This is a genomic window from Rudanella paleaurantiibacter (assembly GCF_009184635.1).
GTDB classification, from domain to species: Bacteria; Bacteroidota; Bacteroidia; order Cytophagales; family Spirosomataceae; genus Rudanella; species Rudanella paleaurantiibacter.
Genome location: NZ_WELI01000009.1, coordinates 284,756 through 342,426 on the forward strand (window position 1 = coordinate 284,756; position 57,671 = coordinate 342,426).

50 protein-coding genes and 2 tRNA genes (2 of these 52 running past the window's edge) are annotated in these 57,671 nt (G+C 53.5%); 16 read left to right on the plus strand and 36 right to left on the minus strand.

What is annotated here, in order from left to right; all coding sequences use genetic code 11:
* From F5984_RS20320 to F5984_RS20350, 7 genes are all read left to right on the plus strand, one after another.
* Positions 1 to 1,029 carry the 3' portion of an efflux RND transporter periplasmic adaptor subunit gene (locus F5984_RS20320; protein WP_152126043.1) on the plus strand. The gene continues 225 nt to the left of window position 1, outside the view, so only the last 1,029 of its 1,254 coding nucleotides appear in the window; the start codon falls outside the window, past its left edge; its stop codon occupies positions 1,027 to 1,029.
* A 33-nt stretch (positions 1,030 to 1,062) separates the two neighbouring features.
* The gene (locus F5984_RS20325) at positions 1,063 to 2,538 is read left to right on the plus strand and encodes a TolC family protein (RefSeq protein ID WP_152126044.1); all 1,476 of its coding nucleotides are present in this window, start codon (positions 1,063 to 1,065) and stop codon (positions 2,536 to 2,538) included.
* Between the two features lie 109 nt (positions 2,539 to 2,647).
* Positions 2,648 to 3,340 (plus strand): ABC transporter ATP-binding protein, encoded by a 693-nt coding sequence (locus F5984_RS20330; RefSeq protein ID WP_152126045.1) that lies wholly within the window; start codon positions 2,648 to 2,650, stop codon positions 3,338 to 3,340.
* Positions 3,341 to 3,429: 89 nt separating this feature from the next.
* A complete protein-coding gene (locus F5984_RS20335) occupies positions 3,430 to 4,677 on the plus strand; it encodes an ABC transporter permease (RefSeq protein ID WP_152126046.1) in 1,248 nt (415 codons plus the stop codon).
* A gap of 4 nt (positions 4,678 to 4,681) precedes the next feature.
* Positions 4,682 to 5,845, plus strand: coding sequence for an ABC transporter permease (locus F5984_RS20340; protein ID WP_152126047.1), 1,164 nt, complete (start codon positions 4,682 to 4,684; stop codon positions 5,843 to 5,845).
* Between the two features lie 206 nt (positions 5,846 to 6,051).
* Positions 6,052 to 7,425 carry a sigma-54-dependent transcriptional regulator gene (locus F5984_RS20345; RefSeq protein WP_152126048.1) on the plus strand — a complete coding sequence of 458 codons (1,374 nt, stop codon included), beginning with the start codon at positions 6,052 to 6,054 and terminating at the stop codon, positions 7,423 to 7,425.
* Between the two features lie 64 nt (positions 7,426 to 7,489).
* The gene (locus F5984_RS20350) at positions 7,490 to 8,800 is read left to right on the plus strand and encodes a sensor histidine kinase (RefSeq protein ID WP_152126049.1); all 1,311 of its coding nucleotides are present in this window, start codon (positions 7,490 to 7,492) and stop codon (positions 8,798 to 8,800) included.
* Positions 8,801 to 8,889: 89 nt separating this feature from the next.
* Here F5984_RS20350 and F5984_RS20355 read toward each other — a convergent pair whose 3' ends face one another.
* The 3 genes from F5984_RS20355 to F5984_RS20365 form a co-directional block, all read right to left on the minus strand.
* Complete coding sequence (locus F5984_RS20355; RefSeq protein ID WP_152126050.1) at positions 8,890 to 10,224, minus strand: ammonium transporter; 1,335 nt, start codon at positions 10,222 to 10,224, stop codon at positions 8,890 to 8,892.
* A 27-nt stretch (positions 10,225 to 10,251) separates the two neighbouring features.
* Positions 10,252 to 11,436: a porin gene (locus tag F5984_RS20360; protein WP_152126051.1), complete on the minus strand. Its 1,185-nt coding sequence runs from the start codon at positions 11,434 to 11,436 to the stop codon at positions 10,252 to 10,254.
* A 292-nt stretch (positions 11,437 to 11,728) separates the two neighbouring features.
* Entirely contained in the window at positions 11,729 to 12,079 is a 351-nt protein-coding gene (locus F5984_RS20365) for a 4Fe-4S dicluster domain-containing protein (RefSeq protein WP_019987173.1), read from the minus strand.
* 178 nt (positions 12,080 to 12,257) lie between these two features.
* Here F5984_RS20365 and F5984_RS20370 point away from each other — a divergent pair, with 178 nt between their 5' ends.
* On the plus strand, positions 12,258 to 13,292 hold the full coding sequence (locus F5984_RS20370; protein WP_152126052.1) for an acyl-CoA reductase: 1,035 nt from the start codon (positions 12,258 to 12,260) through the stop codon (positions 13,290 to 13,292).
* 211 nt (positions 13,293 to 13,503) lie between these two features.
* On the opposite strand, the gene F5984_RS20375 is transcribed toward F5984_RS20370, so the two are convergent.
* Positions 13,504 to 14,667 carry an acyl-CoA dehydrogenase family protein gene (locus F5984_RS20375; RefSeq protein ID WP_152126053.1) on the minus strand — a complete coding sequence of 388 codons (1,164 nt, stop codon included), beginning with the start codon at positions 14,665 to 14,667 and terminating at the stop codon, positions 13,504 to 13,506.
* A 373-nt stretch (positions 14,668 to 15,040) separates the two neighbouring features.
* Here F5984_RS20375 and F5984_RS20380 point away from each other — a divergent pair, with 373 nt between their 5' ends.
* The 4 genes from F5984_RS20380 (at position 15,041) to F5984_RS20390 (ending at position 18,613) form a co-directional block, all read left to right on the plus strand.
* Positions 15,041 to 16,357 carry a UDP-glucose dehydrogenase family protein gene (locus F5984_RS20380; RefSeq protein ID WP_152126054.1) on the plus strand — a complete coding sequence of 439 codons (1,317 nt, stop codon included), beginning with the start codon at positions 15,041 to 15,043 and terminating at the stop codon, positions 16,355 to 16,357.
* 83 nt (positions 16,358 to 16,440) lie between these two features.
* Positions 16,441 to 17,421: a UDP-glucuronic acid decarboxylase family protein gene (locus tag F5984_RS20385; protein WP_019987177.1), complete on the plus strand. Its 981-nt coding sequence runs from the start codon at positions 16,441 to 16,443 to the stop codon at positions 17,419 to 17,421.
* A gap of 543 nt (positions 17,422 to 17,964) precedes the next feature.
* On the plus strand, positions 17,965 to 18,141 hold the full coding sequence (locus F5984_RS26600) for a hypothetical protein (RefSeq protein WP_185155591.1): 177 nt from the start codon (positions 17,965 to 17,967) through the stop codon (positions 18,139 to 18,141).
* A 64-nt stretch (positions 18,142 to 18,205) separates the two neighbouring features.
* On the plus strand, positions 18,206 to 18,613 hold the full coding sequence (locus F5984_RS20390) for a DUF4332 domain-containing protein (RefSeq protein ID WP_152126055.1): 408 nt from the start codon (positions 18,206 to 18,208) through the stop codon (positions 18,611 to 18,613).
* Between the two features lie 38 nt (positions 18,614 to 18,651).
* Here F5984_RS20390 and F5984_RS20395 read toward each other — a convergent pair whose 3' ends face one another.
* The 8 genes from F5984_RS20395 to F5984_RS20430 all read right to left on the minus strand — a co-directional run bounded on the left by F5984_RS20395 (position 18,652) and on the right by F5984_RS20430 (position 25,837).
* Positions 18,652 to 19,416, minus strand: coding sequence for a hypothetical protein (locus F5984_RS20395; RefSeq protein WP_152126056.1), 765 nt, complete (start codon positions 19,414 to 19,416; stop codon positions 18,652 to 18,654).
* Positions 19,417 to 19,470: 54 nt separating this feature from the next.
* On the minus strand, positions 19,471 to 20,292 hold the full coding sequence (cdaA, locus tag F5984_RS20400; protein ID WP_152126057.1) for a diadenylate cyclase CdaA: 822 nt from the start codon (positions 20,290 to 20,292) through the stop codon (positions 19,471 to 19,473).
* Positions 20,293 to 20,389: 97 nt separating this feature from the next.
* On the minus strand, positions 20,390 to 21,361 hold the full coding sequence (locus F5984_RS20405) for a ribonuclease Z (protein WP_152126144.1): 972 nt from the start codon (positions 21,359 to 21,361) through the stop codon (positions 20,390 to 20,392).
* The gene (locus F5984_RS20410) at positions 21,324 to 21,734 is read right to left on the minus strand and encodes an STAS domain-containing protein (RefSeq protein WP_152126058.1); all 411 of its coding nucleotides are present in this window, start codon (positions 21,732 to 21,734) and stop codon (positions 21,324 to 21,326) included. Before F5984_RS20410 ends, F5984_RS20405 begins: the two co-directional genes overlap by 38 nt.
* Before the next feature lie 112 nt (positions 21,735 to 21,846).
* Positions 21,847 to 22,782, minus strand: coding sequence for a phosphoribosylaminoimidazolesuccinocarboxamide synthase (locus F5984_RS20415; protein WP_152126059.1), 936 nt, complete (start codon positions 22,780 to 22,782; stop codon positions 21,847 to 21,849).
* Positions 22,783 to 22,846: 64 nt separating this feature from the next.
* Positions 22,847 to 24,022, minus strand: coding sequence for an acetyl-CoA C-acyltransferase (locus F5984_RS20420; protein WP_152126060.1), 1,176 nt, complete (start codon positions 24,020 to 24,022; stop codon positions 22,847 to 22,849).
* 129 nt (positions 24,023 to 24,151) lie between these two features.
* Positions 24,152 to 24,817 carry an outer membrane protein assembly factor BamD gene (locus F5984_RS20425; protein WP_152126061.1) on the minus strand — a complete coding sequence of 222 codons (666 nt, stop codon included), beginning with the start codon at positions 24,815 to 24,817 and terminating at the stop codon, positions 24,152 to 24,154.
* A 57-nt stretch (positions 24,818 to 24,874) separates the two neighbouring features.
* Positions 24,875 to 25,837 carry a vWA domain-containing protein gene (locus tag F5984_RS20430; protein WP_152126062.1) on the minus strand — a complete coding sequence of 321 codons (963 nt, stop codon included), beginning with the start codon at positions 25,835 to 25,837 and terminating at the stop codon, positions 24,875 to 24,877.
* Between the two features lie 167 nt (positions 25,838 to 26,004).
* On the opposite strand from F5984_RS20430, the gene F5984_RS20435 reads away from it, so the two are divergent.
* The 4 genes from F5984_RS20435 to F5984_RS20450 all read left to right on the plus strand — a co-directional run bounded on the left by F5984_RS20435 (position 26,005) and on the right by F5984_RS20450 (position 28,437).
* A tRNA-Ser gene (locus F5984_RS20435) sits at positions 26,005 to 26,094 on the plus strand.
* A 7-nt stretch (positions 26,095 to 26,101) separates the two neighbouring features.
* Positions 26,102 to 26,175 (plus strand) — tRNA-Pro (locus F5984_RS20440).
* Between the two features lie 103 nt (positions 26,176 to 26,278).
* Positions 26,279 to 27,475 carry a tyrosine-type recombinase/integrase gene (locus F5984_RS20445; RefSeq protein ID WP_185155592.1) on the plus strand — a complete coding sequence of 399 codons (1,197 nt, stop codon included), beginning with the start codon at positions 26,279 to 26,281 and terminating at the stop codon, positions 27,473 to 27,475.
* Positions 27,476 to 27,486: 11 nt separating this feature from the next.
* Positions 27,487 to 28,437: a hypothetical protein gene (locus F5984_RS20450; RefSeq protein WP_152126063.1), complete on the plus strand. Its 951-nt coding sequence runs from the start codon at positions 27,487 to 27,489 to the stop codon at positions 28,435 to 28,437.
* Between the two features lie 63 nt (positions 28,438 to 28,500).
* Here F5984_RS20450 and F5984_RS20455 read toward each other — a convergent pair whose 3' ends face one another.
* The 24 genes from F5984_RS20455 to F5984_RS20570 all read right to left on the minus strand — a co-directional run.
* Complete coding sequence (locus F5984_RS20455) at positions 28,501 to 31,800, minus strand: phage tail tape measure protein (protein WP_152126064.1); 3,300 nt, start codon at positions 31,798 to 31,800, stop codon at positions 28,501 to 28,503.
* On the minus strand, positions 31,801 to 32,295 hold the full coding sequence (locus F5984_RS20460; protein ID WP_152126065.1) for a hypothetical protein: 495 nt from the start codon (positions 32,293 to 32,295) through the stop codon (positions 31,801 to 31,803).
* Positions 32,292 to 34,355, minus strand: coding sequence for a hypothetical protein (locus tag F5984_RS20465; protein ID WP_152126066.1), 2,064 nt, complete (start codon positions 34,353 to 34,355; stop codon positions 32,292 to 32,294). Before F5984_RS20465 ends, F5984_RS20460 begins: the two co-directional genes overlap by 4 nt.
* Before the next feature lie 115 nt (positions 34,356 to 34,470).
* Positions 34,471 to 34,914 carry a M15 family metallopeptidase gene (locus tag F5984_RS20470; protein WP_152126067.1) on the minus strand — a complete coding sequence of 148 codons (444 nt, stop codon included), beginning with the start codon at positions 34,912 to 34,914 and terminating at the stop codon, positions 34,471 to 34,473.
* Positions 34,911 to 35,981 (minus strand): SGNH/GDSL hydrolase family protein, encoded by a 1,071-nt coding sequence (locus F5984_RS20475; protein WP_152126068.1) that lies wholly within the window; start codon positions 35,979 to 35,981, stop codon positions 34,911 to 34,913. The genes F5984_RS20470 and F5984_RS20475 overlap by 4 nt, the downstream gene beginning before the upstream one ends.
* An 8-nt stretch (positions 35,982 to 35,989) precedes the next feature.
* Positions 35,990 to 36,466 (minus strand): hypothetical protein, encoded by a 477-nt coding sequence (locus tag F5984_RS20480; protein WP_152126069.1) that lies wholly within the window; start codon positions 36,464 to 36,466, stop codon positions 35,990 to 35,992.
* Complete coding sequence (locus F5984_RS20485; RefSeq protein ID WP_152126070.1) at positions 36,463 to 36,894, minus strand: hypothetical protein; 432 nt, start codon at positions 36,892 to 36,894, stop codon at positions 36,463 to 36,465. The genes F5984_RS20480 and F5984_RS20485 overlap by 4 nt, the downstream gene beginning before the upstream one ends.
* Positions 36,875 to 37,249, minus strand: coding sequence for a hypothetical protein (locus F5984_RS20490; RefSeq protein WP_152126071.1), 375 nt, complete (start codon positions 37,247 to 37,249; stop codon positions 36,875 to 36,877). The genes F5984_RS20485 and F5984_RS20490 overlap by 20 nt, the downstream gene beginning before the upstream one ends.
* A 26-nt stretch (positions 37,250 to 37,275) precedes the next feature.
* Complete coding sequence (locus tag F5984_RS20495) at positions 37,276 to 39,090, minus strand: hypothetical protein (protein ID WP_152126072.1); 1,815 nt, start codon at positions 39,088 to 39,090, stop codon at positions 37,276 to 37,278.
* A gap of 23 nt (positions 39,091 to 39,113) precedes the next feature.
* Positions 39,114 to 39,764 (minus strand): hypothetical protein, encoded by a 651-nt coding sequence (locus F5984_RS20500; protein WP_152126073.1) that lies wholly within the window; start codon positions 39,762 to 39,764, stop codon positions 39,114 to 39,116.
* Between the two features lie 11 nt (positions 39,765 to 39,775).
* Positions 39,776 to 40,117 (minus strand): hypothetical protein, encoded by a 342-nt coding sequence (locus F5984_RS20505; protein ID WP_152126074.1) that lies wholly within the window; start codon positions 40,115 to 40,117, stop codon positions 39,776 to 39,778.
* Entirely contained in the window at positions 40,117 to 43,542 is a 3,426-nt protein-coding gene (locus F5984_RS20510; protein ID WP_152126075.1) for a hypothetical protein, read from the minus strand. Before F5984_RS20510 ends, F5984_RS20505 begins: the two co-directional genes overlap by 1 nt.
* Before the next feature lie 2 nt (positions 43,543 to 43,544).
* Positions 43,545 to 48,701 (minus strand): putative Ig domain-containing protein, encoded by a 5,157-nt coding sequence (locus tag F5984_RS20515; RefSeq protein WP_152126076.1) that lies wholly within the window; start codon positions 48,699 to 48,701, stop codon positions 43,545 to 43,547.
* Positions 48,702 to 48,766: 65 nt separating this feature from the next.
* Positions 48,767 to 49,285 (minus strand): hypothetical protein, encoded by a 519-nt coding sequence (locus tag F5984_RS20520; protein WP_152126077.1) that lies wholly within the window; start codon positions 49,283 to 49,285, stop codon positions 48,767 to 48,769.
* Positions 49,278 to 50,003 (minus strand): hypothetical protein, encoded by a 726-nt coding sequence (locus tag F5984_RS20525; protein WP_152126078.1) that lies wholly within the window; start codon positions 50,001 to 50,003, stop codon positions 49,278 to 49,280. Before F5984_RS20525 ends, F5984_RS20520 begins: the two co-directional genes overlap by 8 nt.
* Positions 50,004 to 50,900: a DUF6712 family protein gene (locus F5984_RS20530; protein ID WP_152126079.1), complete on the minus strand. Its 897-nt coding sequence runs from the start codon at positions 50,898 to 50,900 to the stop codon at positions 50,004 to 50,006.
* Entirely contained in the window at positions 50,900 to 52,255 is a 1,356-nt protein-coding gene (locus F5984_RS20535; RefSeq protein WP_152126080.1) for a hypothetical protein, read from the minus strand. Before F5984_RS20535 ends, F5984_RS20530 begins: the two co-directional genes overlap by 1 nt.
* Positions 52,252 to 52,614 carry a hypothetical protein gene (locus F5984_RS20540; protein ID WP_221412972.1) on the minus strand — a complete coding sequence of 121 codons (363 nt, stop codon included), beginning with the start codon at positions 52,612 to 52,614 and terminating at the stop codon, positions 52,252 to 52,254. The genes F5984_RS20535 and F5984_RS20540 overlap by 4 nt, the downstream gene beginning before the upstream one ends.
* A gap of 618 nt (positions 52,615 to 53,232) precedes the next feature.
* Positions 53,233 to 54,963: a hypothetical protein gene (locus F5984_RS20545; protein ID WP_152126081.1), complete on the minus strand. Its 1,731-nt coding sequence runs from the start codon at positions 54,961 to 54,963 to the stop codon at positions 53,233 to 53,235.
* Positions 54,944 to 55,528: a hypothetical protein gene (locus F5984_RS20550; protein WP_152126082.1), complete on the minus strand. Its 585-nt coding sequence runs from the start codon at positions 55,526 to 55,528 to the stop codon at positions 54,944 to 54,946. The genes F5984_RS20545 and F5984_RS20550 overlap by 20 nt, the downstream gene beginning before the upstream one ends.
* Positions 55,503 to 56,120 (minus strand): hypothetical protein, encoded by a 618-nt coding sequence (locus tag F5984_RS20555; RefSeq protein ID WP_152126083.1) that lies wholly within the window; start codon positions 56,118 to 56,120, stop codon positions 55,503 to 55,505. The genes F5984_RS20550 and F5984_RS20555 overlap by 26 nt, the downstream gene beginning before the upstream one ends.
* 363 nt (positions 56,121 to 56,483) lie before the next feature.
* Complete coding sequence (locus F5984_RS20560) at positions 56,484 to 57,032, minus strand: hypothetical protein (RefSeq protein WP_152126084.1); 549 nt, start codon at positions 57,030 to 57,032, stop codon at positions 56,484 to 56,486.
* 2 nt (positions 57,033 to 57,034) lie between these two features.
* The gene (locus F5984_RS20565) at positions 57,035 to 57,502 is read right to left on the minus strand and encodes a hypothetical protein (protein ID WP_152126085.1); all 468 of its coding nucleotides are present in this window, start codon (positions 57,500 to 57,502) and stop codon (positions 57,035 to 57,037) included.
* A 57-nt stretch (positions 57,503 to 57,559) separates the two neighbouring features.
* Positions 57,560 to 57,671, minus strand: the 3' end of a protein-coding gene (locus F5984_RS20570) for a hypothetical protein (RefSeq protein WP_152126086.1). Its footprint extends 842 nt past the window's final position; only the last 112 of its 954 coding nucleotides appear in the window; the start codon falls outside the window, past its right edge; it ends in the stop codon at positions 57,560 to 57,562.

Sequence of the window (57,671 nt, forward strand, 5' to 3'; positions counted from 1 at the left end):
ATGACCAGCCCCATCCGGGCAAGTATCCGGCGGGTACTGCTGACACCCGGTGCGCGGGTGCGGCCCGGTCAGGCCATTCTGGAATTAGACAAATCGCTGACCCAGATCGAGTACGAAAAACTTCAGGATCAACTGGCGCTCAAACAAAACGGCATTGAACAGTTACGGATGAAACTGGACAAAAACCTGTACGATGCCGACATCTCGGACCAGATCAAACTCCTGAACATCAACCGGCTACGGGCCGAGGTCGACGATGCCCGGCGGTTACTCAAAGTGGGTGGCCAAACCCCCGAAGATGTGACCCGTGCCGAAAACGCCCTCCGCATTGCGCAATTAGAGAAAAAGCAACTCGAAAACGACCTGGCGTACAACCGCCGGTCGATGGGTGCGAGCCTGCGTGAGTCCGAATTACAGGCCCGTATTGAAGGCACCAACCTCAAAGTACTGGCCCAAAAGCTGCGGCAGGCTGAAATTCTGGCCGACCGCGCAGGAGTGCTTACGTGGGTGAACGAGAACGTGGGTTCGGCCGTGAACGAAGGCGAAATGCTCGTAAAAGTAGCCGATTTAGGCAGTTTCCGGGTCGAGGCTTCCTGCTCAGATACCTACGCCGACCAGCTCCGAACGGGCCTGCCCGTGATTGTGCGGATCAACGGGGTAGACTTACGGGGCCTGATTACCCAGATCAAGCCGTCGGTACAAAACGGCACGGTGAAGTTTGCCGTGGCCCTGGACGACAACCGGCACGCGTCGCTCCGGCCCAACCAGAAAGTCGAGGTGTTTGTGGTCACGAGCCGCAGCCCGCAGGCCATTCGGGTAGCCAACGGCCCTGCCTTTAAAGGCAAACGGAAGCAGTTTGTGTTTGTGCTGGGCACTGACAACATTGCCCACCGGCGCGAGGTCGAAATTGGGCTGACCAACTTCGACTGGGTCGAAATCAAAACCGGGCTACAACCCGGCGAACGGGTAATCCTGACCGACATGAGCGAGTATGAACACGTGGAGCAGCTCACGATTGTGAACGAGTGAACCGAAGCCATTTAGACCCGAATTAACCCATTCATGAACGCACAAAATAGATATTGGCTGACAGTTTGGCTGTTACTGCTTAGCATGGCCTGGACCACGGCGCAACCGTTGCGACTGACGCTCGAAGAGGTGGTTCAGATGGCCCGCGAGCAATCTATTGCGGCCCGGCAGGCGGCTACCCTCCAGAAAACCAATTACTGGAAATACCGCTCGTTTCTGGCCGATTACAAACCACAACTCAGCCTCAATGGGTCGTTGCCGAGCTTTACCCGCTCGTTTATTCAGGTGCAGCAACCCGACGGAACCATTGCGTTTCAGCCCGTTTCGAACAACAATTCCCTGCTGAATCTGGAACTGAGCCAGAATATTCCGCTCACGGGCGGGGCCATTTATGTGCAACATCAGCTTCAGCGGTTCGACAACTTCATGGCCCGCAACACCCTGTACAACGGCATTCCGTTTGCCATTGGCCTGAGTCAGCCCCTGTTTCGATTCAACCCGATGAAGTGGGAGCGCAAAATTGAGCCGCTGCGGTATGCCGAGAGCAATGGGCAGTATGTAGAGGCCCTCGAACAGGTTGCGCTCGATGCCACCGGGCTTTACTTCGATCTGCTGGTGGCACAGGTGAACCTGCAAATTGCCGAAACCAACCGGGCCAACAACGACACCCTATTGACCATTGCCGGGCATAAGCTCGAACTGGGTAAAATCTCGCGCAATGATTTGCTGCAACTTCAGCTGAGCGTGCTCAATGCCCGCAAAGACCTGGCGTCGGCCCGGCAAACGGCCGAGGTAGCCTCGCTTAAGCTACGGGCGTTTCTGAATCTTCAGGGCGACGGGGCACTGCGGCCGTTTGAACTCGCTATTCCGGTACAGATCAGTACGTTTCCGGTCGACATTCAACAGGCGCTAAACCAGGCCTTTGCCAACCGGTCGGATGCCATTGCGTTTGGGCGTCGGCTCCTCGAAGCCGAGCGAGACATTGAAAAAGCCCGGAAAGAAAACGGCCTGAATGCGGTGTTGAACGCTGATTTTGGCCTTACCAACCGGGGCGCCCGACCCGTCGATGTGTACCAGCGTCCGCAAGATCGGCAGTTTGTTGAGATTCGATTTACGATGCCCATTATGACGTGGGGCCGGGCCAAAGCCCGCACCGAAACCGCCGAAGCCAACGGCCAACTGACCATTCAGACCGTAGAACAGGCCAAACGAACCTTCGAGCAGCAGTTGTACACGCAGGTAACCCTGCTCGACATGCTACGCCAGCAGGTAAAACTGACTGCCGAAGCCGACCAGATTGCGCAAAATCGCTACCAGATTGCGCAGGAACGGTTTAAACTCAGCGACCTGACCGTAACCGACCTCGGTATTGCCATTCAGGACAAAGACCGCGCCCGTCGGGATGCCATTTTGGCCCTCCGCGATTATTGGCAGTCGTACTACACACTCCGGCTGCTCACCTTGTATGATTTTGAACGAAACCAGAAAATAGAAGGGAAAAAGGAATGAAAGGAGAAGGGAGGAAGAAAGAAAAAGACAAAGAATTTCTTACCGCTTACCTTCCTTCTTCCTTTCCTCTTTTCCCCCCTTTAATCCATTCTCCTTTCCCCCAACAAGTATGATTAATCTCCAGAACATCGAAAAAGTGTACCGGACCAGCACCATCGAAACGCTGGCCCTGAACAACATTAACCTGCACATCCGGACGGGTGAATTTGTCTCAATCATGGGCCCCAGCGGGTGCGGTAAGTCGACGCTACTCAACCTCATGGGCCTGCTCGACGCTCCCAGCGCGGGCCGGGTCGAGATTGGCGGAGAAACCGTTACGCAGTACCGCGACAAAGAATTGGCCCGCCTTCGGAACCAGAAAATTGGGTTCATTTTTCAGAGTTTCCACCTGATAAACGACCTCTCGGTGCTCGATAACGTAGAGATCCCCCTGCTTTACAGGAAGGGCGACGCATCGGGGCCGTCGCGTCGGCAACTGGCGCGCGAAGCCCTCGAAAAGGTAGGTCTGAGCAACCGAATGAACCATTTCCCGAACCAGCTTTCGGGTGGGCAAAAACAGCGGGTCGCTATTGCGCGGGCCATCGTGGGCCAACCGTCTATCATCCTGGCCGACGAACCCACCGGAAACCTCGACAGCGCAATGGGCAACGAGATCATGTCGATTTTGCAGCAACTCAATGCCGACGGGGCCACCATTGTGATGGTTACCCACGACGAAACAATGGCCAAAAAGACCCATCGGCTAGTCCGGTTGTTCGACGGAGCCATGGTTGGAGACTCTGTTTTAATGAGTAATGCGTAATGTATAATGTGTAATCGTCCTCCCAGCGACTAACTCACCTGCTCTACCCACCATTACCCATTTATCATTACGCATTCATTCTTACGACAATGCTACTGAACTACATCAAAATCGCCTGGAAGGTGTTGCTGAGGCATCCGTTCTACACCTTCATTACGCTGTTTGGCATCAGCCTGACCCTGACGGTGCTCATGGTTCTGACCTCGTTTCTCGACCACCTGTTTGGGAGCCACTACCCCGAAGTCAACCGCGACCGGTCGCTCTATATTCAGATTATGATTCGGAGCGATTCGAGTCGTAACTCGCGGCAAACGAGCCCCATGTCGTTCCGGTTTCTGACCGAGCACGTGCGACCCCTCAAAACCCCGGAACGGGCTACCATCTTTTCGTTTTTCAACGCATCGAACGCTTACGTGGGCACACGCAAGATCAAGCTCAACACCTCCTACACCGACGCTGAGTTCTGGCGGGTCAACCAGTTCACGTTTCTGGAAGGCAAGCCCTACAATGAGCAGACCATCAGCAGTGGTGAGCGCGTAGCCGTTATCACCGAAGATTTTAAGGAGCAGTACTTTCCCAACGCGGAGGAGTCGGCCGTGGGGAAAGACATCGACGTTGAAAATACCCGCTACCGGGTCATCGGGGTGGTAACAGGTAGCCCCATCACCCGGCTATTTACCCATGCCGATGTGTATTTTCCGTACACGGCCCCCAAGAGCAATTACCAACGCGAAAGTATGAATGGGCAGTACAATGCCATTGTTCTGGCCAAACACAAGAGTGACCTGCCCGCCATTCAGGCCGAGTTTCAGGAGCGAATCCGGCGATTGCCCGTGCCGGGCGTGGATGGCGACTTCAAATACGCCAACATCAATGTAAAAAGTGAGACCTACGTCAATAACTTTCTGAGTATCATTCTCGACGGCGGGCCGGGCCTGAAGGCAGCCCTGATTGGCGTAATCAGCTTTATCCTATTCATGCTCATTGGGTTGCCGGCCATCAATCTGGTTAATGTAAACATCAGCCGGATTCTGGAGCGAGCCTCCGAAATCGGGATTCGGAAAGCCTTTGGTGCACCGGTACGCACGCTGCTCTGGCAGTTTATCATCGAAAACATCTTTATCACGTTTATCGGCGGAGCCATTGCCCTGGTGCTCAGTTTCGGCATCATCCAGCTCATCAATCAAAGCGGCTGGATTGCCCACGCCGACCTGACTATTAACCTGAGCGTGTTTCTGATCAGTGTACTGGTCTGTTTGCTCTTCGGATTTCTGTCGGGCGTGCTCCCGGCTCTGCGCATGTCGAAACTCAATATTGCCGACGCCTTAAAAGCCTAAACCCATGATACGCCACCTTTTTAAACTTATCTGGAACAAGAAAAAAGCCCATACGCTGCTCATCATTGAGATTTGGGCGTCGTTTCTGGTCTTGTTCGGCCTGTCGTCGCTGATTGTTTTCAATGTTTCAAACTACAACCAGCCGCTTGGTTTCACCTACGAAAACGTGTGGGCTATCGACCTGCGTAACAACCAGGACACGGTAGCCGTGACGGCCAAGATGCAAACAATCATGCAACGCATACGCAGCTACGCGGAGGTTGAATCGGCCTCACGCATGAGCTCGAACTACCCTTTTTCGGCCAGTACAATGAACAATAACGCGACGCACGATAAAGCCACCGCTATGGCCTATTTATTTGTCGCGGATGGCGACTTTGCCAAAACACTCCAGATGCCCCTAACGGCCGGGCGCTGGTACACCCCTGCCGACAGCATAGGCAAGTTTCGGCCCGTAGTGATCAATCAGTTGGCCAAAGACGAACTATTTGGCAACGAAGACCCACTGGGCAAGGTCATCACAAGCGGAGACGGACAATACAAAGTGATGGGTGTGGTGGAGACGTTTAAATCGAAAGGCGAGTTTCAAGGTGACAAACCGACTATTTTTGAGCAACTCAACGAAAACGCGCCCTGGGACAAAACCGTGCTTATCCGGGTAAAGCCGGGTACCGATGCCGTATTTGAGGCCAAACTCGTCAAAGATATTACGTCGATGGCACCGGAGTGGGGCGCCGAAGTTACGTACCTCACTGACTCCCGGCAGAACCAACACAATCTGGCCCTCGTACCCGTAACAATCTTCCTGATTATCTGCGGCTTTTTGCTCATCAACGTAGCACTGGGCTTGTTTGGCATTCTGAACGTGAGCATCGCCAGGCGCCGGGGCGAAATTGGCCTCCGCCGGGCACTGGGAGCCACTGAATCGAGCATTTCATGGCATTTCGTGGGCGAAATGTGGGTACTTGCTACTTTTGCCGTAGTACTGGGGCTGATATTGGCCGGGCAGTTTCCGCTCATGAACGTATTTGATCTCGACACGGGTGTGTATCTGAAAGCCATTCTGATTTCAGTCGTGGTGGTGTACGCGATTGTTACGCTCTGCGCCGTGTATCCGAGTCGGCAGGCGGCTACCGTACAACCGGCCGTAGCCCTACACGAAGAATAAAAACAACGAACAACCAACAGTGAACAGTGGGATAACTGCTTTCAGTACTGGACATTCAGACTTCAGACATTAGACGTTAGACTTACTACCATTCTGTAAGGAGGTCTAACGTCTAATGTCCAGTACTGAGATAACTGCTTATTGTTCACTGTTACCTGTTCATTGTTCGTTGTTCACTGTTCGTTAATCATTACTGCTCAATGTGAATGATCTTAATCATCGACGACGATAGCGCCATTCAGACGTCGCTCTCTCTGCTGTTTCGGAAAGAGGGGTTTACCGTGCGTACCGCCGACGGGCCGTTTGAAACCCGCGATATTCTGGATACAGAAACGCCGGAGGCCATTCTGCTCGACATGAACTTTTCGGTTGAGACCTCCGGCGAAGATGGTCTGCGGTTGCTGCGATACCTCCGCGAGCGGCTACCCAACGTACCCGTTATCCTGATTACGGGCTGGGGCAGCATCGACCTGGCGGTGCAAGGCATGAAAGCCGGCGCGCACGATTTCATCACCAAGCCCTGGCAAAATAGCCACCTGATTGGGTCGGTACGGACGGCCCTCAAGCTGGCTGCTGGCGAACCCCTCTCGGCCAACCGACGGCAACTGAACGAGCAGTTTCAGTTCGACAACATCGTGGGCGAAGACCCTAACCTACTCGACGTACTGACCACCATTGGCCGCATTGCCCCGACCGATGCGCCGGTGCTCATCACGGGCGAAAGCGGCACCGGCAAAGAGTTGATTGCCGAGGCTATTCACCAGAACAGCCGCCGAAAACGGCAACCCTTTGTGAAGGTCAATCTGGGAGGTATATCGAGTACGTTGTTTGAAAGCGAATTGTTTGGCCACGTTCGGGGTGCCTTCACCGACGCCAAAACCGACCGGGTAGGCCGCTTCGAACTGGCGCACAAGGGCAGTATTTTTCTGGACGAAATCGGCGACCTCGACCCGGCCTCGCAGGTGAAATTGTTACGGGTGTTGCAAGACCGCACTTTCGAGCCGCTGGGCAGCAGCAAAAGCCGGACGGTAGACGTGCGGGTGATCTGCGCCACAAACCGCAACCTGGAAGAAATGGTCGCACAGGGCGATTTTCGGGAAGACCTGTATTACCGAATCAACCTGATTACGGTGCGGCTGCCCGCCCTCCGCGAACGCCCGGCCGACATTCCCCGGCTGGCCAATTTCTTTATCAATAACCTCAAAACGCTGTACGGACGGCCCAATTTGCAGGTCAGCAAAGAGGCTCAACTCTGGCTCCGGGGGCTTTCATTACCGGGCAACATCCGGCAACTAAAAAACGTAGTGGAGCGGGCCGTGCTGTTGGCCCCTTCCGATCTGTTGACCATTGCCGACTTTGAGAAACACCTCGCTACCCGCCCGGCTACATCGGCATCCACGACGCAGTTGCCCGCCGTAGGCACCATGACTCTCGACCAAATGGAACGGCAAATGATTGAGCGCGCCATGGCTTATCATCACAACCGAATTGCCAATGTAGCCCGCGCTTTGGGCATTACGCGGTTCGCCCTGTACCGAAGGCTGGAAAAATACGGTATCGATTACCAAAGCGAGGAGTAACTTCACCCTTTGCAACGGCTACGGGGCTTTTGGAGGTCTTCGCTCGCCTTGCGACAACACAACCATGCGCTTCACGTTCCAGACCCGATACCTGCTTTACATCCTCACGGTTCATGCCGTACTGGTGGGCCTTACGTTCCAGATTCTGGAGAAAAACAAACCCCTATTTATCGCATCCGAGATCCTGATCGGGCTTTCGGTGATTGTGGCCATCGGGCTGTACCGCTCCTTTCGGAAACCGTCCGATTTTATCGCGTCGGGTATTGAAGCCATCCGCGACAAAGATTTTACGGTCAAGTTTGTCGCCACCGGCAACGACGAAATTGACCCGCTGATCCGGGTGTACAACCTTATGATCGATCAGTTGCGGCAGGAACGCACCCGGCAGGCCGAGCAACAGTTTTTTCTGGATAAACTGATCGAAGCTGCCCCGATTGCCCTACTCATTTTCGACTTCGACGAGCGTATATCGGCCGTAAACCCCAAGGCCCGGCAGTTGCTCAAACTACCCGAATCGGCCTTGCTCGGCCGTACACTAACGGGTGTGGCCCACCCGCTGCTCACCCAACTGCAAACCCTTGCCCCCGATCAGCCCCAAACGGTCCGGCTGGCGGGTGTCGAAACGTACCGGGTGCTACGGGGGCAGTTTATCGACCGGGGATTTCGGCGGCAATTTCTGTTTATCGAAGAACTCACGGCCGAAATCATTGAGACCGAAAAGAAGGCCTACGGCAAGGTGATTCGGATGATGGCCCACGAGGTAAACAACTCCATTGGGGCGATTAACAGCATTTTACACATTGCCGAACCCGACGTGGCCGACCCCGAGGTACGGCAAGCCGTACGGGTAGCCATCGAGCGCAACGACCGGCTCAACGGATTTATGCGTCGGTTTGCCGATGTGGTACGCCTGCCAACACCCGTTATCGTACAAACCGATATGCTTGCGCTCACACGTAACGTAAGCCGACTCATGCAACCTCAGGCCGACAACCGGGCCGTTGCGCTACAGCTTACCCTCCCTGATGAACCCGTATTCTGGCCTGCGGACAGTAGCCAAATGGAGCAGGTGCTGGTCAACGTGATTAAGAACGCCATTGAAGCCTGCGAGCCGGGGCAAACCATACGCATCAGGCTTTCGGACAGTGACCTGACGGTGCGTAATAACGGCCACCCCATTCCCGAGTCGGTAGCGGCTAATTTGTTCAATCCGTTTTTCAGTACCCGGCCTACGGGGCAGGGCATTGGGCTGACGCTGACCCGTGAAATCTTACTCAACCACGGATTCACGTTCTCGCTGAGCACCGAGACCGATGGCTGGACTGCGTTCAGAATTACTTGCCCACTGCGCAACGCTTACTACTCAAATCCCTGACAAAAAAGAAACCGCCCGCCAACGGCGAACGGCTTCCCGAGTACAACAAAACCACAGGGATAATGACCTGTGGGTTTGTCTCTGAACCCTTATGCTTCAATCAAGAACTCATCGTGCTGGCTAACGTCCAGACCCACTTTCTCGTCTTCTTCTGATACGCGGAGCGGCAGAATCAAATCGGTAACCTTCAGCACCAGGTACGACATCCCGAAGGCAAAGGCCGACACTACCACCAGGGCAATTAGGTGCTCAATGAACAGGCCGGTCTCGCCAAACGCCAGACCTTCTACCGTTACAGCTGCATTGATGCCTTTCGAAGCGAAAATACCCGTCATAAGCATACCAACCATACCGCCTACACCATGGCAGGGGAATACATCAAGGGTATCGTCAAGAGTCGATTTGGTGCGCAGGTGAGCGAGGAAGTTACTCGTAATGGCCGCAATGGTACCGATGAAAATTGCTGATGGAACCGTTACGAAACCAGCCGCCGGGGTAATGGCAACCAGACCTACCACAGCACCGATACAGAATCCGAGCGCCGATACTTTCTTACCCTTGGCGGCATCGAACAGTACCCAGGCCAAACCGGCCGCAGCCGCAGCGGTGTGGGTCGTAGCCAGTGCAATAGCTGACAGAGACGAGGCTCCTACGGCCGAACCGGCGTTGAAACCGAACCAGCCAAACCACAGCAGACCTGTTCCGAGCAACACAAACGGAATGTTGGCCGGTGGGGCAATATTGGCCTCAACGTGTGCCCGCCGACGCTTCAGGTACAAGGCTCCTGCCAGAGCTGCCCAACCTGCCGACATGTGTACGACGGTACCACCCGCAAAGTCGAGAACCCCACGCTTGAACAAGAACCCATCGGGGTGCCACGTCCAGTGCGCCAGCGGAGCGTACACGAAAATGCAGAACAAGACCATAAACAGAACGTACGACCGGAAGTTGATGCGCTCAGCCATTGAACCCGTCACGAGAGCAGGCGTGATAACGGCAAACTTCAACTGAAAAAAGGCGAAGAGCACCAGGGGAATGGTAGAAGCCAATGACCAGGGCTTTCCATCAACTACGCCGTTGAACATGAAAAACGTAGCCGGGTTACCAATGAACCCACCGATCGACTCACCGAACGCCAGACTGAACCCGCAAACTACCCACAGAACCGAAATCACACCCATTGCAATGAAGCTCTGGAGCATGGTCGAGATCACGTTTTTGTTGTTGACCATACCGCCGTAGAAATACGCCAGACCGGGGGTCATCAGAAGCACAAGCGCCGTGGCAATAAGCATCCAGGCCATATCGCCGGTGTTGAGCCCTTCGGTTACGATCTGTGTCGGTACGCCCATAAACTGGGGAAGGATGGCAATCACTGCTAAAACCAGCAGTACGGCAAGTGGGATGTAGTTAGGCTTTTGCATAGCTGAAATTTTAGGTTTTTGTTGTACTTAGAACTTGTAGATGAAGGCCATACCCACCGTGGTCTGCGAACTCTTGGTGAAATTGCCTTTACTGTCTTCAAACTGGAGGTTTCCTTCGGCGCTGCTGGCAGGTTTAGCGTAGCTGTCTACCCGCACTTCGGGTTTGATGAGCAGATGCCCATCGGCCACCGTGATGTTGCCCGTAAACGTGATCGAGTTTACGCTTGTGCCGTCGCCCAGCCGGTTGCGCAGGCCGCGCACACCCGCCGTATTGTCGAAGTATTCGTAGCGGGCCCCGATTCCGAAGTTGCTCGTCAGCGCGTAGTTGCTGTAGAGCGCTACGCCACCCCACGATTTCTTACCGTCGGCAAATGTGTATCCCTGGTAATCTCCTTTCTGGGAGCCCATAGCCGCATTAAGGCCAACAAAGAATTTCTCGGTGATCTGGTAGGTTGTTGCCAGATCGACAACGCCGTAGCTGGCTTCGGGGGTTACACCGAGCGAGTCGGGAGTTGCCTCATTGCTATAGATACCGTTGAGGTAGATGTTCCAACCCGAGGCCGGCGATACAAAAAACTGCCCGATCAGGCCTTTCTTCCGGTTGTTGTCATTGAGGGCGTCGACGTTATTCACCACACCCAACATCAGGGAGCTTTTGTCAGAGAAAGCGTAGGTTGCTTTGGCACCGACGTGGTAGAAGGGACCGTTATTAAAGAGGTTCGATAACGAGTAATTATAGTTGACCGGGGCGTCGATTACCTCATACCCGATGTGGGTACCAAACTGACCTACCGTAAACGTCAGCTTATCGGTCGCTTTCCAGTTAAAATACGCCTGCTTAATAGCAATCGAGCTACCACCGGGACCCAAAGGACCAATCAGGTTTCCGTAGTTACCCAAATCGGCATTAGGCCCGAAGGTCAGGTCAACCACCACATCCGATTTAGCCGTGCTGTAGCCAATCTTGGTTTGAATTAACCCAAGCGAAAACTGTCCAGAGCGCTGATCAAAAACCCGAGCCGTACCAGCTGCTCCCAGGTTGCTGCGTGAAGCAGGCTTATTGAGGTTAGCTATGTAATACGAGTCGATATACCCGGAAAAAGTAAATTTTCCCTTGCTATCATCGTCTGCATTTGGTGAAGAAACAGGATCACCTGCATACACACCAGCAGACAAAACCAGAGCAGATAAAAGTAAAAATTCTTTTTTCATAATTTCCTTTGGGTAATAAGTGGTTTTGCCAACTATAATTGAACACTGCAAAGGTTATTACAAAAATTTATTCAGTCAATAGACGACTTTTACTAAAACCTATATTTAGCCATTTTTTGCATTATTTTATAATTTGCACCATAATACTGAACCTAATAATCCTATTTTTAACTAAATTTTTTAGAAAATTCTTTATTTTAAAACCTACCTATTTCTGTTTCTTATTTCGCAAAGGCACAAAAAAAGCCGACCCTGCATGGGTCGGCTCTTGGAAAAAGAGAATTAATGCGATTTACGCTTCGGCGTGCAGCCAGGCTTTTTTAGCGAGCAGCGTATCCTGATCTTCTTCGTGCTCAGGATCGGGTACACAACAATCAACCGGGCACACGGCTGCGCACTGAGGCTCCTCGTGGAAACCAACGCACTCCGTACACTTATCCGAAACTATATAGTAAAACTCGTTGGAAACAGGCGACTGCGGAGCTTTGCCGCTAACCACGGTTCCATCGCCAAAATCAACCTCTGTAAGTTCTGTTCCACCGCCCCAGGTCCACTCTACACCCCCTTCGTAGATGGCCGTGTTTGGGCACTCTGGTTCGCAGGCACCGCAGTTGATGCACTCGTCGGTGATCATGATTGCCATAAGCAATGCAAGTTTATATCGTAAAAAATGGCATCTTGTAATTGAACAACAAATATAACTATTTAAAGTTTGGGGCCAAACTAATATTTAGATTTGTGGGTTGAAACACTACACCCACTTTACGCACTTCCCGGTAACCCGTAAAGTATTGGTCCTTTTTTGCCCCGGTTTTCTGACCATGCAACAATCCGAACGACTCCATACGTTTATTGCCTTAGGCGAATACCTCCGCTCCGACGAATCAACGGCTGAGCGCGAACAGATTTGCCACCGTGCTAACTTTTATAACAACTGGTTTACACCCGAAAACAACCACAAGGCACTGAACGCTATCGCCAACGATATGCTCACGGCTGAGTCGTTGACAAACTGGGTGGCTCAATACAACCCGGAACCTGCCGAACCCAAAACCATTGGCGTAGCAATGGCCGGTAATATTCCGGCAGTTGGTTTTCACGATCTTCTGTGCGTTCTAATTAGTGGGCACAAACTGCTTGCCAAAACAAGTAGCCAAGATTTTGTATTAATTCAATATTTAATACAAAAAATCACGGAGATTAATCCCGCCTTTACCGAACGGATTACGATTGCTGAGCGTCTCAATGCCGCCGATGCGTTCATCGCTACCGGTAGCGACAATACGGCCCGCTACTTTGAGTACTACTTTGGCAAGCGCCCTCACATTATCCGGCGCAACCGGACGTCGGTAGGTCTCTTGACAGGTAATGAAGGACCCGACGAGTTTGCTAAGCTCGGCGATGATATCCTGACATACTTCGGGTTAGGGTGTCGAAACGTCTCTACCCTGCTCATTCCCGAGAGCAATCAGGGTGCCCCTTACGACTTTGTTCCGTTGCTGCAAACCCTTGACCCCCTGGCGCCGACCTACCGGAACCTGAGCAAGTGGGTGAACAATTACGATTACAACAAGTCGATTTACCTGGTCAATGGGGTACCCCACTTCGACAATGGATTTCTGTTACTGACGCAACAGGAAGGTCTGGTTTCACCGATTTCGGTTGTGTATTACCAAACGTACCGCGATGCCGACGACGCAGCCGCCCTGCTTGCTAAGCAGGCCGATAAGATTCAGGTGGTAGCCTCGGCGGATGGTGCATACCCCGGCAGCGTTCTATTTGGGCAAACCCAGCACCCCACCCTGACCGACTATGCTGACGGTATCGACACGATGGCCTTTCTGGCCAAACTGTAGAGCCAGAAGCCTTCTTTCAGATTCAAACATAAAGGAGCACCGAGTATCAGCATGGTTCAAAACCGCTGCATAACTCGGTGCTCCTTTGTGTAACTCAATATGCTTACGTACTAAGACAGAATCGAATGGATAATGTAAAATAGACAGTTAACAAACTAACAATCAACAGATTGCGCCATTATACATTATTCATTGTACATTCACGTAGCCTTTACCGCAGTAACTGCCGCGAAATCACCAGTTTTTGGATTTCGCTCGTTCCTTCGCCAATGGTACATAGCTTGGCATCCCGGTAGAACTTCTCGACCGGAAAGTCTTTGATATAACCGTAGCCCCCAAAAATCTGAACGGCTTCGTTAGCAACATGCACTGCCGTTTCGGAGGCATGGAGTTTGGCAATTGCCGATTCCAACGTCGTGTTTTTGCGGGCGTCTTTCAGGTCAGCCGCCTGATAGGTTAGCAAGCGGGCCGCTTCAATCTGCGTGTACAAATCGGCCAATTTGAACCCAATGGCCTGAAAATTCGCAATGGGCTGCCCAAATTGCTGCCGCTCTTTAGCGTATTGCAGGGCCGCTTCGTACGCACCGTACGCAATGCCGAGGCTCAGGGCCGCAATGGAGATCCGCCCTCCGTCGAGCACTTTAAGTGACTGCACAAACCCATCCCCCACAGCGCCCAATCGTTGACTGTCAGAGATCCGGCAGTTATCAAAAATCATCTCGGCCGTTTCGGAAGCCCGCATGCCCAGCTTATTTTCTTTCTTGCCACCGGCAAAACCGGGCGTGCCACGCTCTACCACAAAGGCCGTTGCATTATGTGGTGTGTTGGGCTCGCCTGTGCGGGCAATCACAACGGCCACCTGACCGCTTCGGCCGTGAGTAATAAAGTTTTTAGAGCCGTTCAGGACCCAATCGTCCCCGTCGCGCACGGCGGTGGTCCGCATATTGCCCGCGTCGGACCCCGTATTGGGCTCCGTCAGTCCCCAGGCCCCAATCCACTCACCCGACGCCAGCCGGGGCAAATACCTCTGCTTTTGCTCTTCGTCTCCGAATAAGAGGATATGATTGGTACACAATGAATTATGAGCCGCCATCGATAACCCAACCGCCCCACATACCTTTGATAGCTCGACAATGGCCGACACGTACGCCCGGTAATTCAGACCCGCCCCGCCGTACTGTTCGGGAACGAGCATCCCCATAATACCCAGTTCGCCGAGCCGATGAAATACATCCGCCGGAAAATGCTGCGTCTCGTCCCATTCCATCACATGGGGCCGAACGTATTGCCGGGCAAAATCTCGAACAGACTGTGTAACGAGTTCGGCAACTTCTGCCTCAGCAGCACCTTTGTTTTCTGCAATTTCAGTAACCATAAATAAGCGTGTAACGTATCAAAAGATGAAGTGTGTAATGCTTAAATCTACAGCTATAACGCGACACTTCGACGGGATGTTATTTACTGGTCACACGCCCGGTCAGTTACCATTTACTAAGAATATTCGGGGTCGTACGCGAGCGCTTGTGCAGGGCAGAAAAGGCCCCATTTGGGCAACAAAAGGTAGTTTGTGACCAATTTGAAGGTTTCTTCATTTGTATAGAAATAGATACCAACTTTGGGTAAAAAGCCGTCGGCTAAAACCTTTTAGGGCGCATTATCCGAAAAGCCCTATTTTTGCAGGCGAAGGGCACTGTATTAAAAAAATGCAATAACCTTTATACAACCGAATCCTTCATTAAACTATTTATATGAAAATTGCAGTCGTTGGCACTGGTTACGTTGGACTTGTCACGGGGACTTGTTTTGCCGAAACCGGAAATCAGGTAACGTGCGTTGATATTGACGAGCGTAAAGTTGAAAAACTGAATAACGGGATTATCCCAATTTTTGAGCCAGGTCTCGATATTCTGTTCTACCGGAACGTAGAAGAAGGTCGGCTTAAGTTTACAACCAGCCTGGTAGATGGTATCAAAGGGGCCGAGGTGATTTTTCTGGCCTTGCCTACCCCTCCGGGCGAAGACGGCTCGGCCGATCTGAAGTATATTCTGAAAGTTGCCGATGACCTCGGGCCGATTCTGTCACAATATGCCGTTATCGTAGATAAAAGCACAGTTCCGGTCGGAACGGCTGAAAAAGTACACGCGGCTATCGCCAAAAACGCGCAGGTAGACTTTGACGTGGTATCGAACCCCGAATTTTTGCGGGAGGGCGTTGCAGTTGAAGACTTCATGAAGCCCGACCGGGTGGTAATCGGGACCAAATCTGACAAGGCAAAATCGGTGATGAATCGGTTGTATGCCCCTCTGGTGCGGCAAGGTAACCCCGTTATTTTCATGGATGAGCGCTCAGCAGAGATGACCAAATACGCAGCCAATGCGTTTCTGGCCACCAAAATCACGTTCATGAACGAGATCGCCAACCTGTGCGAACTGGCCGGTGCCAACGTCGACGATATTCGTCGGGGTATTGGCACTGATAGCCGGATCGGAAAGCGGTTTTTGTTTGCCGGGATTGGGTACGGCGGTAGCTGTTTCCCGAAAGACGTACAGGCTCTGGCTAAAACCGCGCAGGATCACGACTACGATTTCAGAATTCTGAAGTCGGTTATGGATGTGAACGCCAGCCAGAAAAGCAAACTGCTCCCACTTATCAAAGCGTATTTTGGGGGCGACCTGAAAGGCAAAACCATCGCGATCTGGGGATTGGCGTTTAAGCCCTACACCGATGATATCCGCGAAGCACCAGCCCTGGAAAACATTCGGGCTCTGCTGGCAGAAGGCGCTAAAATCACGGCTTACGACCCCGAAGCGATGGACAACGTTCGGAACATTCTGGGCAATCAGATTACCTACGCACACACCTCATACGCTGCTCTCGACGACGCCGACGCTCTCGTGATTATGACCGAATGGCCACTGTTCCGTACACCTGATTTCGATAAAATGAACCTGTTGCTCAAAAACAAAGTCATTTTCGATGGTCGGAATGTGTACGAGCTCGATCAGATGAAGGAGATGGGCTACACGTATTATTCAATTGGCCGTGAAACCGTAAAAAATGACTAATGATTGATTCAGAATGGATAATGCGGGTGAAATCGTAGCCAACATTATCCATTCTCTATTTTTCATTGTACATTCACCCCCCTATGAAGCGAGTACTTATCACCGGCGGAGCCGGATTCTTAGGTTCGCACCTGTGCGACCGGTTCATCAAAGAAGGCTACCACGTCATCGCGATGGACAATCTGATTACAGGCGATATTCGGAACATCGAGCACCTGTTCCACCTGCCTAACTTCGAGTTTTACCATCACGATGTATCGAAGTTTATCCATGTTCCGGGTGAGCTTGACTACATCCTGCATTTTGCCTCACCGGCCAGCCCGATCGACTACCTAAAAATTCCGATTCAGACGCTGAAAGTAGGCTCGTTGGGTATTCACAATTGCCTGGGTCTGGCTCGGGTAAAAAATGCGCGGGTTCTGATTGCGTCGACCTCGGAAGTGTACGGTGATCCGCACGTGCATCCACAAAACGAAGATTACTGGGGTAATGTAAACCCGGTAGGGCCTCGTGGTGTGTACGACGAAGCCAAGCGGTTCCAGGAGGCCATGACGATGGCGTACCATACGTACCACGGCCTCGAAACCCGCATTGTTCGTATTTTCAACACCTACGGCCCCCGTATGCGCCTAAACGACGGTCGGGTACTACCAGCATTTATTGGGCAGGCACTGCGTGGCGAAGATCTGACTGTTTTTGGCGACGGTAGCCAGACACGTTCGTTCTGCTACGTTGATGACCTGGTTGAGGGTATCTATCGGCTGCTGCTGAGCGACTACGCGTACCCAGTCAACGTGGGGAACCCAGCCGAAATTACCATTAAAGAGTTTGGTGAAGAGATCATCAAGCTGACTGGCACCTCACAAAAGCTGGTCTTTAAGCCATTACCGGCCGATGATCCAAAACAGCGCCGACCCGATATTACCCGGGCAAAGGAACTGCTCGGCTGGGAGCCGAAAGTATCGCGGGCAGAGGGTTTGGCTATCACATACGCCTACTTCAAAAACCTGCCGGAAGAGGAATTATACAAGGCTGCTTACCACCGCGAATTCTCTAAAAAATAAAGCAAACTTTCTGATAGCCACCGAAATTTACGTAACTTTGGGAGTGTGTATGCAACACGCATAACACCTTTAGCTGTCTGACAAAAACCTGTGTGCTTCAAGCGTACAGGTTTTTTTATTCAGCATGGTTAACCGGTTTTTTCAAGCCAAAACTATACATATAGGCCATAGTTTGACCCGATATTTCACCTGACATTGGCCGATTATCACCAATATTTGCTTCGATTACACGTCATCTATCGAACGCTCCTCTTTTTTGGTTACCTTTAACCTCCTCAATTAACGCTTCTGGTTCAACCGGACGATAAGCGAAGACCTCCTCTGATCGACAATTCATGCTACCTTCACTAACTCACTCAAACAGGGATAGTGATATCTTCTTTGTAGCCTCCTGTTAACTTATATGATATATAAGAATGACAAAAAGTTATAAATTGGATATTATTTTTTTAAACCCGTTTGGTAAAATTACTCAAACCCGTTTGCCAGTTTTAGTGATGGAATATGGCAGAAAAAATGGACAAAAAACCGACTGGAAAACGTATGGAATTTGACGATTATCTTGCTCAGAAGAATATAAACGCCGTTTTCTTTCGTCAGCAAGAGCCTGAGATCTACGAAGAGTGGAAGCAGTTATTTGAGCAAATTCATCCGGAGAGCTTCACCGCTCAAAAAAAATTTTTGCTTAATGATATCCGTAGAAAGTTTCAGTTGCGTTAGTTTGTAACTTAAATGAAACCGATACGTCAGTTTTCGTTATTTATCACCCCAAACTTTTGAAGCTATGAGCGTAAATTTAGGCGAACTAAAAGGCATTACCGATGCCGTACTGAATCTGTTAAAAGCCCAGGGACTTGGAACGAGCGAAGAGCTTTTAGAGGTAGCCAAAACGCCCGAAGGCCGTAAAGACTTGAGTAAAACGATCGGTGTTGATGCAACCATGATCCTCGACATTGCCAACCGGGCAGACCTCGCCCGCGTGAAAGGAATTGGCCGTGTGTACAGCGACTTGATGGAAGAGGCCGGCGTAGATACGGTGAAAGAACTCGCCCAGCGCGTTCCGGCCAATTTGCACGCTAAGCTGATCGAAATTAATTCTAAACGCCAGCTGACTCAACGTCCCCCTTCTCTCGATCAGGTCGCCGATTTTATTAATCAGGCGAAATCACTGCCAGCTACTCTCGAATATTAACCATAAGCGACCCGGCCTAAACCGGGTCGCTCTTTTTGCTACTTCCAGCGACCAATCACCACCCCTACCGACGCGTAATTGATCCAGTTCATATTGTACACATCGCTCACATCGGCCCCTCCTTCAACCACCCGGTAACCGCCTTTGAGCCGGAGATTTTGGGTGAGCCCATACGTTAGCCCCAGAAAAACGTCTTCGGCACGACCCTGTTTCGCCCCCAGCGCATCGCCTTCCAGCAACACACTCAATCGGTCGGTCGGCTTATATTGGAGCCAGAAGTTAATCAGGGGCACAAAACCAACATTATCGTAGTTTGTTTCCAGTGCGCCGTTCTCTGTTCGGAGGGCGATGTTCGCATCCCGAATCTTGGCGGTTAGGCCCAGCCCCAGATCGAAACGAGGCCGGTCGATGACATGATACCGGTAGGTCAGGCGGTACGAATTGAACGTGTAATCGGCTGTGATCGGCTGCCCCGACGGAAAAATGACATTATTGTAGTTCACATCGCGGGGGAACGCCCCCTCGTAGCGCACAGTCAGAGGTGCATAAAGCGCCGTAATCGTATGTCGCCCGCCCAGAGTTATGCCCGCCCGCAACCGGTAAAACAACTGCGGCTGCACGCGCAGGTCTTCGGCCAGGTTAAACAGTGTTCCACCCTGGTTCAGTATCCGCACTTTATTGTATCGCGTGCCCGTCACCAGGCCCCCTTCAATGTCTAAAAAAGCTTGCGCGTGACTATTCAGGTAGGTAAAACTCAGGGCTGCTGATAGCATAATCCCTTTCCAGAATGGGAGGCATTTCATAGGTAAATCGGTCTGTTGATTTCCTCTGAAACGCTGCTCCCTCCAAAAGGTTAGTTATACTGAGCGTACCGGCCGGTTGCTCGGCTGTTTCAAATAGACCTGTAAGCGATTTTCCAGCTCCGAGATATTCAGATTTAGGGCCATCTCGCCATCTGTAGCGAGCGAAATACGACCGGTTTCCTCCGAAATAACAATCACAGCCGCGTCGGTAGCCTCGCTCATACCAATACCCGCCCGGTGCCGGAAACCCAGTGCCGCCGGAATATCGGCATCATCGGAGACGGGCAAAATACAACGGGCCGCCCGAATGCGACCACCTGACAGGATCACGGCACCATCGTGCAGGGGGCTGTACTGCCCAAAAATAGCCAACAGCAGGGCTTTGGATAAGTCGGCATTGATTGGCTCACCCGATTGGGCATATTTTTCCAGATCGTCGTTTTTCTGCACAACGATCAGGCCGCCCGAAAACTCATCGGCCAGCACTTTGGTCGCGTCCAGAATAGGTTTCAGCAAAAGTACCGGTTCGTCGGCCACGGTTTGGCGGAGGAGCCAACGCCGGATAAACCGGTTGTTGACGGCATTGGTCGATTTACCGATAAGCAACAGAAACCGCCGTATTTCGTGCTGAAAAATGATAATCAAGGCCAACGCCCCCACGCTGATAAAATACTCCAGAATGGTAGTCAGCAGGTTAAGCCGCAGGGCCTTAACAACCAGATAAACAAGATAGACCAGCAGATAACCCACAAACACCCGGCTGGCAATGCTTCCCCGGACGAGGTTATAGATCTGATACAGCAAGACGGCCACCAGCGCCACATCGAGGATGTCGAGCCAGCCAATTTCTAAGAAGCCAAGACGAAGTAAAAACATGATGTAACGGTTCAGGTTTGGGAATGAAGGTAATGCCAGGGCCGGTTACTTCGAGAATACGCTCCCCAATAGGCCACTTGCCCGCCCCTTCGGCGGCTTAAATGTCGACGTGTTCGCCCTCAACGGCCAGGGCTGAGGCCGCAAATACCGACTGAGCCTCGGCCAGAAACCCGTCGAACTGCTTGTAACGCGATGAAATATGCCCGATGTACAACCGCCCCACCTGCGCCTGTTGCGCAACCAGGGCCGCCTGCCGGGCCGTTGAATGATACACTTCGGTAGCTCGCTCGGCATTGTCTTCCATAAAGGTCGACTCGTGATAGAGCACATCAACACCGGCCACCTGCTCAATAATGGCTTCGCGAAACCGGGTATCGGAGCAATACGCGTAACTGCGCGGGGGCGGGCCGGGCACGGTATAATCGGCCGCGGCAAACCGAATACTGCCATCAGCATGCCGGACATCCTGCCCGTTTTTCAGCTGTTTGAGTACCGCCACTTCTACGTCGTCGGGTAAGCGCTCACGCAGGAGCTTGGGCTTGAGTTGCTTCTCACGGAACAGAAAACCCGTACACGGAATCCGATGGTCGAGCGGAATACTCGTCACGGTCAGCGTTGGCCAATCGAGCAGCAATTCCGGGGCCGTCGGGTCGATGGCCTGAAAATGCAGCGGGAAATTCAGCCGCTGATCGGCCACGCGAAACATCGTCGTTAATACCTCATCGAGTCCGCGCGGTCCAAACAGCCACAAATCCTCAGTCCGGCCGCTCAGATTAAGGCTCGACAGCAAGGGTGGCAAACCGAAATAGTGGTCGCCGTGCAAATGGCTAATAAAGATGCAGCGTATCCGGCTGGGGCGGATACGCTGTTCAATTAGCCGATACTGAGTGGCCTCCCCACAGTCGATCAGAAACAGATCGTTCTGGTAGGTAATAATCTGGGCGGTCTGATGCCGCCCCAACGTGGGTGTTGCTGAGCCTACGCCCAGAAACAAAACGTTAAACGGAATCGGCGAATGGTGCCCTTCTATCTCACTGCTCGGGTTCCTGGCCAGCTCCGTATTCTCCATCATACTCGTCGTCGTCGTTGCGGAAATCGTTTTCCAGATCATTCATAAACACCGCATCGATGGCTTCTTCCACGGTTGGCAGAATGGTCAGGTCAGCAATATCTTCGAGGCTATCAATCAGGTTATCGTCTTTCGAGACCAGCACCATGATACCCAATTCATTGGCACACTGCCGGTTAATTTTCCGAATGGAGCCAAATCCTGCCGTATCAATAGACTTCACACTGGCCATGTCGATAATCAGGTTGCTGTACCCTTCCCGAATCAGCGACCGGGTAGCGGTTTCAAACTCGGCGGGCACCTCGCCCCCAAACTCGGTTTCAGCCAGTCGAATCAAGGCATATTGCTCGTTTTTCTCAATGGAGTGATTCATAGGTAGAAAAGCTGTCAAAGGTTTATTGTCTGAGGTCGCAAGGTTGTTTTCCGGCGCCTGACAAACTTCGTTCCTGTTTTAGCTATGTGTTTATTATTGGCAGATAAATTGACTACAGCGGCAACTGGGCCTGAATACTCGCTTCGATACGTGCCACGGGGTCGGTGAGGTCGGCGGGTTCAAACGCCATTCCGGTCACCGTTTCGTACAGCTCTACGTACCGGGCCGAAATCTGAGCGATCCACTCATCAGACATCTCTGGCACCACCTGACCGTCTTTTCCCTGAAAATTATGCGAAATCAGCCATTCTCTAACGAACTCTTTCGATAATTGTTTCTGCGGCCGGTTGTGCAACAGATTGTCTTCGTACTGATCGGCGTAAAAATACCGCGATGAATCGGGCGTGTGCACCTCGTCGATGAGGTAAATCTGCCCGTCGCGTTTACCAAATTCGTATTTGGTATCAACCAGCAACAGGCCCCGCTCAGCGGCCATTTGCGTACCGCGTTCAAACAGGACGAGAGCGTACGTTTCCAGCTGCTCATACTCAGCCTCCGACACAATACCCCGGCTGATGATTTCGTCCCGGCTAATGTCTTCGTCGTGCCCTTCGTGGGCCTTCGTCGTCGGCGTAATAATCGGGGTTGGTAAGCGGTCGCTTTCGCGCAGCCCCTCGGGCAACGTTACGCCACAAAGCACCCGGCCCCCGTCGCGGTACGTGCGCCAGGCATGACCAGCCAGGTATCCCCGCACCACCATCTCCACCGCGTAGGGTTCGCAGCGCCAACCAACGCTTACGTTTGGATCGGGCACGCTGATGAGCCAATTGGGCACCAAATCGGCCGTAGCCCGCAGAAAGTGAGCGGCCGTCTGATTCAGCACCTGTCCTTTGTGCGGAATGGCACGGGGCAGCACAACATCGAACGCCGAAATCCGATCCGTTGCGATCATGACCAGGTGGTCGTCGAACGAGTAGACTTCACGCACCTTACCCCGGTAAAAACCCGTTTGACCGGGAAAATTGAAATTGGTTTGGGAAATAGACACTGATTGGTGGTTTGTGGGTATCGGGCCGGCGATTCAGTCTGCAAATCGCCGGCCCGGCCCCTGTTTACAGTTTTTCAATCACAATGGCCGATGCGCCCCCGCCCCCGTTGCAAATACCCACGGCCCCAAAACGGCCGTTGCGCTGCGCTAATACGTTGGTGAGCGTGGTTACGATACGGGCCCCCGACGCACCCAGCGGATGCCCAATCGACACCGCTCCGCCGAGTACGTTCAGTTTCTCCTGCGGCACCTCAAGCACCTGACTAAAGGCCAGCGGAACCACCGAGAAGGCTTCGTTTACTTCAAAAAAATCAATATCGGCTGTCGTAAGCCCAGCCCGTTCGAGCGCCTTGGGAACCGCCTTGGTAGGTGCCGTAGTAAACCATTCGGGCTCCTGTTCGGCATCGGCATACGACACAATCCGGGCCAGGGCTTTCAGACCAAGCTCATCTGCTTTCCGGCGGCTCATGAGCACCAGGGCCGAGGCTCCATCGTTGATGGTCGACGCATTGGCTGCTGTCACGGTACCGTCTTTCGTGAAGGCAGGTTTCAGGGCCGGAATCTTGTCGTAAAATACGTTTTTATACTCTTCGTCTTCCGCCACGGTTACACTGCCTTTGCGGCCCGGCACCTCAATCGGTACAATTTCGGCTCCAAAGCTACCATCCGCCGTAGCGGCTTCGGCCCGGCGGTACGATTGCACCGCGTACGCATCCTGCATCTCACGGCTGATCCCATACCGGGTAGCCGTTTTGTCGGCGAAAACACCCATAGCGCATTCGTCGTAGGCATCCAGCAGCCCGTCTTTCGCCAACCCGTCAACCAGTTCGGCGTTCCCGTATTTGTAGCCAAAACGAGCCTTGGGCACGTAATACGGCACATTCGACATACTTTCCATACCACCAGCCACCACGACCTCGGCCAACCCCAACTGAATCGACTGGGCCGCCAGCATAATAGCTTTGGTACCCGACGCGCACACCTTGTTCACCGTCGTACACGGCACGGTAGCGGGTAGTCCGGCTTTCAGGGCGGCTTGCTTGGCAGGAGCCTGACCTACATTGGCCGACACCACATTGCCCATATATACTTCTTCAACCAGCTCAGGGGCGACCCCGGCCCGGCTCAAGGCACCTTTGATGGCTGCCGCCCCCAACTCGGTGGCCGACAGGGCCGACAACACACCCCCAAAGCTTCCGATGGGTGTACGCACGGCCGATACAATTACTACGTCTATCATGGTTTGTTTATTGATGCTATGTAATCCGTATAAAGTTTTCGGTTTAGTATTTACGGTTTTCAGTTGGTTGGTCCAGTACAGACCAACAGCCATTCAAACCGGCTAAACACGTAGCCCAAACAGGGCATACTACCACCGCCCCCCCCCTTTCCGGCCGGCCCGCCGACGCGCCAGTTCGAGCGGCACATCGTCGTCGCGCATGGCGTTAAGCAACAAATTGGCCTGCTCCTCGGTCATGTTCAGGTTTCGCAATCGGCGCAATACCTGCTCCTGCCGGGGCGACCGCACCAACTCCTGACCACTGCTATCGCGCTGGGCTTGCGGTTGGGCCGACGGTTTCTGACGCGGCTGGGGCGGTTTTTTACCCGAAAACCGACTCTTCACTAACTCAAAATTATAACGGGCGGGTTCGTTTTGTGGGTCAATTAGCAGGGCCTGTTGCAACAATTGCAGGGCCCGGCTTGTATCGCGGGCAGCACAGGCAATCACGCTGCGCTGCACGTAAGCCACAGCCAGTAATGGACCGGTTTCGGTTGGTTCAAAGCGCTGATAGGCCGCATTAGCCTGGCCGTATTGTCCTAACGCAAAATACGCGTGACCCAGATTAAGCCAAATAGCCGCTTCAGTCTGCGCGGGCTGCTTGATCAGAAAGGCATAATACTGAACAGCCCGCTTATAATCGCCCGCCCGGAAAGCGTTATCGGCCTCTTTGCGCGCCCGATTATTCTGGCTAATCGAATCGAACGACCCGAAAGGCCAAATGGCAGCAAGCAGAAATGAGAGGATCAGGCGCATACGAAACGGGCTATTCCAGAACAGCTCAACGGCCCAAAAATAACAGGAAAGTCGGAATTAAAGCCGGAATGTTCGTACCGTCACCACCAGATCGAGGGCAATCAGCAGCAGGGCAATCCAAACAAAATAGTAGTATTTGTTTGTAGCCACGGCCACTTGTTGCTGACTCAGACCGACGCCCCGAATCTCGCGCACGGTACGGGTCAGGTCGGGCAGGTACGTGCCATCAGTCGTAAGATCGAAGTAAAAACCGTTGGTTTGCGCGGCCAACCGGTTGAGGTAAGCCCGGTTAAGTCGGCTGCGAACAATTTGCCCCTGATTATCGCGCACAAAATCGGAACGATCGCGGATGGTGCCCCCCTTGGGCGTGCCCACTCCGACCGCCATCACCGGCATCCGGTACGTCCGTAACCGTGCGAGAACGGCCCGGTCGCAATCCGTGGCATCTTCGCCATCGGTGTATACAATGATGCCTTTTGCCGCCAGGCGCGCCGATGAATCGTTCAGCAATTTCTGCTGTGCCAGCTCGATAGCCCGGCACAAATTGGCCCCGCCCGTAGCATTGTAGTCGGTGCGCAGAGCCTGTACCGACTGCCGAATAGCCTCCTGATCGGCAGTCAGGGGTGTAAGCACAAAAGGTTCATCGGTAGCTACGATAAGCCCGATACGGTCGCCCGCCAGCGAATCGGTCAACTGACGAATATCGAATTTGAGTCGTTCGAGCCGGGTGGGCACCACATCCGATGCATCCATCGACCGCGACAGATCAGCCACGACAAACAAATCGCGGCTTTGCGCACTGATGGTTTGGTCGGCCACGCCAAACGACGGCCCCAACAAGGCAATCAGGAGCAACACAAGATAACCTGTCCGCAAAAAAAACTTCGGAATCACGGCCCGTGCCGAGGTACGCAGTTGCCGAGCCAGCCAAAATACCCGCCCGAAGTAGATCAGGTACAGTATGGTGAAGGCTATTGAAAAAAAAATTTCTGTTGTTCCGAAAGGGTACAGCCAATTCATGGTGTCTTGTCAACCAGCCACATAGTGTTTTTTGGCGGGTGCTTGCCAGGCTATGCGAAAGGCGAAATTAGCGTTTTGAGAAAGATTTTTCGTGCTGGATGTTGCTGTCGCCAAAAAATGCCCCTATATTTGTGTCCTCAAACGGCAGCAACGCCGAGCGAGAGAATGGAGAGATGGGTGAGTGGCTGAAACCAGCAGTTTGCTAAACTGCCGTACTCGCAAGGGTACCGCGGGTTCGAATCCCGCTCTCTCCGCCAGTACCTTCGGGGTGTAGCGTAGCCCGGTATCGCGCCTGCTTTGGGAGCAGGAGGTCGTAGGTTCGAATCCTGCCACCCCGACAGTCAAAACCGTCCTTTTCAAGCGAATTGGGCGGTTTTTTTATGTGCCACCTTCCTATTGGCAGTAAATCGGCAGTACAAGAATCAAAAGCCCACCATAAAAGTGAAAGCGGAGTACCCCTACACCCCGGCCCGCATTGTCGATTCAGACGAACCCTATGTCGTCTATTACATTTGGCATGTCCAGCGTGAGAAAAAAATACGAAAGCGGATCAGTCTGGTAGGTACCACCCGTGAGTCCAAACTGGAGGATGGGGCCAAAATCGTCAAGGAAATAAATACCCTACTCAAAAAGGGTTGGCACGCCAGCGATGAAGATTATGCTACAGAGCAGGAGATAGCCCAGGCAATTGGGGAACCGGTTCGCAAACCTGACAAACCCGAGGCTATTTCGTTTATGGAAGCATACAGCCTTTACCGACAGGTGAAAGCCAAAGACTTGCGTGAGGATACCACTATCACTCTGTACGACTCGTACATTAAGCACTTCGAACGGTTCCTTCGCCAACGCGAGAATATTGAAGATCCCTTGCAGACTCCCAAAATCAAACTGCATGAGATCACGCAGCCAATAGCAAACGCCTTCTTTGATCAGTCGCACCAGGGTGGTCGTTACCGCAACAACATGCTGGGGTTTTTCCGGTCATTGTTCAAGTTTCTAATTAACCGTGAACTGACGCTGAAGAACCCGTTTCTGAATATCGAAACAGTTCCGGTTGATGAATCCGACGACCATCGCCCGTTTACGCAGGCTCAGGCCCAGGAGATCCGTGATCTGATCCTAAAAAAGGGTGATGATCAGCTATGGCTATTTATTCAGTTTGCCTACTTCCTGTTCATACGCCCTGGCAAAGAGTTGCGGCTCCTGCAAATAGGCGACATTCTGGAAAATCAGGTACGGGTTATTTCAGGCAACGGCAAAAACCGAAAAACCGGGTACGTCGATATACCCAGGGCGTTGGAGCAAACTATTACAGAGCTGAAGCTACGCGACTACCCACCCCATTACTACCTGTTCACAGTGAACAAAAAGCCCGGCCATAAGCCAGTGGGCAAAAACTATTTCTATAAGCGGCACGTCGAGATCATGAAGGAGCTGGAGCTATTCGGGTTCGACTACGACCTTTATAGTTGGAAGCCCACGGGCGCCATCGTGCTCTATCGCCACACCAAAGATTTACTGCGGGTGCAACGCCACTGCCGGCACTCGACCCCAGATCAAACGTACACCTACCTCCGAAAATATGGAGAGGTTTTTGTCGGAACAGATTTAACTGACTTTCCCGCTCTATGGGAATAAACCCTTAAATAATGGCTACTTCAGATTCCAACGAGAAAAAGGAGAAAAACGAAAAGACTCCAGCAACTGAAAAAACAGTACAAAAACGGAAGGCTTTTTTCATTACGCCTTTAGGTGATGACCGATCAGAAATTAGGAGGGTAACAGACGGACTAATTCGAGCTGTCATTGAGCCTGTTCTACGAAAACATAATATTGATCTGGTTCCGCCCCACAAAATTTATGAACCAGGCACTATCACCCGGCAGATTATCCGACATATTCTGGAATCAGAACTTGTTATTGCCAACCTCACGGGCCTTAACCCCAACGTGATGTATGAGTTGGCTGTACGCCATGCCAAACGGTTGCCTGTTATCATCATTGCTCAGACAGGAACTAAACTCCCCTTCGACCTTGCAGCCGAACGAACAATCTTTTTCGATAACGATTTAGAAGGGGGTGTGCAACTTTTTGATGCACTTGATGAAACTATTCCGAAAGCTCTTAATGACATAAGTCCAGAGAATCCAATTTACAATGGACTTGAATCTTTGATAATACGAAAGGAGGTTGAGTCTGAAAATAACAGTTTTGATACTTACGTATTGGATCGATTGGAACAGATAACTTCTTCGATTGCACGCATAGAAAATACAACCCGTGCAAAAACTTTGGGATTGAAAGCTATTCCTATTGATTCTGATCAAAATAAAGATCGTAGAACCATAATGCAGTTCAAGATAAAGAATGGGATAGATGAAAAGACCTTTGATCACATAAGAACTAAACTAAATCGAGAGTTGCCGTCTCGTCTTATTGGGGTTACAAACAACACATATATGGATGATACGGGAGAGGTGTATAACTTGATTGAGGTACACTTTAGAGAAACAGCGGTTTCTCATCAGACTGTATTAAGAGTTTTTTCTCAAGTTCTTAGTAGCGCAGGGAATTTTACATTTGAAGTATCAATCCATTAAACCACTAATAGGAAATACAAAAACAAAAGGTACTCATTGCTTTCAATGAGTACCTTTTGAGTGTTAAATCGTCGTCACGTCATTAATATAGTCGACCCGATCCTTCACCTTTTCAAAGGCCAGGTAGTTCCAGTTCACCGGCCGATCGGCCAAACTATCTACTCGCTTCGCCAGTGCTTGTAGTTCAGCCACTACCTGCGCCTGATCTACATGCACAGAGGGGGCGCTTGCGTTCTGCCCAGCATAGCCCAGCTGTTTGTAGGCTCCCGTGATCTGAAGCGTATTCAGGATCCGGGCCAGATCAGCCATTACGGGATTCCGAAGCATCGGATTGCTCATAATAAATTCCGTTCCTCGTTCTCCTGCCCGGAATCTGCGCCCGCCAGACTCGTATATTTTATCCCCAGCGGTGTACCCCCCGGCCTCAAACGAGGGAATACTGGGCGAGGTTGCCAGAATCTTCGCCGTCTGGACCGCTGCCACGGCACTTGCTGTAATGTATCCCTTCAACCGAACTATTGCCCCAGAGCCTGGCGCAATAGCATTCGCAAGTGAAGCCGCCACGTTAACGGCCGAAATCTGCCGACTCAGGTTAATGGCTACCTCAGCCAGTGCAAACGCTCGCTGCGCCAGAAAGGCCGCTTTCTGAATGATGGTGGTGTCGCGCCAGAATTTCTTATAACCGGCCAGTGTTTCCCCCCAGCTATTCATTAGTAAGCCACTCAGATCATTCAGCATCTGCCGACGGAACTGCATTTCCTCCTGCACCCACCGAGCCCGTTCCTGCATCAGTTCAAAGTGCTGATCCTGCTCGGCTCGTCGCTGGGCGGTACGGGCGGCATACTGTTCACTCAGAATCCCGGACAGCTGAGCCTCGGTTTCTCCGATTGCCGCATTCCGTTCGCGGTTAATCCGGGCTGATTCCTCTGCATCGTCACCCGCCAGATCTGCCAACGAATCATAATACCCTTTCTGAAGCATCAGCTTAGCCATCAGGTATTGCTCCTCCGCTTCGAGCTCCAATACACGAGCCTGTTCCTGCTGAATGGCCCCAGCCGTAATCTGATCCGCCACCAACGTTTGCCGGATGCGCTTTTCCGATTCGAGCACGGTTTCAGCATCGTCAAGTTGCTCCTTCAGAATACGCGTCTGCCGTTCGCGTTCCTTCTGATCGTATTTCTCCGTGATCGTTTTCAACTCGTCATCCATCAGCGATCCGATCTCGTTTAGCTTGGCTTGATTTTGCCCCGCCAGCTGAATCATTTTAGAATACCGATCGCCAAACTGAAGTAGGGCAGCCTCGTAGTCATCATCCGCATTTTTCAATGATCGCTGCCGGGCTTCGCTCATCAGCCGCTCCAGCTCTTGGGCTTCACGTTTGAGTTTCTCGGCGGCTGTTTCACCCTTCTTATCAGGCTTGCCTACACCAGAAATAGTACCCGTACCAGGCTTGTTACCCGTACCCGGTTTATCCCCTGGTTTCTCATCGGGCGTTTTCACCTCTGGAGCCGACGTCATTGATCCCCTACTCGGAGTTGATGGCGTCGGATCATTATAGCCCAAGCCCTTCAGCAGGTCGGTTTTCCGATTGATCTCCGTGCTCAGATTATTCAGTTCGGCTTGCTTTGCCCGGATCTCATCAGCGGTCAGTTTTCGAGTGGTAGGAATACCACCCGGTCCCGCTGGGCCAACCATAACCGTACTGCTGTTTAGTTCGCGTTGCAACTGGGCCCGCCGTAGCATCTCTTGGTTACGGCTATTTTTGGTTTCCTCAATTGCCGACTTGTTGTAATACTGGAGCAGCTCCTGCTGAACCCGAACGGCATCACGTGCTTTTTGCGTATTGGCCGCCATTGCTCGGCCGTAGTTATCAAACTGGGTGATAGCCTGCGGAACTGTCTCCGCTATTTTCCCGACAATACCGTTCAGCTCGTTTTGTTCTTCCTTCGTTCGCGATGTTTTCATCAACAGTTGATCGTGCCGCTGCAAGAGCGTTTCGAAGGGTTTGCCCAGCGATTCTACCCGCTTCTTTTGGTCGTCATACTTTTTGTTGATGTCGCCAACGGCATCGCCCAAACCAATCATCTTCACGGTCGCCCCGGTGATCCACTCGGCAAACCCCATCACCGCTGGAGATGTCATAAAGGAATCAAACCACTCCGTGATTTTCTTCATATTCACGGCCAGCTCGAAATTCTTCTTACTGTACTCGGCCGTAATACTGTCGGTATTTTGGAGTGCCTTACCGGCCATGTCGGTTTTTTCGGCCAACATCTCCGAGTTCACCGACAACTTACTCAGCACCTCCATTACGCCAGAGCCGGTCAATTTTGAGGCCTCCAGCACACCCGCAAACTCAATCTGATTCCCCTGTACTTTCTTCAGCCCTTGCAGGTACGCCAGAAAAGCCGCGTTCATATCGGTACTGATGAGTTTCTTATAGTCCTTCAGATCCATGCCCGCGACTTTCGCAAACGTAGAGGTTTCGGTGAGCATCTTCTGGAATATGTCGACCACCGCAGTAGAGCCACGCTCGGCCGTCACGTTCAGCTCCTGGAGCGTAGCGGAGTAGCCGAGAATCTGGGCTTCGCTCAGCCCGAGCGGAATCAGCGTGCCGCCCATCCGGCTCGAAAAATCGGCCATCACGGGCGAGGTTGCGGCCCCCGCTGCCTCCAGCACGTTGAAGGCGTTACCAATGCGTAGCAGATCCTGATCAATCGCGTCGGTCTTGATGTTGGTGAAAATGTTGCGCACGGCCGTCATGTCCTTGCTCAGATTCTCCACACCCCCAAAATCTTTCCCGATGGCCACGTTCAGTTGGTTCATGCCCTCTGTGAACTCGGCCAGCTTCTCTTTAGGCACACCAAACTGCCCACCGATCTCGGCAATCGCCCTGAGCTCCCTGGTAGGCGTACGGGTATCAATCGACGCTAACCGTTTGTTGAGATCGTCCACCTCGGCATCGGTCATATCAGCCGCTTTGGCAATGTCGGCCAGTTCGTCTTTGAACTGGATACTCTTATCAATCGCCTGGGGCAACAGGCCAATGATTGTCTGCACCCCGCCCGCGATCAGCGTACCTGCTGCCACACTCGGTACCATGGTACCCATGTTCTTCATGAACCGACTCCACCCCGTGCTCACATCGTTGATCCGGGCCGCATGATCCCGCTGGGCCTGCGTTAGTTTCTGTACCTCACGCAGCTTGCGGGCGTAGGCTTCGGGGTTGTCGGCCTCTACCATCCGGTTCAGCTCTTTTCGGGCGTTCACGGCCGCTGTACCAATCTCCTTCAGGGTTGCTTTTGACTGTTGACCATTAATAACGAGGTCAACAACAGCCCTTTCTCGTTGGGTCTTTGACATTTATAGATTTAGGTTTAGGGCAATGGTCATCGCATTCTCGATTGCGTCAACAGGAATGTCGACATGATATTTGGCCAGAATTTCCCGTAGTCGCTTCACTTCATAGGCCTTGCGCTTACTGAACCATGGGCGCCGTTGTCGGCCGGGCGATCCCTCGCGTAGTTGTCTGGCCACGATGCGATCGGTATGAGTCGTGCCACGGCCGACACCCATATCCAGAAACCGCCCGTAAAGCATAAATTCAAATACGGCACGTTCGCCCGTCGTCCGTCGCCACCAGGCTCTCCGAAGAGTGTTCGTTCGGCTCCGCCCTGAACCGAACTTATATCCGGCTCCGAGTAACGACCGTTGCACCCCCGACTTCCGGGCAGATCGCAAACCGTACACCTTCGCGTCCAGATCTTCTTTCCAGTGCTGTTCGGCATACGCACTCCATTCCGACAGGATCGCCTTATAGTTGATCTTCGAGTTTATATCGAGGTCAGCGTAGTTCATTGCGGCTTGATGATTTTGTAGGCATCCGAGGCCCCCACATCCCACGATCGCATCTGGAAGAACACCTTACCGAATGCCGAAACCGCAGCCTCTCCCGACTGATAGCGGGCATCAATCAGCATCCCCGGCCCGGCAACCCGGATGCGCAGGAGCTCCGCAAAGTCGACGGCCTCGGGCCGCCCTGAGCCTACGCTTTTCTGGGTGCGTACCAGCTGCAAGTCTATCACCGCATTACTCGGTAGAGTCCGGGCCGCATTTCGCCAGAGACGAACCTCAACCTTCTGATAGGTACGAGAGGTAACAACCAGATTAGGCCCCGGCACAGGTATCGGGGTGAGTGGAGTCACGATCAGCTCCACCCAAACCTCTTCATCCACACCTGCCTGGGTTTCAGAAATACCGGTGGGTAGTAGCAGGCACTCCAGCGACGTCGGCAGAGAACCATCTACGCCACTTGCACTCGCCTGGTACCGCTCGGCTAAGAGTGTGCGTCGGTGCTGGTCCAGAACCAGTGAAACCGGCGCATCAAATCGAAACAAACTGAAGGCGTGAGCTGGCCAGCGCAGAGGAATAGTGAGCAGCTGAGTTCGGTCGCGGAAATAGTAGTACTGACGTAGGCCATTTCGCCAGGCTCCCCGGTTGCCCGTCAGCTCCAGCGCCAACGCCCCAATCGTATCCATCTTGGCATTGATCGTACCGCTTGTACCCAACGGATAGGGCACACTGCCCGAATCCGGCTGGACCCCTCGGTAACTGATCAGGCGCAGTCCTACGTTATTTTTCCACGCCAGCCCCTTCTCTGGTTGCCGCTCTGATTTCAGATAGGAATCATCAGCAATATTGCCTGCCTGCCGAACAGTCGGAACCAGCCAATACGCTGAGGTGGTGATATACTGCCCAGTACTGGCGTTCCATGCCGGCCGAGGCTCAAAAACCATTTGGGTAGTCCCCAGTGTCAGTTGCTCCTCTTTCCCCCCCTCACCTATCAACAGCGGATCCGGCCGGGTCACATTGCCCTCCTTATTTTTATAGAGCTCGTCACTATCGTCGATGTAATCGCGTAGGGTTATTCCCTCTCTGGCGGGCTCGTCGATACTGTACCCCGCCAACTGATAACCCGCCAGATCCTGCGGAGGACTGCTGATTATATCCAGCCATCTGCGCACACTCACAGTCCGATTCGATGAGTCGAAGTGAAACAGAATACCGAATCGGCTCCGGAGGGCACGCAGAAAGTCTGACACACTTACATCCGGCAGGTGATCGCGCACTCGCACCGCAAACCGACCCATCTCCCAACGCCCCCGGTAGGCGTCGATGGCCGTCAGGTTGAAGATCGTATAACAAAGTACTTCCGGATCTGCCAGCCAGTCACCAACGGGCCGGTATCCGATACGGGCAAAAACTCGGTTCAGTATATCCGTCAGGAAGAAAAACGGAACGATCGGGAAGCCTTTTTGCAAGGCGGCATCGGTCTGAAACGTTGCCGGCCCCTGCGGACCTGATCCATACATATTGACGTAGGGTTGCCTAATCAGCCCAGGCACCTGCTCATTAGTCAGTTCCTTTTCGAAAAACAAATCGTTCTTGAGTGGGAAGAAGGTGAGCGGAAACGTACTGGGGGCCAGAGTAGCGATCTTATTGAGGTATTCAGCCAGACTTCGCGGGCCCTCCAGCACCTCATCGAGATACACCAGATCCGTGCCGACCGCATCTCGTAGCGACAAGCTCCGGAGAGGATCCGCAGCTTCTCCCCCATCCAGTTTAAGAAAACCGTCCCCTCCGCCATTCTGCACCCTGTAGCTGAGCGTACACCGACGATGCAGCACTTCTCCAATTTGCACCGAAACGGGTATCGACATCGTGGGCTCTGGCGTATCAGGGCGGTATGCGTGTTGCAAAAACCGCCTGTTTGCTTCGTTGAGCGGGAACGATATGGGGTAAGAGAAACCGCCAGGCGTTTTCCCATCGCCTAGCCACCTGACCGCCTGCTCAAAGGTCAGCACTGCACCGGGCGGGAGCTCCAGATGAGCCCCGGCCTGATTGGTAATCTGAATCATGCCGTTTTTAGGCGAAATACCTGCGCCACCCGTGCCCCCCCTATGACGACAACCGACCACACCAAAAAGCCCGGCACTATAAGCACCGGGCTTTACAACTACCCCACATGGCAAGTCAGAATTTATCCCATTGAAAGTGCATCCCATCGGGTCGTTTCGCCCAGTCAGCTCCGCAGGTCCACCCCTGCTTTCGCCACACCGCCAGAAACTCAGGACTCCACGTTACGCGCCCCCCGAGCGGGTTCCAGGCAGCGTTGAGGTCGATAGCGAGCCCAAACGCGTGCATACTGAGCGTGCTCAATCCTCGTTTCTTCCGCACGTTGAAAATGCCGTCGTATGTGCGGATCTCGTGATGCAATTCCCGCCGAATCAGCTCGCGCAGCGTCCGCTCCAGCGGATCAATCATCAGTCGGTTGCAGTACATCCGGGCGGGAATAGGACCTATCGCCAGGTCGATCTCACGGGGCACATTCCACACGGTCATGTGTTCGCGCTCGAAAGCTGCCTGGTCGACAGACGGATCCCCGAATCGCTTGATCAATTGCGCCTGCGTTTTCATCGCCCAGAGGTTACGAGTTTGAGTAACCGGCTATTGTTTGCCAGGAACAGATTCCATGCCTGCGCCCCCATCAGCAGATGGCCAGCCGGAGCCGGGTGTACGTTGTCGGCATTCATGTAGGTGCTCATCTGGGCCTGTGTCCACAATGCCCCCCAGTTGGCCACCACAATCCGCGGATTGTTCAGAGCCGCCACCCGGGCCGCTGCGGCCGTGCGAATAGCCGCGTTGATCGTTTCCTGTGGGGCTTGCCTAACCGTAGGCGTACAGATAACTATTACCGCACGGGGGTACTGGAACGTAAGGAATCTGAGCATTGCCGCCAGATTCGCGTCGTACGTCGTTGCGCTGGCATCGTTGGTACCAACCGCATACAGCACCACGTCAACCCTCGGAAAAAACAGGTTTTGCTGTGCCCTAAGCCCTTCGAGGTTAGATGAGGTGTAAGAGCCTTTTGCCTTATTAATGATTCGCCAACTACGTAGGGTGTACTTTTGTAACGAGTCCCTAAGCTGAAAATCGTACTCCTGCTCGGCGAGTGTCAATGCGGCACCCTCACTAATAGAATCACCAAGCTTGAGGATGATGCGTTCGGCGGGCTTATTGAAATCGGCACTTACGCGGGTGCCTGACACCGTCAATGTTCCCTGAAACGTAGCGTCTGTAATCGGGCGCTTATTGCTGAAATTGATACCTGTCTGACCAATCAAGAGCCGCCCGACGTCTTTACTAACACTACCCCCGTACTGGCCAAACTCAGCTTGATCGTATGGCGGAACAGTCGGAGTAGCTGACAGCGGGGGCGTAATCGAACTGTTGACAAACTGAGTGACTAGACCAGCCGCAACGTTGGATGACATCGTGTACGAGTCCAGATACCAGCTGGTTCCTGGCTGCGGGGCAATGCCTTTCGACTGTACGGCAGTCAGCGAGCCGGACAAAGTAAGATATACGTCAAACATAGGCATTCCCTCAGCTACCGCCCGGTCACGCTCATTGAGGTAGTACGACTGTCCGAAACTGATTGCCGTGCTTAACAGGCACAGCAGCATAATCATTAGCTTTTTCATTTTATGGGTTATTTACTTATGGGTTTTTTACGATTGATTGAAACGGTAAAGGTTCTCAGAAACCAGATAGCCGCCAGCGTAGACAGTATCAGGCCTAACAGTACAAAAGCAGCTGTTCGCCAACGAGAGACCCATAGTTCGGCATCTTCCGCTCGCTCTTTCCATTTAGGATCAATACCCCAGACCTGTTTTGTAATGACCACTGGCACTTTCTTTTCGATAAACACCGAATCGCAGTTGGCTTTGATCGTCGTCGTGCGGGGGTTGCGTTCGTAGATGATCCGAGCCCTGCCCTGGCGGATTTCGCGCACCACAGTCGTCGTGTCAGTTACCACACGCAGAACAGCCGAGTCACGGGGCACCACCGTGCTAATCGTTTGGTAGACGGTATCGATTTCGGTTGTCGAGTAGCGCCGGCGAGCTTTCTCGAAGGTCATACAACCTCCGAGAAAGCTCGCAATGACGAGATATAGGAGCGCCTTCATGAACGAGCTGTATGGCGTTTTTTCGTATCGTTTGGAGCTACCCATGCTGTTGGCGCTGGATCTGCCCGGCTGTACTTTCGTTCAATCTGAAGCAGGACGCGCAAAACCACTACGAGCACAAACAGAATGACTGGAATCACGATGGCAAAGCGGACAAGAAATTGACTTCTATCTCCATCGCTCCACTCCTTAGTTCGAAAAAACGTAACAATACCAGCAACGGCCGTCACCCCGAGGGCTGTTAGTGTCCCTGATATATTCAGCGTAAGCGACTCCGAGGCCGACAGTACACAGCAGCTGAAGAATATTGCAGCGAGTGCATAGAGCGCGTTTCGGTAGATGCGTTGCCCTTTACCTGTTGCAAAGCAGAGAGAGAGGACCGTGATTGAAGCGGCCAGAAAGCAAATCTCAAGCAGGAGAGTCATCATTTGAATTGGGTTTAGTTAAGTTCGTTGGGGATAAAATCTTCTTGAGGGCAGGAGGCATCCAGTCAGAAATCAATAACCAGGGTTCATCCAGAGCCTTTCGCCCATACTTCTCGGCCGCAGCCAAGACTTCTGATCCCATGTAGGCAATTCCTGCGGCAACACACGATGTCCACAGATGGATGTCGGCATCTACAGCATCACAGACACCTGCTACAATTAGCCACGCAACTGAGGCAGACGAGAAGCCTGTTTTTAGACCGATCCAAGGATCTATCTTTTCTGGTTTTACGGCCCGGATCGTAGCACCGATAAACACGAAAATTGTAAGCAAGGCATAGGGGTTAAGGGAGGTCATATAGTTGTAGGTTATTTATTATGGTCTTAGTACGGAGCCAACTGCCAGTCGTCGAGGTACAAGAAACCCGGCCCCAGGCTATCCCCATTCAACGTGATGAGCAGGTGAGTAGCCCAGAGCGGCCGACGAATCGGCAGAGAGAAGCGTTTTTCCGTGTAGCTACTCGCCCCGGTCGTGAGGCTAAGCGTCTCCGTACCGAATACCTCGTATTTCGTGTTTCCGGCATTCGTCCAGATATAATTGAGGAACCCGGTGCCCGCGATGTCGCTACGATAGAATAGCCGCACCGCAACGGCTTCGGCCGTAACAGGCGTAGTGAGCCAGAAACCAGCTGCCGAGCCCCCGCCATATCGTTTCTGCCAGCGCATGGACTTGCTGCCACTTCGTGGGTTGGTGGTGGTCAAGGTCAGCTCGACCTCGGCGTTTCCGTCACCGGATTGGAGTCGGGTAGCCGACACCTGCGTACCCGTACCCACTACCTTCCAGCCGTCCTGAATAGACGAGGCTTCCATGCCACCATCTGCGAGCATGTCGTGATATTCGCTGATGAATAGCGGGATATTGGGCACCTCGTAGAACCGGGGCCGCACGATAGTAACCTGATGGCGGGCGTTGCCAGTAGCGAAATAGGCCCCGGAAACCTCCATGTTGTGCAGGTCAGTCAGGTAGAAGTCGACGGCCGCCCCGTTCGAGCAGGAGACAATGGCCGTTGGGTCGGCCGTATTCTCCGTATTGAGCATCCGCCCCCCGATGAATTTGATGTTGGCCCCGTAGCCACTGGCGACAATGGGGGCTGAGGAGTAATTTTTCCCCTCGATGTGGCAACCGTGCAGCTCGATCAGTGTACCAGTGGTATTAATCTGCACTGAGTTATAATCCAGTGAACACATCGACAGGTAAATATCTGCCTCGCCGTTGGAGGCCTGCAACCCGGTTAGGTTGTTGAATAGTGAGCATTGTGACAGGCTTATGCGCTCGCCAGCGTTCCATCCGATCCCCCCTGGCACGTTTACGCCAATGCCATTAGCATAGATATTCACAAAGTTGAAGTTTTGGATATAGGCATTTTGGCGCAACTCTACCCCTGTTCCAAACGCGCAGATTGCCATATTTCGAAGCAGCAGATGAGAGGTACCACCCTCGGCAGGGGTGTCGAAAACCAGCCCTTTCGTTGACGTACCCATGCCAGGGCCAACCAGTGTCAGCCCCGCTAATTCATTGGTGATATTCCTATAGGGGTTTCCCGATCCATCCCCACGAATGTGTATTGCGGTCCCGGATGAGAGCATCGTAAAATCCAGCGTTGCCCGCCCCCGCATACTGAATCGAGAGAGATTGAGTGTCAGGCTTTGCGGCATCGCATACAGACCCGGTGGCACATCCACATCGAAACCCGACGCCTGGGCCGCCGTGAACGCATTGACTGAGCTACTTTGCCCCAGCGAGTCGGCTCCAAAACGAACGATTGATATACGACCGTTTTCGGGCTGGTATCGGTATCGTTTCCCCGAGCTTGTAACAACCCACGTGGCTCCGCCATTATCCACGGCCGTGGTGTTTGTAGGCTGATACACGAACATCCCCTCTTTGCCGGACTCATTGAGCCACACACGATCAGGTGTTACGCTCATGTTGCGCAAGCCTGTCAGAGAATAGGCTGGGGTGAGATCAGCAATGGGCTGGGAGCCTGCCCGAATTAATTTCGGCGTACCACCCACAATGGTCATATAGGTACGACTGGCAGCGGTTGGGCGGGTGATGACATCCTCTGAAAAAATAACGTTCTGTGCAGAGGTCGTTACGCTGGCCAGCAGCCAGAACAGGAGCGCGAGTCGTTTCATGAGTGCGTTCAACGGAGTATTGATTAGTTAGCGGTTGCGATAATTATGAGCGTACCCGTGACGGTTTCGCGGGTACCAGAGGAGTTATACGGCGTTACGACAGATACCGTATTGGCATCTACCTGGGTAACGCTGAAATTGGGATCAATGACGCCGTTTACAATGAACTGTGCGGTTACAACTACCGACGATGTGCCAAATGCCGTACCCGCCCCGTGCGTGAATGTGGTTCCGTGGGTTGTGTTACTCAGCGCGTACGCCTTCTGAATGGGCCGGATGTTGAGGGCCGTGGATAGCCCTGTTACCTGCGTGGTGCTGACGGTGAGAGCCGCATCGTTCACGTCCAGATCGACAGTTCGGTTCGTGGTGTTGTCGGTGACGGTGAGTTTCGTTGATGCGTTGCGAATCCCCTTAAACCGCAGATCAGTACCGCTTTTTGCTTGGAATACGCCAACGCCAGCCGTGTTGAAATTCACCCCCGCCGTGATGTCGCCCTGTGGGTCCATCGTGGCTTTCACATTGTCGACCGTGTACCACTTGCCACCGACGAACGAACGGTAGTAGCGGCCGGCCGAGGGCGCTTTCGTGGTAGTATCACCCGTGAATAGGGGTTTTTGGGCGAACGTTGCGCCCAGTAACAGGATATTAAGCAGGAGTGCTGCGAGGATTTTCATTGTATGTTTGGTTAGAGTGATGAGATGGGTAATTGCTGTTCAGGTAGGAATGTGAACTTGATCAGGCCCGTGTACCGGGTGCCGTCAGCGGGGTAACCGACTTCTATCGTCGTGAGAGAATTGACTCCATTCACTTTCAGTGGCCGCAGCTCCAACAGCGAGTCGGCGGGTTGAGCGGTCCACACGAATTGACTCGTATTGTAGGAGTGCGTGATTGTATCACCCGGCCCCAACCCCTCAACGAACCGTTCCATCGTACGCGGAGAACGGTTCTCCACGCGAGCCAGCAGTTTGGCGACGCCCGACAGTAGGCGTCGCATCTGCGTGTTGTTTTTATCTGGGTAGGTTGCCATTAGGGTGTTGGGTTGGTTTTGCCGATGTATCGAAAACGCCATGTACGACCGCTAACCGGGCTGTTATCAGGGGCCGGATTCTGGCCGATCACGAAGTAACTGATGGTGCCACTCCACCCCGGAATAGCCGTCATGTTGATGGCGCGAGTGTGCCACTGACCATCATTCGGAACGGTGAAATCCGTGATCTGACCCGCTGCCTCCAGTTCGGATTGGCCGGGCTTTCGGAAATTCAGTCGCATACCCGTAACTGGACTATCGTTTTTTACCCGGATGTACAGGGTTGGCACCGCCGACGCCTGGAACGGACGCTGCGGGCTATACAACCGAGCGCCTTCGTTCTTATGGGTCACCACCAGCTCACCCCCGGTTGCCTCATCGTTCAGCGTTGCATTCTGGGTCGAGAACCCGCGCCGGTGCTGTGTGAATGAATAATCTGGGGCCGCTAACCGTAGATCGGTACGGGATTCGGCATAGGCTTTCGTCGTTGCGGCCGAGCCGCCCACCAGCGTGTAACTCGTATAGAGAGTACCCACCGGGTCCATGTTCACGGCATAGTGGTTGGTTACGTAGGTCGAACGCATTCCGTCCGGCCCGCCAACGGCTGAGGGGTCGCCCAGTGGGTGCATCTGCCCGGTGACCGCCGTGATGTGCGGACCCACCCAGCCAAAGCCCTGCGTACCATTGCCTACGTGCAGCCAATTATTCACAATGGGCCACGATTGCAACCAGTCGCCTGAGTTGTTCAGGTTCCGCGTCTGGGTACCTGAGCCAGCGTCGAAACTGAGCTGCGCGAAACTGTCATTGATGTAGGCCACAGGAAACTCCTGATTGAGCCCCCGGCTTCGTACCAACGAACCGTCGAGTTCCCGAGCCGGAGCCGGATCATCGTTTCGGTTGTTGGTGATGCGGTAATGAACCGCAATCTTATCACCCGGCAATGGGGTGACCCACTGCTCATAGATCGTACCCGTCAGGTAGTTGAGGGTCGCAAAATTCCTCGCTCGCGTTTTGGTGTACACCGTGCCCGTTGCCGGGTCGAAACCTGTTTGTAATACCTGCGATGGATTATTGGCCCAGTCGCCCACCATGTTCAGGTTGAGCGCAAAGCCCTGCCCGAACGTGGGGTGTTTGGTATAGATACCGCCCGGTGTAAATGGAGTCGGGTCGGCATAGAGAGCCGGAGCCATCTGTCGGCCGTGGTCGGCATTATTAATCATGTTGCCCGAACCGCCCACGTACACGCCGGTAATCCCCGCCCCGTAGGATTTCTTCAGCTCCACGCGCAGGCTACCTGACACCACCGAGATCAGATCGGGGAACGTAACTGAGGGTGGTACCTGAAACGAGAATCCGCCATAGTTGTAATCGGGGTCAACACCCGTAAACGAGGGAGGAGACGAACCGCCCGAGGTTGAGCCCACGCCGGTTAGCTGTGGCAGGGTCAATAGCGTGGGTTGTAAGCACACCTCTACGATACTGGGGTACCAGCCCGAAAACACAAACGGCCCCACGTCGATGTCGGCCGCTGTTCCTATATCGGCCGCTTTGAATCGAACCGACAGCGTTGTCGACTGAGTAGCCGAAACATGCCGGTGATTGGTCATACAGAGCAATGCCCATTTCGCCCCATTTTTCGTAATCACGCGGGCCTGTACGCCCGCTTTGGTGCGTGGGTCTACCGAACCATTCGTATGGAAAACGATACTGGCCGCGTCGCGTTTGTAGAACCCATTACCGCCATCCACAATGATAGGCTCTGAACCGCCTGTGCTGTTGCCCCCAGCAATTGGGTATTTTACGTACACATCGTCGATGCCGAGATATTTGACCTGGGCCGGATTGGCGGGGAAATATTCACCGTAGGCACTCAGAGCCGCCAGCCCAGCCGTTTGGCCCATGCGTTCCGACAATGGCCGATTCGACCATGTATTGTGTTCGCTGCTTGCTCCCGGCCCGCCCTGTCCAATCGTTGTCCAGTTGGTAATGCCGTCGCCAGGGAACCCCGCAAACCGAGCCACTGTCGAGTAGGTTTCGGTCAGAAATGGCGGCAACAAGGAACCATCGGGGCCGAGATTCGTGAACTGCACGACCGTCTCTGTGCCTTCTTTGCGGGCTCCGAACTCCGCCCGGTTATGGCCCTGCCACACGTAGGGAATGTTCGGCCGGCCGTATGCCGCCATAGCAGCCCGGTTGATCGCAAACGAAGCCGGAATGTTCACATCCTCCTGATCGGGGCCGGGTTTCGCCTTACTCCACATGTAGGCGTAAGTTGCTCCGTTGGCCGTGTTGGCGATGTAGTCGAAATCGGGCGCGGACAGAATGAACGTGGGCACATAGCGGTAATTATTCACCCAGCCCTGCACATCCCACAGCCGGGAACCGCCACCCGACACCGTTTTGCCGTTGAGGGTTTGTGCCGGAAAATTCGCCCCGAGCGTCCAGAACGCAGGGGTATAAGCACTGTTGCGGGTGCCTGCCTTTACACTCGCGTAATGATCCTCGAACGCAACCGACTTGTTGAAATAGACCTGATTGCCGTCGCCAATCGTCACAAGCGTACCAGCCGGGCAAACCGCCTGATACCATTTCACCAGCAACACAGCCCGGTTTACCTGCCGCTGGGCAATCTCGGCCGTCAGCCGACCGGCATCGAATAGTTGCTGAATGGTCTTACTCTGCCCTTTCCAGTCGCCCTCGGCCTCCACTACCCACGTACGGGTAGCCGCATCGGGCCAGAACTGCAATACCCCTTTATCCTCGTTACACCCACTGCACGCTGATGGGTTGCTCCACTCGTCGCCGGTTACCCCATCCACACCATTGATCACCGCTGGCAGGTACGTCAGTTCGATGTTGAAACAGACGCGCCGGGCGTTGAGCGCAGCCGGGTTTACGTTGTTGGCGATGTGGTTAAGCAGAGTCGGAATAGACGCATCGACGTACGTAGCCGGATTCTCGTAAGCACCGAGCATACCGCCCGACACCTCGAAATAGTGAATGTTTCGGTTGGCCGGGTTCGTCCGCTCGGCATCGGTCAGGGCCTTGTTGGCCAGTAGGGTACTGTAATTCAACTGAGCCGATAGCGACTCATCCAGACGCCGATAAAAGTTCGTCACCACGAAGCCGTCGGCCCATTGACCGGGCCGCTGCCGGGCGTAGATCGAAAGGTCGAGTTTGGCGACCTGCGTCGAAAAGTTGCGGTTGAGGGGCTTAACCAGGGCGGTATTAGCCGCCACCAGATTGAGCCCCTGCGTGGTAATGATGCGCTCCCAGCTATCAGGGCCGGTATCAACGCCTGCCACTTTCTGTCGCCAACCGGCCACGACCCCGGTCGGTGATTGCGTGAATTTGGTAACCCTGACGGGCGCTTGTGCCCCGGCTACCTGCCAGAGCATAAGGAGGAGTATGAGTAGTCGTTTCATAATTAGGCTTCAGTTCCGGTCCAGATAGTCTGATCATCAGGGCTGGCATCGTCTTGATTGAGGGCAAACACCCCACCCGACTGCACCACCCGAAGCGGGTCGTTCGATGGCCGGGCGAATGCATCGCTGCCTGTTTGCGGCAATGGCCGCTCAATCGTGATGCTCAGGCGGGCGTCGAGATCATCCGGGTTATCAGCGGGGCGAATCGTGGCCACAATGCGGTCATACGACATATTCTGCACCTGTTGCCAGTAGTCGGTAGATGAGCCGATACCCGAGGCCGCACGCGTGTTCATCTTGCTCCAGCTCGTTGTTTGGGTTGGGCTGCCGGTCGCGACGTTATACTCGTAGCGGATTTCCGCCCCGGCCGCTGTCACGCGGTTAGCCATGGCGCCAATATGGAGTAGTCGAAATTCACCCTGATAGGCCAGTAGCGAGGCAATGTCGGTGATGGCCGTTCGAGCCGTCCACGTCCATATGCCTGACGATACGGTGTAGCTGCCGTCGCCGTTCCGCTGACGAACCTCTACAGCCAGTTGTCCCGAACGGAGGTTGGCAGGTATAAAGAATGTCGGGTTATTGTTCGGCCGATTCCAGTCTGTTGAGATAGCTGGAATAAGCACCTGCACCGGCTCACCGACCAGCGCATTGCTCCATTGCAGGGTCAGGTTGCCAGTATTCGCATCCCAGAGCGGAGTCGTCTGCACGATTTTCGATTTCGTGTACACCGACAAGAGGAACGTGGTTTGTGACGATCCACCGGCCGTATCCGTACCGCGTACGGTGATCGTGCGGTTGGTGAACACCTCGCTCGTTGTGCCGCCAAACGTGCTACCAGCGAGCGACCAGCCATCCGGTAGACCGAACATCGAGAACGCAATTGCATCGCCGTTCGGATCGAAAAACAGGTTACTCGGCAACGTGTAGCTGAATGGTTCGCCCGCAAAACCGGTTTGGGCGGGTATTGTACCGTTGGGCACCGGTGGGTTGTTGGGGCCTGCTTTCGATGATGAGGTCCACTGAATCGACGCAATCTTGCCGTTCTGGCGAACCTCCACCGTGAACGTGGTACCTGTACGCTGATGAGATGGAATCGTAAACGTCGATCCACCCCATTCCCGATTCCCGTTAATCTGCCAGTCAATCGCGCCGGTCGGGTCTTGGCCCTGCACGCCCACCGTCAGCAGGCCCGTAGCTGGGTTCCAATCGACGATAGTCGGTGCAAACGAAACTACAGCCGCAGGATTCACGCGGAATGCGATAGCCACGTCTTTCGAGTTGTTTTCGGGGTCGGTAGCCCGCAGCGTAGCCGAGAAATCACTCACTACAGATGGGTTCGTTGCGGAGAATTTGAGCGTTGACGTATTGAACGACAGCCATGCAGGCAAGGTGCTCACCACCGAAACCGGAATGGTGCCCCCCTCGTTATCGCCCGGTGCTGGTACCGTGTACTCGTAGGCCGTGCCGACCGTGAGGGTTTGGGCGGGAATGCTCGGCCAGAACGGAGCCGTGCCCGTGTTGGCCGGTGGAGCCAGCCCCAATTTGGCGGCTACCGCTGCCGCTACCTGGTCAATGGAGAATGACCCCAGATTCTGTGTTTCCTCGTCCCACGCCACAAACCGGGCATTTGAGGGCATCGGCGGCAGCTTTTTGATTTTGGCAGAGTCCATGTTGAGTGTTTTGGGGGTAGATATTTCCGTAGTCCCCTCATGCCAGTTAAGCGGATAGAGCGTCGGCTGGCGGCTGTCAAAAACCAGCGTGCCCGTGGGGGTCAGCACCGGGGTCAGTTGATGGTCAATGAGCACCTGCTGACCGTTCGCGTTGAACCGGAACGCTGCGAAGTTGGTCGGGCAGTGCAGATAGGTCGTGTGCAGGCCGTTAGCCTCCTCGTAGGTCACAATAGCCGTAGGACTCTCCGCTGGCGACAATGGCCCCTCTGAACGCCAGCGTGGCACGTAACCGTTACGCGTACCCGCTTCGTAGTGAATCGTAGATCGTTGCTGGGCGACCCAGCCCCCACCGATCAGCGTGATGGCCACGGAGTCGAATGTCCCGGCGGTGCTGGCGGGGTGCTGGCAGATGCGGTAATAGCGGGCTGGGATGAACTCGGTAGCCGGGTCATAGCTGAATATCCCCTCTATCCAGCCACTCGCCCGGCGTCGAAACTCGATAGCCGACAACGCGACCAACTTACCCTCAAATACACCGAGAATATCAGTTCGGGGGTCTGACCATTCAACCGGCTGATCCAGTAGGCGGACCCCCGCCACCTGCACCTCACCGCCCACCACCAGCAGATCGGGGCGATAGGTGCGGTACTGACGTGAATCGAACAGCAGCTCTCCCGTGGGCCGCTCCATGTTGGTGAATGCGGTGTCAGGCGTGCCATTCTCAACGGAGACGTGTAGATCAGCCTTCCCAAAGGGCAGGGCGTATTCGACACCGATCCACGTTTCACCCGTTGGTAGCCGAATCGCCAGAATACCGACCTGCGAAGGGTTCGGCTCCAGCAACTCGAACCGGTAGGCGAACCCGTCACGGATAGCGATACCCACCCGAATGGTTTCCTGATTGAATGCCTCCCAGCCTCCCAGAACTCCCGTAATCTGCACCGAGGATGAGGCCGAGCCGTCAGAAGCTGGCAGCAGAGCCAGCCGGTAACAGGGTTTTTGGTCGGGCTGGTTGGGCACCTCCTGCCGGTGCTTGAACGGCACCATTGGGCGAACCCGCTCCGCCAGTGGCTCGGCATCGAACCCATCCGTATCAGGGTCAGTCAAGTAGAGGCTCAGCTCATCGAGCAGAAACTGCCAGTAGTCCTCGGGATCTCCTTCAATGCCCGAACCGCCACCACTACCCGACCCCAGCGCCGTACCGGCATCCCAGCCGGTAACGGTTTTTTGGTGGATGGTTTGTCCTGCCCGGTCAATGTAGGTATCACCGACCATGCCGAGAGCCGGATCAGGAGCCCCGAACCCAACGTGCACCCGGTTACGATCCAGGCGAAAACCTGTGCCCCAGCCCTCCGCTGTTTTGGGCCCGTAGAGTATCAGGTTATCCTCGTCGATGTAGACGTTCTTGAAATTGCCCAGATCGGCCTCAGGTGGTCCCGACCCGATGAGCACCTGAGCGGGTAACTCGCTGGCAGGAATGCGATCAAGTGAATGACGACCATCGGGTAGCTCCGTGGCCACCACCACCTCACCTACCTCGGTCGCCTGGGTCATATTCGAGAGCTCGACGGCACCCAGGCGTGCCGTGTTTGTCGTCGAGGCCGAGCCCTCTGTTACCCGATCCAGCGTAATGGCAGAAACCTGCGCGTAGCGGTTATCTGCCTCTGTCTTCGAGTAGACACTATTTTTCGATGGAAACAGATTAGCCGCCTGCGCTACGTTCATGTAGCCAGCTGCGCGGTGATCCCCCCAAGAGTAAGCCGCTACCCAGTTGGAAATTTGGATAGCCGTAATATCTCGTACGGGGTCGGGCACTGTAACATCTACACTATTCACCTGCGGCCCGGTATTCACGGTAACAGCTACCGTGCCTGCGGGCGTAAAACCTGAAGGGGGTGCAGGATCTCCCTCGGGCTCGTCCGTGTAGAACTCATCCTGATAGAGACGAACGTACTCAAATTTGTGCGCAAACAGGGTATCGCCATCTTTCGACTGCTGAATGGATTTAGACAGCAGACCAATGGGCTCCATACGCCCGCGAAGCATTAGGAACTTAGACGGTGAGCGGTAAAAGTCTGCCCATCGCCTGAGTTCACCTTCCTGGCGGTACCCTGTGGTAACTTCACCCTGCAATTGCAGAGCAATGTCATATTCTACAAATTGCCCCTCTCTGGCATCGTAACCAATAGGCAGTACACGTTCAGCCTGTTCAGCAAAACGGGCCCACTCGCTCGATCCTTTTCCGAAGGTCGTGAGTGTATCCCAGCTACCCAGGCTGTTCAGATAGACAAAATATTTGGTATAAGGCTGGTAGTCGTAATTAAGGATGTAGCGATAGGTTTTCGAGTGTTCCTCGTTGGCGTTGCCTGTAGCCCCATTCGCTAATTGAATCTGATACTCTTGAACGGTCTTCGTTTCGTCGACACCCGCTAATTGAAGCTGAGAAAACCCAACGGCAAACGTCAGTTTATCTCCACGACGATACACCTGTTTAGGGACCAGCGCATCAGTCTGCGTGCTGGTCCCATCTGCGAAGATCACGACTACGCGCAGACCAATTTGCGCGACGTCATCACGCTGATTTAGAAACGTGAGGTACTGAGGCTCATCCGGCCGCACATAGCGAGTAAGTGGGCCGAAACGGAGGGCCACATCCTGAGATCGCTGAATACCAACCCATGTGTTGGCCCGCAAACCTGTGCCGGCCTGACGAACGTGGGCCGCTCCGCCCAGATACGCGTAGGCGGTTTCGCTTTTGGAGAGCTGCCCTACCTGCGTGGGTGTACCATAGGCCTGGGCATACTGAATGTAGTAGGCACGAGCTGAATTGTCAGCTCGTACTGTACCCGGCCAATCCGGGGTCAGCTGCGCATGTAATACAGAACCTGCATCGAAGCGCACCGAACCCTCATCGTCTGTCTCCAGATACCCCGTGTAGATGCGGTCGGCATCGGCCTCATCCAATCCATCAGACCCGACGATCACTCCCGACTTGGCTGTCCAGATTTCTACATAGACCGCATTTCTTTCCCGTCGAACCGGTGCTACACCCGGAATGGCGTTCGCTGGGTTGAGTGGCAGACCCGGCAGATTAAGGAAATTATAGGCAGGGCCGGGCTTTTTGGCGTAGAAATCCACGCTCCAGATCACGCCAATTGGCAGGCCAATCGTCTCAATCGTAAAATCTTCCCGGAATGCGTAGTGGGCCTGAAAAAACGCCACCAGCTCCAGCATGTAGTCTGCTGACGCAACACCACTGGGGAAGTCGTTCGCTTCAACGGGTGTATCACGGGCGGTAAGCACCTCGGTGCGGCCATTCCAACGTATTGTAACCGTGTCACCATCCGCCACTGTACCCGTCACCCCCAACGTATTTACTGCGTGAATACCGGGCGTGATAACCGGGCTATCCCCGGCGAAGGCGTAATACAGCCGACCGCCCTGAGTGAAGCTGTGGAGGTCGGGAGAGAAGAGCAGTGAAACAGACATAGGGCAGCGAAAACCGAAAGCGAAAAACGCCCCGTGCACTTCCCTGCCCTATGACATCAAACGACCTACACCCCTACCACCGTCATGTCCAGCGGTACGAGCCAGCTAAATGAGTAGCCATACCCAACCCAGCCTGGAATCAGCATTCCGGTCGACTCCCCGTTTTGCCCATCCAATACAACCCGTATCGCGTTGTTAGACAGGGGGCCGTCTAACCCATCCTGACGCATATGGGCCAACAACTGCAAGCAGAGTGACCGTGCCTGACGCGTTGCCGATCGTCGGGCGCTCACACTATTTTCTGCCGGGAGAATTACCGCCAAGCTGCCCTCGGTACGGGTGTTGTAATTATCACGGCGCCCATCTTCAATCGTGTCTGCATACTGCTCCCAAATCAGCACAGGTCCACTGGCGTCAAGTGTGTTCTTGGTAGCTTCAATAACAGACTTGTAATCGTCGGCATCAAGAAAGACAAAACGGGGCGTATTGGTAGAATGATTCAGCACACGCCTGGCCAAATCCTGCCCGTAGAGTTCGTAAAATTCGTCCAGCCCTTGCTCAACCAAATCCAGTTCGTTAGTCATTTCGTTTCATCCGTTTTTCAAGTTCGTCCTGCTCTTTGAGTAAACTCTCCAGCACCGGTAGGGCCAAATACAGGTTTGTTTGCTCCAGCTGCTGAAAGCTCCCCAGCGCCGAAGTCTGACGAGCGAGGTTAAGCCCGATGTCTAACCAGGTACCACCCCCGCCCGACCCATCACCCGGACGAAACACATGCCGAAAACGGCTTGCCAGATAGTCCAAACAACCGAGGTAATTCACCAATACACTTTCCAGTAGGGTTTCATCTTCTCGGCTCATTCGTCGCTCCAGACTGCCAATCCGGGCCGGGTTGAACGTACGTTTTGTTTGATCGCTGTACAGAGCCGCTGCCAGTAGTGCCCGGTTTTCTGCTGTTCGGGCAGCCTCGGCCGCCATAAACTCACCAAACGTCAGATGCTCCAGACGGTGCCCAGGGCCATAATAAAAACGCCACCCTATTCGCACACGAGGTACCATCCAGACGTTTGGACGCTCGCGTGTAAAATCAATAAGCGCCAGTAGCGCCAAACGCTGCTCTTCGTCGAGCCAACGCATGTGCCTGTAACGCATCCCGAACCAGAGCTGAAGCAAAGCAAACTCCCCTCCTTCCACCTTCAGCGAGCGCAGAAACTGAAGGTACTGCGGGGCTTTAACTTCTTCCCAGGCAGATGGACCCACAAAGTGCAAGGGTTGGCCATTGACCGAAATAACGACAGAGTTCATTTAGAAGCTGACAATTGCTTTACCCTGCGGCCCGCCCGTCCTGACAGGACCTGCGTCGGTAGGGCGTAGCTCGGTGAGAACGCTATTGAGCCAAAATGCCGCTTCAGAATCGTAGTCTGAAAGGGCTGAAAACAGCAGGTCTTTGTTCGGTGATGATCGGTAATTGAGGGTGAGCACCTGACTGATCGACCTGACTTGAACCCCATCCCCAGTCAGCTCCACTACCTGAGTGCGCAGCGCGTGGGCCATAGCCGCATTCGCCACTGCCCGTTGGAGGTTCGTCATGTATTCCCGCTGTTCGGCACTGGGGGCATCCGGATAGTCCTCCAGAAACGCACGAATTACCGGCATTCGACGATAGCGGGCTTCTACAGTGGCAATACTCGCTTCCAGCGAACGAAAGACTAAACGACTGTTGCGAATGAAGACGTGAGAAGAAAATAACGTCGCGGTTCGGATCAACCGTTCGGGGCTTACGGGGATGTACTCGGAGAAAACCTCCGCATGTTCATCCAGAAACGCGATTGTTGCTTCCAGTGCCTCCAGCCCGTCGGCTTCCAGCTGACGGGTCAACCGATCCACCTGCCACTCAAACGCATCATTTGTATTATCTGTCTTGGTTCGCTGAAGCCCAACATTGCTTATATCGACGTTGCCAACCTGACCCAGTTTAAACAAGGCCATATTGCCAACCACCCGCCGAAAAAGCTGGCGTAGTTCAATCTCCAGAGCCGACGGCTGATTCGCTTCTTTTATCCGATTTACGACCGCCCGCCCAACATACGTGATCAGGATCTGCTCAGCCGATTGGAGATGCGGCTTGTATCGGTCGTATAACAAATCGGAGCTAACGGTGCAGACTTGCCGGAGCTCTGCCGTGTTATTAATTAATTCCATCAGGCTGGTGTATTTTCAGTAGTGGTCGACTTTCCCGTGTCCAACGTGGTCAGTAGGGTATCGCGAATTTTGAAGGTCAGCTCTGGGTAGGTTTTCTTCCACCCATTATACTCTGCCACAAAATCAAGCGGCTCCAACAGGCTCTGCCGGTATGGGCCAGCCTGATTGATGAATATGAGCAGTGCCTCCCGTTTGTCGGATCCACCGGATCGGCTACCCATTTCCTTACTGGCGAATCCGGAAAGCGTAGGATCCCAGCCAAGTGTGTAAAACAGGTTGGCATTCCCCTCCGAATAGTCTTCGTTATATTTGCCTTCTACGTGCGTATCCTTCAGGACATTGATCACCACACCCTGTTCCCGATCTGCGTGGTCAATCCATTTATCGGTGAGCACCGCTGAGTGTGCATTCTCGATATTAGTCAGCTTCGCCATCAGATTCGACAGGAACTCGTCGCGTATTGACATCCGCTCGCTAAACGAACCTTCATCCCATTTTTCCCCGTAGATCTTGCTCCAGTAGTCGATCGTCACCTCGATATGGTAACGGAGGGTCATCTGGTTCTGCATGGCAAACTTTTTGAACTGGGGGATTGCCTCCAATACGTCCAGCCATGACGAACTGATCACGCTGTGATGATTGGCCAGCTGATAGTATGAGCTGTTAGGGGAAGGGTAACTGAGTGGGTAAATGTATTTCCAGCTGGAACCCGCCCGTACCTGCGCCACCCGGTCCCAGTCGTACGGGTTAATCGCAGGTATCATAATGGTGTCCGTATCCGTCGCTGTTGCGGACGGCCAATTGGCGTTGAGATATACCCTATCCATTCGCCCGGTCGTCTCGTCCATCCGACCCCAGCGACAATAACTGGTTTCATTGGCGTGCAATTGCACGATGGTCTTGCGGTCTTTCGACAAAATGAACTCCGGGAATCCATTCACGAACCAGGCAAAGTCTTTCGCCATTTCCCTGAGATACCGCTTTGTCGTGATGTCTTTAAGGAAGGCCCGGATACGTGGATCGTCAACCATGGTATCACTCTCCTCATCCACTGTTGCAATCACACCACCGCCCAACCAGAGCGCAGCCTTTTTGTCCAGCGTTTCGGGGATAACCGTATTGCGTTGATAGCGACGGACGATCTGCTGCGGGAAGTCATTTCCATCGCCCCAATAAACCAGGTGCTCATCTCCTGCGCTCAGCTCCCGTTTGATTGTGGGTTGCGTCGGGTCAGCATGAGGGATCTTCGTCTCTGCTGAAGGGCGTCCTATAACCGGCAAGCCAGTAACTACAGCCTGATACGTCGGCATGTAGGCAATAGTGCCGTTGTTGTTGTAATGTACCTGGTCGCTCATCGTACTGGCTTACCGTTTATTTCCAAAATGAGATGAATGTGAATCTTCCGGATCTGGTCCGTATCCAGCCCTCGTATGTTCCGAGTCCAGTTGGCTGCGTGATTAGGTCGCTTCGATTTAGGGCCCTGATCATCAACACGGGCAGCGTCACGGTCAGAGGCTTTTACTCGCCCTCCTGCTACGTGCCAAACTGCCCGCTTATAATGAATGATCTCCCCGCCGGTTCCCTTCGCCTGGTCGGCTGTACAGAACGTGATCGAAAAAGGTCGCGGGCACCCTTTGGCATCGGTATCCTCCAGAATAGCCAGTGCCTCTTTCCAGTCGATTACATCGCGTGATTGGTTTTTGTGAACTGCCATTGACGTTTAACAGAGCCCAAAATTTACGCTTGTAAACCCCGCCTTCTATGACGTCAACCGACCTACGCACGCCTGTCATTGCACTCGTACCGAGTCGGTGTTAACTTTCGCTATGACGACTGATCAAGCACTGGAGCTATTGCTTTGCTCCCCTGCCTATCTCCGAACCTGGCTAAAATCCGGACGAACCAAACAGGCGCGTGGGTATTTACGATACCGGCTCAGGAAGGGAACTCTGCGAAATGAAACGAAGGAGAACCTCCTGAAATCGTTTAATTTTTCCGTGCGGACGGTGCAGCAATGGGCAACTCCAGACAAAAACGTCTAAAAACCCCAACGCTCATTTTGTCCCTATTTATGTTTCGTTTTCAGGGGTTTACAGATCGTTTTGATTGCGTTTCTGCAATGAGTATTTCATGGTATTTTTATCGTTTTTTGCCTCAATTCACTGACAAACAGCCGTTTTTTTTCTGCGCCCCGAATTTTAGTGATCATGGTCTGACGGAAAAGCCCGCCACGCGCTAAGGAAGATGTGCAATTGCACACCCCCCTCCGCTGCGATATATGAATGGTCGACCCTATTGGCGCGGGTTGGCCGTCGACCGTCGCCCCGCCTACCTATCTGGAGAACGCAGGCGGCAAGAGATCCTGCTGATTCGTGGATAGAAAGGTCAGGTAATAGAACAGGTTATCGATGGCATCAGTCAGGTGGGTAGTCTTCCACTGATCAATCGCCTTGTTGCGCTCATCCGACTTATCTTTCTCAAAGCCGTGCTTACCTTGCTTGGTACGCGTCTGCGTCATGGCTTCGAACCCAACACGGGTGTTTTCCCGGTTCCAACGCTGGCGGGCGATACGCTCATCACGCTCTGATAATGCTACGCCCCAGGCGTTGTACCGTATGTGATGACCCTTCGTCTGTCCAATATATTCCATCTTCACCCGCCAGCCGTGGCGCTTCAGCTCCTTGTATACCAGGTCAGCGTAGGTTAGTTCGTCTTTCCCGTCTTTCCCCACTGCTGTATGGTCATAGACAAACACCACCTCCTTCTTATAGAAGTACTCATAATACTCACAGAACTTCTGAACCACATCCCGGATTTTAGCTGGAGAAGGGGCATAGAAATGATTGAGATAACGTACTTCATCGTAGCCTGTCATATTCTTTAAAGACAGACGGCTATTACGCTGAGCAACCCATAAACAGTTAAAGCTTGCCCCATAGTCAGGCGATATCACCAACGGCTTATCATGATCGATGTCGGCATCTTTTCGACAATCACGTCGCTTCTGCTTTTCCCAATCCTGCCCATCTATCCAGGCATAATCGACCGCATCATACATGTGATGAGTTGAGTCCAGATCGGGATAGAACCCATTTTCAACGCCCATGTTCCGTTTGCCTAAGATGCTGCTGGCGAACTCGGCAGGGCGCAGGTTCTTATACATGTCTTTATAGTACGATAAGCCCAGCACGTGCACGTTGACGAACGCTGAGGCCTCGATATAATGGGTAACCCCTTTGCGGAGCTGGTTCAGGTAGCCTTCCAGCTTCCTGATCCGGGCAATGCGACTGGCGTTACGGGGAGACGTGGCCAGCTTCTGCTTTTCATGGTAGATCTCCAGCTGAACCGCCAGAATCAACTCAATATTGCGTACGTTGAACTTCTCATTGGCATGCTCTTCAGCTTCGAAGATCCAGCTTGCATCTGGAGTCGTCGGCATATCCGTTGTGAACCACTCCCCGTGGTGCCCACTACAATGACCGAACCTATCCGCTCCACCCCGGTTGATCGGCCGAACCTCCTGATTGAGCTTCTGAGAGTTGAGAAACTTCACTTCGTCGCCTAAAAGCCAGTCGACGCTAAGGCCATTGGCCGTACCTGGGCGATCCTGGCTAACCAGGCGCATAACACTCAGCTTGTCATCCGTCCGAAAAAAGAGGGAGTGTTCGGGAGTCAGCGGGCAGTTGTAGGGCATTTTCAGTCCGTGACCCTTATCTGGAAATCGCCTGACCCAATAGTCCACGTCGCGCTGATAACCCAGGCGATGAAAACCATTAAATAGTGCAGGTAGGGTTCGGTCAAGCAGCTGTATATAGGTTGTCCCCAGCGCCACCCCAGATGAGCGAGGCATTTCCGTGATATTCATATGCACTCGCGGGGCCAAAATACCGTCTGATTTACCACCCCCTCGCCCGATCACCGCCGTGCAGTTTTGAGCACCGACCGTCAGAGCCGCCAACTGGGCGTAATTCATGTGTCGGTCTTCGACCGAGATACCCTCGTCAGCGAGTGCTTCCGGATCGGGATCCAGGGCCGTCAATACTTTAAGCAGGCTGTCTTCCATCGTCAGGTAGCATTTCAAAATCAGTGTCTTCGATCATCAATTCACGGCGTGCTTTTTCCCCAATAAACTTCTCGACGGTCTGAAGTAAGTTGGGTACAGGCTTCGCTCCTACCAGGGCAGGATTAAACGCAATGTTGAGAATAACCGTCTTGGAGCCTCCTTCACTATGCTGCGGCTGATCAAAACCACCCAGCTTGATCAGGTTCGTGTGGCAGGCTGCCCGGATAGAATCTTTACTCGTTGTTTGCTCCAGTTTGCTGATTCGGGCTTTCAATAAAACCTTCTCAAATTCGACATTCACCGTTTCCATACTGGCGAAGTATCGTTTGCAGTCCCGCACATGCCGCCAGGCCGAGCCCTCGCTCAGCTCCTCAAAATCATCACACAGCCGATCCACCACGTCCGAGTCGGTGCGGATCGTCGGATCATCACCCAGGAAATAGCTGCGGGCGGCCTTCCAATACATTACCCGGTCCGCCAGATCTGGAGGCAGAGGCTGCCCCCGATCATAATATCGACGAATGCGCTCAAAGGCATCTTCAAATCGTTCGTGTTCGGTTTTCATTCTCGATGCGCTGTTTTTCGGTTTCGTAATGCGCCAGCAGCCGTTGAGCTTCCACTCGTCGGGGACTATCAGCCGGTAATTTCTTCAGCAGAGAGCGATAACGGCTCACGTACGTACGCACATTCATCAGGGTCAATACCTGCTCCTGAGCTTCATCCGGGCTTTGGTCAATTGGCAAATAGCCGTGCTCCCGCCAAAAACCTATTTTCCCGAAAAGACTGTCCAGCTCTTTGCCGATCGCCAGGATCCGCAGGGCATCCGCCTGACGGCCGTCCGCGTCGGGGCTATCCATCCGAGCCCGCAGCCTGGCCTTCAGCTCAACGCGTTCGTTCATCAACTTCTGCGCTTCCTGCTCCAGCTGTAGCACCGCAGCCGGACGATGCACTTCCCGATCAGCAGGTGTTGTAGGCAAAACCGCAGGGTCGGATACCGGAATCTGCTTTTGCAATTCTTCCCGGAGACGGTTCCGGTTATAGGTGTTCTCTCCTTTGCTAAGGCAGGCAAACAAGAAGGGCGATACCTGACTACCAAGCAGGGCCAATCCCTCCATGTAGTCGCCGTCAGTATCGAGCCAGTGTTGAATAGGGTTCATAGGGTCAGGGTTTACCAATACACTTACATTCTGGATAAAAAAAAATGGCAGGCAGGATATCCCGCCCGCCATTTCCGGGTCTACAGTTGTTCAACAATAATGCTACTTTTCCTTAATGTGCGGCCAACCCAACTCCAGCAACTGCTTTGCGTCACTGTCTGTCAGATCATTCAGTTTGTACTCTTTCCCCGTTAGGGACACGTGTACAGTACTGTCCGGGTCAAGACCTACAATCTCGTAAACCTTCGTCGAGGTGGCAGTAGTACCAGTGGTAGGGGCCGGCAGCTCCGTGCCTGACGCCCCTCCTTTTTTTGTTTCGCTCATCGATCTATCGTGAAAGAATCAGAATCTAATTCACTTGCCTTATGCGCCTGCGCCTAACATGGGCACCGTGGCAGCCGTGTACTTAATGATAGCCGGCATGAAACACTCGAAGCTGAAGAGCGTACCGCGACCATCGCCTGAGTTGTTTGTCGTATCGTAGGCAGGAGTAATGAGTGCCTGAAACTCCTCAGACCCGATCTGAATCAGTTCTGTCGAACCCGGCAGCGGGAACAGAATGATAAACCGGTCGTGGATGGCCTGATTCTGAAAAGCAATGATCTCATCGCCCTCCCCTGGGTGGTAGAACTCCCCTTTGCCCATGAAGCTCTTCCGATCACGGCCGCCAATAGCTTCATTCATGTACTTACCGGTATCAGGCGTCACGTACATTTTAATGAACCCTTTGCCCGCTTTCATTACGTGAGCCGTCGTGATCTTGTACCGATCAGCTACATTGGTTGCGGCTGCGTTAGGAGCCTGGAGGGTTTGGAAGTCATCATAGGGCGCAATCAGGATGTACTGCTTGCTACCTCCCATCCGTGATACCGGGGCCGGCGTGCCGATGTTTTGATATGTCAGCGTTCCCATTATTAGTCTTCCAGTTTACGCAGAAAACCAACGCCCGCGTTCACGAGTGTCTTCTGCAATTCCTTGTCTTTGATTACCTGCGCAGCTGTGTAGGTTTCCCGCTTATAGGTGAACGTGGGTGCCTCAATCGCGTAACGATCTTTGCCAAACGTAAACGTGGGTACCGTTTCTGGTTCGGCCTGCAACTTGTTGAGGGCCTTCTCCAATTCTTCAATCGTCTGGCCTTGCCCCTGCACAACCGACGCGGCCGTTTCCAGTTCTGCCTCCAGCTCTTCGATCCGTTTCGTCGACGCATCACTCGCTGCAACCAGATCCTGATACTTAGTCGTCACGGTTTCGAGAGTACGCTGCGTAGACGCCAGCTCGCTGTTCAGCGTCGCCAACTCACTGTTTTTCTGGTTAAGAAGCTCGTTGAGCTGCTCAGGGCTAAGCTGCTCCTGGAGCTGCTCAGCTGGTTTCGTGTTTGCCATAATAAAAATGGGTTGTGGTGCACTCGCAGGGGTGACACCACAACACCTGTCTCGGGTTTAGGCTTGATCGTTACAGAATACGACGTCCGGCAAAATAAAGCCGACACCGGTCCACCAGTCGGTCAGGAACTTCACCAAACGCTCCTGGAGCTGCACATCAACGAGCTTC

Excerpts from the sequence above, each read along its gene's own strand:
- F5984_RS20325 (WP_152126044.1), top strand. The coding sequence starts at position 1,063 with ATGAACGCACAAAATAGATATTGGCTGACAGTTTGGCTGTTACTGCTT.
- F5984_RS20330 (WP_152126045.1), top strand. The coding sequence starts at position 2,648 with ATGATTAATCTCCAGAACATCGAAAAAGTGTACCGGACCAGCACCATC.
- F5984_RS20335 (WP_152126046.1), top strand. The coding sequence starts at position 3,430 with ATGCTACTGAACTACATCAAAATCGCCTGGAAGGTGTTGCTGAGGCAT.
- F5984_RS20340 (WP_152126047.1), top strand. The coding sequence starts at position 4,682 with ATGATACGCCACCTTTTTAAACTTATCTGGAACAAGAAAAAAGCCCAT.
- F5984_RS20345 (WP_152126048.1), top strand. The coding sequence starts at position 6,052 with ATGATCTTAATCATCGACGACGATAGCGCCATTCAGACGTCGCTCTCT.
- F5984_RS20350 (WP_152126049.1), top strand. The coding sequence starts at position 7,490 with ATGCGCTTCACGTTCCAGACCCGATACCTGCTTTACATCCTCACGGTT.
- F5984_RS20355 (WP_152126050.1), bottom strand. The coding sequence starts at position 10,224 with ATGCAAAAGCCTAACTACATCCCACTTGCCGTACTGCTGGTTTTAGCA.
- F5984_RS20360 (WP_152126051.1), bottom strand. The coding sequence starts at position 11,436 with ATGAAAAAAGAATTTTTACTTTTATCTGCTCTGGTTTTGTCTGCTGGT.
- F5984_RS20365 (WP_019987173.1), bottom strand. The coding sequence starts at position 12,079 with ATGGCAATCATGATCACCGACGAGTGCATCAACTGCGGTGCCTGCGAA.
- F5984_RS20370 (WP_152126052.1), top strand. The coding sequence starts at position 12,258 with ATGCAACAATCCGAACGACTCCATACGTTTATTGCCTTAGGCGAATAC.
- F5984_RS20375 (WP_152126053.1), bottom strand. The coding sequence starts at position 14,667 with ATGGTTACTGAAATTGCAGAAAACAAAGGTGCTGCTGAGGCAGAAGTT.
- F5984_RS20380 (WP_152126054.1), top strand. The coding sequence starts at position 15,041 with ATGAAAATTGCAGTCGTTGGCACTGGTTACGTTGGACTTGTCACGGGG.
- F5984_RS20385 (WP_019987177.1), top strand. The coding sequence starts at position 16,441 with ATGAAGCGAGTACTTATCACCGGCGGAGCCGGATTCTTAGGTTCGCAC.
- F5984_RS26600 (WP_185155591.1), top strand. The coding sequence starts at position 17,965 with ATGGAATTTGACGATTATCTTGCTCAGAAGAATATAAACGCCGTTTTC.
- F5984_RS20390 (WP_152126055.1), top strand. The coding sequence starts at position 18,206 with ATGAGCGTAAATTTAGGCGAACTAAAAGGCATTACCGATGCCGTACTG.
- F5984_RS20395 (WP_152126056.1), bottom strand. The coding sequence starts at position 19,416 with ATGAAATGCCTCCCATTCTGGAAAGGGATTATGCTATCAGCAGCCCTG.
- cdaA (WP_152126057.1), bottom strand. The coding sequence starts at position 20,292 with ATGTTTTTACTTCGTCTTGGCTTCTTAGAAATTGGCTGGCTCGACATC.
- F5984_RS20405 (WP_152126144.1), bottom strand. The coding sequence starts at position 21,361 with ATGGAGAATACGGAGCTGGCCAGGAACCCGAGCAGTGAGATAGAAGGG.
- F5984_RS20410 (WP_152126058.1), bottom strand. The coding sequence starts at position 21,734 with ATGAATCACTCCATTGAGAAAAACGAGCAATATGCCTTGATTCGACTG.
- F5984_RS20420 (WP_152126060.1), bottom strand. The coding sequence starts at position 24,022 with ATGATAGACGTAGTAATTGTATCGGCCGTGCGTACACCCATCGGAAGC.
- F5984_RS20425 (WP_152126061.1), bottom strand. The coding sequence starts at position 24,817 with ATGCGCCTGATCCTCTCATTTCTGCTTGCTGCCATTTGGCCTTTCGGG.
- F5984_RS20430 (WP_152126062.1), bottom strand. The coding sequence starts at position 25,837 with ATGAATTGGCTGTACCCTTTCGGAACAACAGAAATTTTTTTTTCAATA.
- F5984_RS20450 (WP_152126063.1), top strand. The coding sequence starts at position 27,487 with ATGGCTACTTCAGATTCCAACGAGAAAAAGGAGAAAAACGAAAAGACT.
- F5984_RS20455 (WP_152126064.1), bottom strand. The coding sequence starts at position 31,800 with ATGTCAAAGACCCAACGAGAAAGGGCTGTTGTTGACCTCGTTATTAAT.
- F5984_RS20460 (WP_152126065.1), bottom strand. The coding sequence starts at position 32,295 with ATGAACTACGCTGACCTCGATATAAACTCGAAGATCAACTATAAGGCG.
- F5984_RS20465 (WP_152126066.1), bottom strand. The coding sequence starts at position 34,355 with ATGATTCAGATTACCAATCAGGCCGGGGCTCATCTGGAGCTCCCGCCC.
- F5984_RS20470 (WP_152126067.1), bottom strand. The coding sequence starts at position 34,914 with ATGAAAACGCAGGCGCAATTGATCAAGCGATTCGGGGATCCGTCTGTC.
- F5984_RS20475 (WP_152126068.1), bottom strand. The coding sequence starts at position 35,981 with ATGAAAAAGCTAATGATTATGCTGCTGTGCCTGTTAAGCACGGCAATC.
- F5984_RS20480 (WP_152126069.1), bottom strand. The coding sequence starts at position 36,466 with ATGAAGGCGCTCCTATATCTCGTCATTGCGAGCTTTCTCGGAGGTTGT.
- F5984_RS20485 (WP_152126070.1), bottom strand. The coding sequence starts at position 36,894 with ATGATGACTCTCCTGCTTGAGATTTGCTTTCTGGCCGCTTCAATCACG.
- F5984_RS20490 (WP_152126071.1), bottom strand. The coding sequence starts at position 37,249 with ATGACCTCCCTTAACCCCTATGCCTTGCTTACAATTTTCGTGTTTATC.
- F5984_RS20495 (WP_152126072.1), bottom strand. The coding sequence starts at position 39,090 with ATGAAACGACTCGCGCTCCTGTTCTGGCTGCTGGCCAGCGTAACGACC.
- F5984_RS20500 (WP_152126073.1), bottom strand. The coding sequence starts at position 39,764 with ATGAAAATCCTCGCAGCACTCCTGCTTAATATCCTGTTACTGGGCGCA.
- F5984_RS20505 (WP_152126074.1), bottom strand. The coding sequence starts at position 40,117 with ATGGCAACCTACCCAGATAAAAACAACACGCAGATGCGACGCCTACTG.
- F5984_RS20510 (WP_152126075.1), bottom strand. The coding sequence starts at position 43,542 with ATGAAACGACTACTCATACTCCTCCTTATGCTCTGGCAGGTAGCCGGG.
- F5984_RS20515 (WP_152126076.1), bottom strand. The coding sequence starts at position 48,701 with ATGTCTGTTTCACTGCTCTTCTCTCCCGACCTCCACAGCTTCACTCAG.
- F5984_RS20520 (WP_152126077.1), bottom strand. The coding sequence starts at position 49,285 with ATGACTAACGAACTGGATTTGGTTGAGCAAGGGCTGGACGAATTTTAC.
- F5984_RS20525 (WP_152126078.1), bottom strand. The coding sequence starts at position 50,003 with ATGAACTCTGTCGTTATTTCGGTCAATGGCCAACCCTTGCACTTTGTG.
- F5984_RS20530 (WP_152126079.1), bottom strand. The coding sequence starts at position 50,900 with ATGGAATTAATTAATAACACGGCAGAGCTCCGGCAAGTCTGCACCGTT.
- F5984_RS20535 (WP_152126080.1), bottom strand. The coding sequence starts at position 52,255 with ATGAGCGACCAGGTACATTACAACAACAACGGCACTATTGCCTACATG.
- F5984_RS20540 (WP_221412972.1), bottom strand. The coding sequence starts at position 52,614 with ATGGCAGTTCACAAAAACCAATCACGCGATGTAATCGACTGGAAAGAG.
- F5984_RS20545 (WP_152126081.1), bottom strand. The coding sequence starts at position 54,963 with ATGGAAGACAGCCTGCTTAAAGTATTGACGGCCCTGGATCCCGATCCG.
- F5984_RS20550 (WP_152126082.1), bottom strand. The coding sequence starts at position 55,528 with ATGAAAACCGAACACGAACGATTTGAAGATGCCTTTGAGCGCATTCGT.
- F5984_RS20555 (WP_152126083.1), bottom strand. The coding sequence starts at position 56,120 with ATGAACCCTATTCAACACTGGCTCGATACTGACGGCGACTACATGGAG.
- F5984_RS20560 (WP_152126084.1), bottom strand. The coding sequence starts at position 57,032 with ATGGGAACGCTGACATATCAAAACATCGGCACGCCGGCCCCGGTATCA.
- F5984_RS20565 (WP_152126085.1), bottom strand. The coding sequence starts at position 57,502 with ATGGCAAACACGAAACCAGCTGAGCAGCTCCAGGAGCAGCTTAGCCCT.